This window comes from Micromonospora sp. NPDC049662 (assembly GCF_040675055.1).
In the GTDB taxonomy this organism is placed as follows: Bacteria; Actinomycetota; Actinomycetes; order Mycobacteriales; family Micromonosporaceae; genus Micromonospora.
Window position 1 is genome coordinate 57,672 of the sequence record NZ_JBFAOC010000001.1, and the last position, 57,671, is coordinate 115,342.

The window sequence follows — 57,671 nt, forward strand, 5'->3', positions numbered from 1 at the left end:
GAACGCTATGGCGGGGGGCGGCCCCGGACATCGGGGCTGCGCCCGCAATCGATCAAGCCGCGTTAGGGCGTTCGCCGGCTCCCCCGTTAGGGGGACTGGGGGAAACCGTCCCGGTCAGATTAGGGTGCCGACCACGCAGTGATCTCTGGTACGAACGTAGGGGCCCGCGGGTTTCGCCGGGGGTGGGTCGCCGGACAGCGCCGACGCCATCGCCATCAGCCGGCCACTCGCGGAAAGAGAAGAGACGGATGCCGTACGTCCTGGGGATAGACATCGGAAGCACCAACACCGCCGCCGCCGTCGCTCGGCGCGACGGCCGGACCTGGACGCGTCCGGAGGCTGTCCCGCTGAACGCCGGCTCGCCGCTCGTACCGTCGGTGCTGCACCTGGCCGAGGACGGCGCGCTGCACATCGGCGGGCCCGCGACCGACGACGGCAGTCGCACCAGCAGGGATTTCGTCCGCCGGATCGGTGACGACGTGCCCCTGCTGCTCGGTGGCGAGGCGTGCGCGCCGCAGACCCTCACGGCGGAGTTGGCGGCCTGGGTGGTGGAGCAGGCGCACGCCGCGGAAGGCGGCCCGGCCGAGGCGGTGGTGCTCAGTCACCCGGCCGGCTGGCGGCCGTACCGCCGGGAGCTGCTGCGCCGGGCGCTCGTCGACCTCGGGCTGCGCACGGTGACGCTACTCCCCCGTACGGTCACGGTCGCGGAGAGTCACGCGGCGCGTGGCTTCGCGGGCACCACGGCGGCCGTTTACGCGTTGGGCGGCGCCAGCTTCGAGGCGGCCCTGGTCCGGCGCACCCCGCGCGGCACCTACGAGAGCTTCGGCACGCCCCAGGGTCTCGACCCGATCGGCGGGGCCGACTTCGACGAGCTGCTGGCCAGCCACGTCCGTACCGTGCTGTCCCGGGAGCTGGCCGCCATCGGGCGGCGGGACCACCACGCCGCCCTGCGCGGCCTGCCGGCCGAGTGCGACCGGGTCAAGCGGGCGCTGACCGTCGAGCCGGCCGCCGACGTGGTGTTGAGCCTGCCGACCGGTCCGGCACGCATACCGGTGACCCGCGCGCAGTTCGAGGCGATGATCCGCCCCACCGTGCAGGCCACCGTGGACCTCCTGCTGCGCACCGTGCAGGGCGCCGGCCTGACGCCGACACAGCTCGACGGCGTCCTGTTGGCCGGCGGCTCGACCCGCATCCCGCTGGTCACCGAGCTGATCAGCACGGCGCTCGGTGTGCCGGTCGAGGTCGAGCCGGACGCGCAGCTCACCGCCGCCACCGGAGCGGCGAGCGCCGCCTGCCAGGTGGTGTCACCCCGGCCGCGCCCTCGACCCCCGGCCCCGGTCCGCGATCCGGCGCCGGTCCCGGGTGAGGGCCGGGCGAGCCTCCCGGCCCTGCGGCGACCCCGGGACCACGCCACCGATCCGGGCGAACCGCCACCCCGACCGCCGGTCCGGATCCTGCCCCTCGACCTGCCGAAGGCGTCCCGCCTGGCACTGACGCTCAGCCGGGGACGCGAAGGATGACCACAATGATCATGAATAACCTCGTCGACTCCCGACTGGTGCTGGGCCGGGCGTCCAGGGCCCTGTTGGACCGGGTCGCAGACGATCCGGTCGCGCCGCTCACCGTCGGCCTGGCCGGCCCCGCCGGGCACGGCAAGACCGCCCTGCTCGCCGAGCTGACGAACATCCAGCAACGGGCCGGCGTCACCGTGCGCACGGGTGTTCCCGGGCCCGGCGAGCCCGTCGACCCGGACGACCTGATCCTGGTCGACGACGCGCACCTGCTCGACGACGAACGGATCGGCGTGCTGCTGCGCCTGGTCGCCACCCGCCGGCACCGGCTGGTCGTCGCCCACCGCCCCTGGCCCCGGTCGGCAGCCCTCACCGAGCTGGTCGACACGCTGCGCCGCGACGGGCAGGCCGTGCTGCTCGGGCCGTTCACCCGGGAGCAGACCGGGGCCTGCGTCGCCGCCGTCCCCGAGCTGACCCAGCGCGCCGAGCTTGTCGACTTCGTACACGCACAGACCGGTGGCGTCCCCCGCGACGTCGAGCGGCTCACCCGCGGCCTGCGCGTGGCACCGAGCCTGACCACCGTCCCGACCGAGCCGCCCCGACCCGTCGTCCTCGAGTTCGCGCCGGAGCTGGAGATCCAGCCCGCCCCCGTACGACGACTGTTGCTCGCGGTCGCGGCCGGCGTACCGCTGCCGGTGGCCATGCTCGGCCCGCTCCTGGATCAGGAGCCGGAGGCGGTGGACGAGCTGATCGCCACGACCCGGGCGGCCGGGCTGATCGGCGCGGACGGCCGGCTCACCCCGCTGGTCCGCCGGGCCGTCACCACGCTCAGCCCGGCCACCGAGCGCAGCGCCGTCTGGCGTCGCCTCACCGAGTTGCAGCTCGCCCGGGGTGGTCCGGTGCTACCGCTGGTCCGCTCGCTGCTCGCGGTGGGCGTCCTCGGCGACTGTCCGGCCCCGACGCTCGCCGCGGCGGCCCAGGAGGCGCTTGCCGACGAGCCGGCCTTCGCCGCCGAGCTGTTCGCCGCCGCCACCGCGGCCGGGCACCCGACCGGCGCCCGCCAGGCTCTCGCGGCCGCGCTCGCCGGTGACCTCGACGACGCGCTGCGCCTGGCGGACCGGTTGCTGACCACCGCCGACCCGGCGGTCCGCGCCGAGGCGGCCACGGTGGCGGCGACCGCGCTGGCGCACCGGGGCCACGCCGGCCGCAGCGTCGAGCTGTACCGGTGGTCGGGCACCGCCTCGTCGGTGGCGTTCGCCGCCGTGGGCGGGTTCGCCATCGGCGACCTGACCGCCGACGGGCCGCGCGTGGACGAGCCCGCCGGCGCACCGCCCACCCTGCACGCCAGCGCCGCCCGGCTGATGGCCGACGGAGTACGCGAGGGCGTCACCGGCACGCCGAGCGCGGCGCTCTCCGCGCTCGTGCAGTCCGCCGCCCTGCTGGAACCGGACGGTCGGGCGGCCCTCCTGCCGGACAGTCCGGCGGCGCTGGCCGCGCTGACCGCCGTGCACTGTGGCGAGCTGGACATCGCCGAGCGGGTCCTGCACCGCGCGGAGGCCGGCGGTGTCGGCGGCCCGCTGATGGCCCGCCGGCATCGGCTGTTGCAGGCCTGGATCCTGATGGTTCGAGGTCAGACGCTCGCGGCCGCCGAGCGCCTCGCCACGGTCACCGCCGACGAACGCCCGTTGGAATCCCGCGACCTGCTCTTCGCCGCCGCGCTGCGGATGGGCATCGCCCGGCGCACCAGCGACCTCGGCGCGCTCAAGCGGGGGTGGGGCCAGGCGCTGGAGGCGGTGGTCCGCCACGGGGTCGACCTGTTCACGCTGCTGCCGCTGGGCGAACTGGCCATCGCGGGCGCGCGGCTCGGTGACGTGGCCCGGTTGGCGCCCTACCTGCGGGAGGGCGCCACCCTGCTCGACCGACTCGACACACCGACGCTGTGGAGCGTCCCGCTGCACTGGAGCGGCCTGCACGCCGCCATCCTGACCGGCGAGCCGACGGCCGCCGACGACCACGTCGCCGCCCTGCTCGCCGCCGCCGAGCACAGCCGCTACGCCGGTGTGGTCGCCGCGGCCGCCGAGAGCTGGGTCGAGGTGCTACGGGGTGTGGTCGACCCGGTACGGGTCGAGGCCGCCGCCCGGGGCCTGCACGACACCGGACTGTGTTGGGACGGCGCCCGCCTCGCCGGTCAGGCCGCGATCCGCACTGCGGACCGACGGGCGATGACCACCCTGCTCGAGTGCGCCCGGGTGCTCCAGGGTCGGCCGGCCGGCGCGACCGGTGGGCAGCGCCCGATCGACGGCGCGACCGCCACGCCGGCCGCCACCGCGGCCGGCCCCACCCAGCAGGGGCTGAGCGACCGCGAGTACGAGGTGGCCGAGCTGGTGCTCGCCGGGCTGACCTACCGGGAGATCGGTGACCGGCTCTTCATCTCGGCCAAGACCGTGGAGCACCACGTGGCGCGCATGCGCAACCGGCTGCACTGCGCCAATCGGGCGGAGCTGCTGGCGTTGCTGCGGACCATGGTCGCCGACCGGGCCAGCGACGCCGCCGGGCAGCCGTGGCCGCAGCGGTCGGCCCGATGAGCCGGCGCACCCGGCGGAGCGCCACGTGACGCGCGCACGACGACCTGGGGTCCGGCTCGTCGCGACGGCGGCGGTGCTGCTCGCGTTGTGGTCGTACGCAGCCTGTCTGACCGGCCAGGACGCCCTCGACCTGCTGCGGGTGCGGGCCCTGGCCGACACCCTGGGCCAGCCCATCGACCGGCTGGTCCTGAGCCTGCAGACCGAGCGCCGGGCGACCGCCGAGACGCTGGCCGACGCCGCGCCCGCAGGGGGCACGCTGGCCGGGGCGCGGGCGGCGACCGACGTGGCAGCGGCGCAGGTCCGGGCGTTCGGAGACGGACACGACCTGCGCCTGCTCAGCGCGGGGGCGGTCCGCGACCGGGCCGAGACCCTGGTCCGGAGGCTGAACGGGCTGGGGGCGATCCGGTCCCGGGTGGACGACGGGCAGCTCGACCAGGCGGGCGCGGTCGACGGGTACGACCAGCTCGTCGACGCCGCCTTCGACGTGTACGGACCGGAGTGGGGCGCGCACGAGAGCAGGCTGGCGGTCGACACCCGCGCGGTGATCGCGCTGGCCCGTGCCCGTGAGCTGCTGGCCCGGGAGGACACCCTGGTCACGGCGGCCGTCCTGAGCGGTCGACTGGGCGTCGAGGAGCGCCGCCGGCTGGTCGAGCTGGTGGCCGTCCAGCGGTACGCCCGGGCCGAGGCGACGGCCGGCCTGCCGGGCGACGGCCAGGGCGCGTACCAGCGACTCGTGGCGGGACCCGAGTTCGCGGGCCTGCTCGCCGTGGAGGACACGCTGCTGCGCACGGACCGGGTCGACGCGCTGCGTGGGGTCAGCGCGCAGAAGTGGCGCGCGGCGGCGGACGCCGCCCTCGGCGCGCTGCACGAGCTGGTGACGACGACCGCCCGCGCGAGCGTCGAACGGGCCACACCCGGCGCCGCGGTGATCGTGGGGCGGACCGGCGTGGTGGTGGGTCTCGGGCTGATCGCCGTAATCGCGGTGCTGTTGGGCTGGGCCAGGGCCGTACGCCGCGGGCCCGAGCACGAGACGCCGCCGGGCGCCGACGAGCCTCGGTCGGAACCGCCGACCGCACCCGTCGACCGGCTGCCGCCCGTTGCCGAGAACGGCGGCGATCAGCAGGGTGGCGGGCCGGCGCGGGAACGTCACGCGGCCGACCTGTTGCTGGGGATCACCCGGCGCAACCAGGTTCTGCTGCGCGACCAGCTCGACCTGCTCGACGCGATGCAGCGGCGGGAGCAGGACGCCGCGGAGGCCGACGAGCTGTTCCAGCTCGACCATCTCACCACCCGTATCCGCCGCAACGTGGAAAAGGTGATCACCCTCGCCGGGGCGCGGCCCGCGCGCCGCTGGCGACGCCCGGTCCCCCTGCTCGACGTGACGCGCGGCGCGGTCGCCGAGGTGCCGGAGTACCACCGGGTCCTGGTGGCGCCGCACTGGCCGTGGTCGCTCGCCGGCCCCGCCGTCACGGACGTCGTGCACCTGCTGGCCGAGCTGATCGAGAACGCTCTGACCTTCTCGACGACCGACACCACGGTCCGGGTCACCGGCGAGCACCGGCCACACGGCTGCGCGATCGTGGTGGTCGACGACGGTCCCGGCCTCGACGCCACCGCGCTCGACGAGGCGAACCGTCTGCTCGCCAGCCCGCCGAACGACCCGCCGAGCGACGCCGGAGGGTTGTACGCGGTCGCCCTGCTGGCCGCCCGGTGCGGTGCCCGGGTCGTCCTGCGGCCCAGCCGACGCGGCGGGACGGCTGCCATCGTGCACCTGCCGGCCGAGCTGGTCACCGTGACCGGCGGCCCGGACGCGACGTCGCCGGGGCCCGCGTACCGGCCGCTGCCCGGAGCGGTCGAGGTGCCGGACGCGAGGCCGACGGGCAGCGCCGACGGGCTGCCGATGCGGATCCGCCAATCCGGGGCGCCCGTGCCCGGCCCCGGCAACGCCGGCCCCGAGACCGTCGAGCTGCCGATCACGAGAACAACGAGGAGACATCGATGACGCACGCAGTGGTCACCGAGGACAGCCTGACCGGCGCGCTGGACCGCCTGGTGGACCGGGTACGCGGTGCGGAGTTCGCCGTGGTGCTCTCCCCGGACGGGCTCCCGCTCGGCGGTTCCCGGCAGGTGCAGGCGAAGCTGGCCGAAGAGATCTCCGGGATCGTCGCCGGCCTGTTGGCGCTGGGACTGGCCGCCACCCGGACGTGCGACGCGGGCGGGCTGCGCCAGATCGTGGTGCAGATGTCGCGGGCGTTCCTCTTCGTCGCCACCATCTCGAACGGGACCATCCTGACCGTGCGGATCTCCGGCGACGAGGTCGAGGTGGGCGACATGGCGTACGAGGTCGCGCTCTTCGTCGGGCAGGCCGAACGGCACCTGCCGATCCGCCTGGAGACCGCCGCCGCGGCGAGGAGCGGAGATTCTGGTGCCCAGCGCCGGCTCAGCTGACGAGGCGTGGTACGACGACGACGCCGGCCCGGTCGCCCGTCCGTACACGATGACCGGTGGGCGTACGACGTCCGAGCGCGGCCGATTCGACCTGATCTCGCTGGTCGTCGCGCGGCGGTCGGCGACGTCGCCCACGTCGCTCTTCCCCGAACAGGCGCGGATCGTCGAGCTGTGTCACCATCCAGTGTCGGTGGCTGAGGTCAGCGCCGAGCTGGATCTGCCCCTCGGCACCGTTCGGGTCCTCCTCGGTGACCTGCTGGGGGCGGGGTTGGTCGAGACGCACGAACCGCCGTCGCTGTCGGATCTGCCGTCGCAGGAGCTGCTCGAGTCGATACTCGTCGGGCTGCGCGCCCTGTGACCGCTCGGGTGCCACCGCGACCGAGCGGTCGCGGGCGGGCGTCCGGCGACGAAGTGAAGGGGAGACAGGCAGTGCCGGCAACACCGCCGCAGCCACGGCGTACTGTGGCGATCATTCTGCTGGACCGGATCGTGGCCGCTGCCGCAGCCGCACGGCGGGTGGTCACCGGCCGGGCCGACGTGTCGCGGGCCACCTGGGTCGCCGTATTCGCGGCGCTCGGGGTGGTGGTGGCGACGGTGGTCTCGATCGTCAGTGTGGTGCGTACCCCGGAGCGGCTCGCGCCGGTGACCCTGGACGCGCCCCCGTCGGTGGACCAGTTGGGCACGCCGGGCCCCGGTACGCCCCGGGGGCAGGCACAGCCGGCCGCCACCAGCCCGACCACCGTGGGGTCGCCCTCGGCCAGCGCCGCGCCGCCACCCGTCGAGCCGCCGTCCAGCGCGCCGGCCGTGACCCCCTCGTCGGCCTCCCCGACCCCGGCCGCCCTCGCCGCCGACTTCGTCGTCGAGGACAACGCGCTGCTCAGCTACGGCGCGACCGTGACGATCAGCAATCCGGGGCCGGTGCCGGCGACGCGGTGGACGCTGACCATCACGCTGCCCCGGGAGTCGCTGCGGGTCAGCGCGGTCGAGGGCGCGCGGGCCACCCAGGACGGCGCGGTGTGGACGTTCGTGCCGGACGGCAGCGTGGGGCAGGTGCCGGGCGGCGCCTCGACGCGGGTGACCTTCCGGGTCAACGGCGCGGTGGTCGGCGCGACGCCGACGGCGTGCACGATCGACGGGGTCGCCTGCGGCGGCCTGTCGAGCTGAGCCCCGGCCGCCGAGTCGGTCCCGACGGCGGCCCGGACGCGGTGGCGAGCATCGCTCATGCTGAAGGGGTGATTCGCTTCGTCCTGAACGTCCTGTGGCTCATCTTCGGCGGTGGCCTCGTGCTGGCGATCGGCTACGGCTTCGCCGCGCTGATCTGCTTCCTGCTGGTCGTCACCATTCCGTTCGGCGTCGCCGCGCTGCGCCTCGCCGTCTACTCGCTGTGGCCCTTCGGCCGCACGCTGGTGCCCAAACCGGGCGCGGGCGTCGGCTCCGGGCTGGCGAACGTGCTCTGGGTGGTGCTGGCCGGTTGGTGGCTGGCCCTGTCCCACATCCTCGCCGGCATCGCGCTCTGCGTGACGATCATCGGGATCCCCTTCGGCATCGCCAACTTCAAGCTCGTCCCGGCCGCCTTCTGGCCGCTGGGCCGGGAGGTCGTCGAAGCGCCGTGACACGTCGACGGGTCGCCCGTTTCCGAGGCGGGCGACCCGGTCGGGGCCGACGCCGTCGATAGTGGACAATCCGCTTCACCCCGACGGACCCCTCGATAGGAGCCTGGCATGGCCGGCCCGGACGCCGAACTCACCGCGACGCTTCAGCCCGACGTGCCGCACGCGGCACGGATCTGGAACTACTGGATGGGCGGCAAGGACAACTTCCAGTCCGACCGGGCGGCCGGTGACGCGGTCGCCGAGGTCTACCCGGAGATCGTCCTGATGGCGCAGCAGTCCCGCCGCTTCCTGGTCCGGGCGGTCCGGTACCTGGCCGCCGAGGCCGGCATCCGGCAGTTCCTGGACATCGGCACCGGCCTGCCGACCATGCAGAACACCCACGCGGTCGCCCAGGGCATCACGCCGGACGCGCGGGTCGTCTACGTCGACAACGACCCGATGGTCCTCGTGCACGCCCGCGCGCTGCTGGCCAGCACGACCGTCCAGGGTGTCACGACGTACGTGCCGGCCGACTACCACGACCCGGAGGCCATCCTCGCCGAGGCGGCGCGGACGCTCGACTTCGACCAGCCGATCGCCGTCATGTTCATGGGCGTGCTGGGGTACGAGCCGGACCTGGAGGTGGTGCGCTCGATCGTCGGGCGGACGATGGACGCGACGGCGTCCGGCAGCCACCTGGTGCTCTGGGACGGCACCAACACCAGCCCGCAGGTGGTCTCCGGGGCGCAGCGGCTGGCCGAGAACGGCGGTGTCCCGTACATCCTGCGCAGCCCGGCGGATCTCGCCGGCTGCTTCGCCGGGTTGACGCTGGTGGAGCCCGGTCTCGTGCCGATCCCGCTGTGGCGTCCGGACGAGGCCGACGCCCGGGGGATCGACGCCTACGGCGCGGTGGCCCGCAAGCCCTGACGCGACGCCGACCCCCGGGTACGTCGCCCGGATCAGCGCGCGCAGGTCAGCGTCAGCCCGGCCGGCGGCGCGCTGGCGGTCGCGAGCAGACCGAACGTCGTCGACCCGTCCGGCGCCAGCGTTCCGTTGTACGGTGCGTTGCGCACCACCACGTCAGCGCCGGCCGGGTCGACGACACCGCCCCACACCGCCTGGATCCGCTCGTCGCCGGCCCAGCGCCAGGAGACGCGCCACTGGTCCAACGGCTGCGTGCCGACGTTGCGGACCGTCACGGTGGCGACGAATCCGGTGCCCCAGCGCGAGTCGATGGTGGCGGTCGCCCGGCAGGACGTCAGCGCGGCGGTCCGGCCGCTCCCCCCGTAGTAGGGCTCCCACCTGCCCTCGGAGTCGCGGAACCCGAACCAGTACTCGGTGTCGGGGGTCAGCCGGTCGAAGGTGACGGTGCCGTCACGCTCGGCGGAGACCAACTCGGCCACCGGGTTCCGCCACGCGTAGGCGTCGTCGCGGCTGGCGAAGAGTCCGACGGTGATCGGCGGCCGGTAGCCGCACGGCGGGCTGAGCGCGATGAAGTAGACGACGGTCAGGCTGGTGGTGGTGGCTGCGGACACCCGACCACCGATGGGCAGTGCCGGTGGGCAGACCGGGGTGGGTGTCGGCGCCGCCGTGACCGACGCCGTGGGTGTCGGCGCCGCCTGGGCGACGCCGGTGGTCGCGGCCCAGCCGGTCGTGGCGGTGGTCAGGGCGATGGTCGTGAGAGCCAGGAAGATGCGACGCATCCGTACCTCCGAGAAGCCGTCGCCGTCGCGGCCACGGATGGGCAGCCGACCGTACGGGTCCGGACCTGCGCGGCGGCCGCCCGACGGCGATCGGCATGCGGCCGCTGACGGGGACTGCCCGCGCGCGGGTGGTGGGGCCACCTCGCGCGTCCCCGACTCCGGAGCAGAGATCGACCACGCCGGCTCCCGAGCGCGGCCGAACCACAGCATCGCATTCGACGGTTGTCGATACAAGCGGGGTGTCGCGAGCCCGTCGGACGCCCGCCGCCTGCCCGTCGCCGCGAGGACACGCGCCGGGCCCCCGGATCGACGATCATCCATAGTGGTATGTCACTTCGACGCGGGAGCACACACCATGCGCGACAGGAGCAACACGAACCGGCGGGTGACGAGGGCACTGACGGCGGCGGCCACCGTGGCGGCGCTGACGCTGGCCCCCCTCACGACGCCGTCACCCGCAGCCGCCGCTCCCAGCCGGGCCGACCTGGCCCTGCGCTGGGCGCCCATCCACTACCAGGACGTCGACGCCACCGGCACCCACGCCCTGGGCGGCCGGAGTGACTACGTCACCGCCGTGGACTTCGACGGCGACCTGAACGGGCGCAACAACTGGGACCGCACCGGGGCGTCCGGCACGTCGCTCGCCGCGCACGTGTACTACTCCGTCGTGGAGACGAGCACGCACTGGTACATCACGTACCTGTTCTTCCACCCCCGGGACTGGACCGACCACCCGTTCTTCGAGACCGAGCACGAGAACGACGGCGAGGGCGTCCTCTTCGCGATCGAGCGGGACGGCTCCGCGTACGGCGTCCTGCGCGGGGCGGTCACCGTCGCGCACAGCGACTTCTACTCGTACACCCCGGCCGGCAGCAGCTGGACCAGCGGCCGGGAGAGCGTCGACGGCACCCTGCAGTTCCAGTCCTCGCCGCACGACTCCTTCACCCACCCGGTCACCGCCCAGGAGGCGCAGGGCCACGGACTGAAGGCGTACCCGCAGTACGCCATCAACGGCGACGGCCTGGTCTACTACCCGTCCACGGTGGCCGAGACGCCGGAGAACGGCGACGACCGGGACGTCCGTTACCAGCTCGTCGACATCTTCGCCGCCGGCGGCCTGTGGGCGCAGCGGACGAACGCGAATCTCTTCGCCAGCCTGGGCACCTTCGCCGGCGACACCTCCGGCGACTGCGGCGTCGGCACCTGGAGCTGCTCGTCGAACTCCGCGAACGCCCCCTGGGGCTGGGACGACGGCAACGACGTACCCGCCCGTGGCGAGTTGGCGAGTGACCCGGCGAAGCTGTCCGCCGAGTACTTCACCGTCCCGGCCGGGTTGGCGCGCAGCTACAGCTACAACCCGTACGCCACTGCCGCCAAGGCACTGGCTGAGGCGGCCCGCACGGCACCGCCGACCGTCGACTGACCCGATCCGCGCAGGTGCGCGGCCGACCCGTTCGGCCGCGCACCCACGCCCACCGGCTGTCGCGCCACGCCGGATCGACACGTAGCCTGCGCAGATGCGACACACCCTCGCACCGGACGACAAGACCCTGCACGGCCACTTCTCCCCCGACCTCGCGCCGGTGCTCACCATCGACTCCGGCGACACCGTCACCTACCGCACCCTGGACTGCTGGTGGTCGGCCGGCCCGTACCCCGGCGGCGCGAACCGGGACCGCCCCCGGGTCCCGCAGCGCCGGCCCGAGGACGGGCACGCGCTCGTCGGACCGGTCGCGGTCCGCGGCGCTCGCGCCGGCCAGACCCTCGCGGTACGCATCGACGCGATCGTCCCGGGCACCTGGGGTACGACGGTGGCGGGCGGGTGGCCGAGCGCCTTCAACGAGCGCTACGACGTCGAGTCGACACAGGTGGTACACGCCTGGGAGCTGGACCCGGCGACGATGACCGGCCGCAACCAGCACGGCCACACGGTGGCGTTGCGTCCCTTCATGGGGGTGCTCGGCATGCCGCCGGCGGAGTCGGGACGGCACTCCACCACCCCACCGCGCGAGTGCGGCGGCAACCTGGACTGCAAGGACCTGACCGCCGGGACCACGCTGTTGCTGCCGATCACGGTCGACGGAGCGTTGTTCTCGGTCGGGGACGGGCACGCCGCCCAGGGCGACGGCGAGGTGGGCGGCACGGCGATCGAGTGCCCGATGGACGAGGTGACGCTGACCTTCGACGTCCGCGACGACTTCCCGGTCACCGGCCCGGTGGCCCGTACCGCCGACGCCTGGCTGACGCTGGGCGTGGGAGCGACCCTCGACGAGGCGACGCTCCGTGCCCTGGAGGCGATGATGACCCTGCTGCAACGGCTGCACGGTCTCAGCCGGCCGGACGCGGTGGCGCTGGCCAGCGTCCTCGTCGACGTACGGGTGACCCAGATCGTCAACCAGACCGTCGGCGCGCACGCCGTGCTGCGCGACGACGCGCTGCGCTGAGTTGACGCCGGTCCGGGTCGTGGTCAGCGCAACCGGCGGGCCGTGAACCGGGCCGGCGGCTCGGCGATCGCGTCCTGCGCGGCGATCAGTTGGATCTCCCGGGTGCCCGCCGCGAGGGTCGCTTCGAGGACGGCGAAGACGGAGGAGACGGTCCGCTCCAGCGCGGTGGCCGGTGAGCCGGTGGTCGACAGGTGCGCCAGGTACAGCGCCGCCGTGACGTCGCCGCCGCCGTTCGGGTTGATCGGCAGCAGCGGGGTGGTGACCGCCCAGGCCCCCTCGTCGGAGACCGCCACCACCTCCAGCGAACCCGCCGCCACGTCGTCGTGCAGCACGCTCGTCACCAGGGCGTGCCTCGGCCCGGTGGCACGGACGACGTCGACCGCCTCCAGCACCTGGGCGAGGGTGGTGGTCGTACGGCCGGCGAGGAAGTCCAGCTCGAAGTGGTTCGGCGTGATGATGTCGGCGCGCGGCACGACGGTGTCTCGCAGGTACTCCGGGATGCCGGGCCGGACGAACATCCCCCGGCCGACGTCGCCCATCACCGGGTCGCAGCAGTACACGGCGGCCGGGTTGGCGGCCTTGACCTGGGCGACGGCGTCGAGGATCACGGCGCCCATCGCCGGGTCGCCCTGGTAGCCGGACAGCACCGCGTCGGCGCTGCCGAGAACCCCCCGGTCGGCGATGCCCGCGATCACCTCGGCCACGTCGGCGGCCGCCAGCAACGGGCCGCGCCACGCGCCGTACCCGGTGTGGTTGGAGAAGTGGACGGTCAGCACCGGCCAGACCTCGTGCCCGAGACGCTGCAGGGGGAAGACGGCGGCCGAGTTGCCGACGTGGCCGTAGGCGACCGACGACTGGATGGACAGGATCTGCACGGACCCATTCTGGCCGCCCCGTCCGCCCCGGGACGCGCGGGCCACCGATTCTGTCGGCTGGCCCACTGCGGTTCGCCCGGACGCCACACGGCACTTGGGGGCGGCCCGGACCGCCGAAATCCGGGCCGCCCCCTCGTGCCGCGCGGTCAGCCGCCGAGGCTCGCCGCGGCCGAGGCGATCGACGAGGCGAAGTAGCTCCTGGGTGTAGACGCCCGGGTAGTTGGGTCGGGCGCAGCCGTTGCCCCAGCTGACGATGCCGACCTGGATCCAGGCGTTGGTGGCGTCGCGGCGGAACATCGGGCCACCCGAGTCGCCCTGGCAGGTGTCGGTGCCGCCGCTGGCGTAGCCGGCGCAGATCTCCTCGGCCGGGATGAGGTCGCCACCGTAGTTGGAGTTGCAGGTGGAGTCGCTGACGAACGGCACGCTCGCCTTGAGCAGGTACCGCTGCTGCGCGCCGCCCTCACGGGCCGCGCCCCAGCCGGCGACGGTGAAGGTGCCGCTGTCGTACGCGGTCGTGGTGGCGATCTTCAACGTGCTCAGCCCGGTGACGGGGGTGGCCAGCCGGATCAGCGCCCAGTCCTTACCGTTGCCGTTGTAGCCGGGCGCGCGGTAGACGTAGTTGGACCGGACGGTGATCCGGCTGGACGACTGGAGGTCGACCACCCCGAGGGTCGCGGTGATGCTGGTGTTGGTGCCGGTCGCGCCCACGCAGTGTGCGGCGGTGAGCACCAGCCGGGAGCTGTAGAGGGCCCCGCCGCAGCCCATCGAGAGCCGCACCATGAACGGGAACTCGCCCTGGGCGGCGCGGGTGCCGCCGACCACGTTCGGCGTGACGGGGTTGTCGGCCGCGGCGGCGGGTGCCGCGAGGGTGAGGCTGGCCGCGGCCAGCGCGGCGGCCACCAGGCCGGTGAGGGTACGCCAGCGAACCATGCATTCCTCCGCTTCGGTACGGCACGCCTTGTGGGCGCACCTGATCGATAGCGGCTATCGTATTGATGGGAATATATGTTCCGGGTCATCCCCTCTGGGTCGTACTCCAGGGTTATGGATCGCGCTAGACGTCGCGGTCCCGCCGACGGCGACGCCCACGGGCGGCGACGACCGCCATGAGGCTGACCACCGCGGCGGCCAGTTGCAGCACCGCGCCGAGCAGGTCGACCAGGCTGGAGAGGGCGGTAGCGTCGGGGACAAGGTCCATCGCGGCCTCCGGGTTTCGACCCCCACCATCCGCGCCTTGCGGAGGGCTTCCCCCGGGCCCACGGACATCGACGGGCGCCACCACCATTATGGCAGCGGCCGGCGAGCGCACCAACCCCGGATTCCGAGGCGGTGACCGGACGGCGGCCGGCTCACCGCGGAACGGACTCCTGCCCGGCCAGCACCACCAGGCCGTCGGCCGGAACGGACACGGAAGCCGTCGCGCCGTCGGGCCAGACGAGGTAGCCCACCGGTGGCCCCGCCGATCCCCATCGCGCCCCGACGATCGTGGCCAGTCGCGCGTCGTCCGCCCCCGCGACACGTCGTACCCGGGTGCCCGGGGCATGCCCGTCGTCGGCCACGATGAGCAGCGCGTCGAGGATCTGTCCCACGCCGGCGGCCGGCAGTCCCGGCACGTACGGCTCGTCCACGGAGCCGAGGCGCGGCGTCATCATCGTGCGCAGCAGCGCGGCCTGGCGGACCGCCGCGTGGCGGAGCTGCCCGTCCACGCCAGCCTCGACGACGGCCAACGCCTCCTCGATCGCCGACCAGAGCCGCGTCGGCGTCTCGTCGAGCAGCCGGCGGGCCTCCCGGTCGACATCGGAGCAGGCGGTGTCGACCGCCGTGTCCTCGCCCAGCTCCGCGATCCAGGCGACGTCCCCCACCTCCGGGAGCAGTCCGGGCGACTCGGCCGCGACCACGAGGTACAGCATGGCGAGCAACTCCTGCCGACCTTCGCCGTGGTAGAGCCGACCGACGCCGGAGCCGGCCGGCCCACGGCTGGGCGGGAAACGTTCGACGAGGTGCGCGGCGCGGCCCTCCGGCAGCGTCGCCGCGCGGCGCGTGTCGGCCACCCGTTCGCCGAACGAGCGCCGTTCGCGGCGGTCGACGAGGGCCTGACGGTACGGGTCGGCGCTGGTCGGATAGATCGTCCGGCCGTACCTGGCGAGGGTTTCGCCGGGCTTCAGACCGGCCGAGTCGAGTTGCCGGGCGGCCACCGAGTAGCCGACGCCGGTGCGGGCCGCCTCCTCCCGGATGGCGCGCCTGCGGGCGCGGCCCGCGACGGGGGAACGGTGGGACGGGTGATCGGACATGACGCCTCCGGTGCAGCCCCACGCGCTCCACGGAGCGGGCGACGTGACCGGCACGCCGAGAATCGACACGACCGCGCGGAGTCGGCGACTCTTGGCCCCAGGTATGTGGTCGGGCGTGGGCCACCACATCGGGCGCGGGCAGGCGCTCTGCCGCCGCCAGCATATCGCGACGCCCGCGCCGACGGCCGCCCTCGCGTCGGCACGGTGTCGGCCCGCGTCGGCGGGGCTGTCAGCGGCGTGTCGGGGCCGTGTCAGGTGCGCCGCGCACGCTGGTCGGCATGACAAGCGATCTGGTGATCGAGGCCGAGGGCCTCGTCAAGACCTTCGGGAAGACGAGGGCGCTGCAGGGCGTGGACCTCGCCGTACCCCGGGGGACGGTGCTCGGGGTGCTCGGCCCCAACGGCGCCGGCAAGACCACGGCCGTCCGCATCCTCTCCACCCTGCTGGCCCCGGACGCCGGAAGCGCCCGGATCGGCGGCTTCGACGTCGTCCGCGACGCCGGGCGGGTCCGGCAGCGTATCGGCCTCACCGGCCAGTACGCCTCGGTCGACGAGGATCTGACCGGGCGGCAGAACCTGGAGCTGTTCGGCACGCTGCTGGACCTCGGTCGCGCCGGTGCCCGGCGGCGGGCCACCGAACTGCTCGAATGGTTCGACCTGACCGACGCCGCCAACCGGCCCGCCAAGACGTACTCCGGGGGTATGCGCCGACGGCTCGACCTGGCCGCGAGCCTCGTCGGCTCGCCGGACGTGATCTTCCTGGACGAGCCGACGACCGGGCTGGACCCGGCCAAGCGCGAGGACATGTGGGACGTGGTCCGGTCGCTGGTGACCAACGGCTCGACGGTGCTGCTCACCACGCAGTACCTGGAGGAGGCCGACGCGCTCGCCGACGCGATCACGGTGATCGACCACGGCCGGGTCATCGCCCACGACACACCCGACGGGCTCAAGCGGATCGTCGGCGGGCAGACCCTCGAGGTCCGGCCGACCGACCCGGCGCAGCTCCGCCGAACCGCGGCGATCCTGACCGAGGTCGGCTCGGGCGGGCCGGCCGACGAGATCCGCAGGGGCGTCCTCGCCGTGCCGGTCGCCGACGACACGGCGCTGACCGAGAGCGTCGCGCGCCTGGCCTCCGCCGGCATCGCCGTCACCGAACTCTCCCTGCACCTGCCCAGCCTCGACGAGGTGTTCTTCACCCTCACCGGGCGTACGGCGTCCGAGGACGACACCACTTCGCGTACGGAGGTAGCGGCATGAGCACCCTGGTCGGCGCACCAACCACACCGAACTCCACACCGTCGACGGCAGCGGTGAACCCACGACCGTTCCGGCTGGTGCGGCACTCGCTGGCGCTCGCCAAACGCAGCCTGATCAAGACCTGGCGTACGCCCGAGGCGCTGATCGATGTCACGCTGCAACCGGTGCTGTTCCTGGTCATCTTCGTCTACATCTTCGGCGGCGCGGTCGCCGGCTCCACCCATGACTACCTGCAGTTCCTGCTGCCGGGCATCCTGGCGCAGACCATCGCCACCGGGGCGATCGCGATCGGCGTGAACCTCAACACCGACATCGCCAAGGGCATCTTCGACCGGTTCCGGTCGCTGCCGGTCCCCCGCTCCGCACCGCTTGTCGGCGCGGTCCTCGGCGACGTCGTCCGGTACGTGATCGTCACGGTCTCGACCCTCGCGATCGGCTACCTGATGGGTTTCCGGATCGACACCGACCCGTTCCGGGCGATCGCCGGCTGCGTGCTCGCGGTGCTGTTCGCGCTCTGCCTGAGCTGGCTGCCGGTCTGGGTGTCGATGAAGGTGCGCACCCCGGGCGCCGTGCAGGGACTGATGTTCGCCCTGATCATGCCGCTGAGCTTCGGGTCGAACGTGTTCGTCGGCACCGACACGCTGCCCGGCTGGATGCAGGCCTTCGTGAAGGTCAACCCGATGACCCACCTGGTGGCCTCGGTACGCGGACTGTTCCTCGGCACCCCGCTCGACGCGCACGTGTGGTGGACCCTCGCCTGGTGCGCCGGCTTCGTGGCGGTGTTCATGCCGATGGCGTTGCGCGCCTACCGCAAGAAGGTCTGACCCGGGCTAGGCGAGCAGGTCCTCCATCAGCTCACGGACCCGGGTGACGGCCGCGGCCACCGGCCGGGCACGCCAGACGGCCAGCAACGACTCACGCTGCTCCTCGTTACCGAGGGCGGCGTCGAGTCGTTCGCTGCGTTCGCTCGGGAAGAACAGCTCCATGTGCGTCCCGAGCCGCTTGGCGAGCGCGGACAACTCGCGGGTGGTGGCGATGTCGTCCCGGTACGCGGCGAGGTCCGCGCCGCCTGACGCCCACGCCCCGATCACCGGCAGGTCCTTCGAGTTGAGCGCGTCGTCGCGGGCGAGCGCCAACAACGTGGCCGCCTGGCGGGCGGCGTCGGTGCCCGATGCCCCCCGCGCCTCGGCCACCCGCAGGTACAGGACCGCCACCGAGGCCCGCAGCATCACCCGCGGCTGCGGTGGCGGGCCGGTCCAGCCGGCGAGAGTGCGGTTCACCTCGTCGGCGTGGGCCAGTGCCTCGTCATAGCGCTCGCGCTGCCAGGCGAGGTGCGCCAGGCCGAGAAGCGCCTGCGCGACGTCCATCTGCTCGGCCTGGCCCGGCGTCGCCGTCTCACCGAGTCGCCGTTCCGCGTCCGCGTCGCCGGTCAGGGCGAGCTGCACGTCCAGCCGCACCCGGATCGACCGCGCGTCCTGCTGTGCGCCGATCATCTCCATGTGCCGGACGCTGCGCGCCAGCCACTCGGCCGACCGCCCCTCCCTGCCAGGGAGCAGGAACTGCCCGACGGCACCCGCGGCCATCGCCATGCCCCAGTGGTCGCCCGCCACCTCGAAGCGGTGGTACGCCTGCTCGGCGTCCTCGATCGACGCCTCCGGCAGGCCGTTGTTCTCCCGTACCGCCGCGCGCGCGATCAGGCCGAGCGCCTGCACGTACGGGTCCGGGTGCGCGATCAACTCGGTCGCGGCCTTCAGGCTCCGTTCCGGGTCGGACTCGTCGAAGCCGGGCAACGCCACCGCGAACGCGGTCAGCCGCGGCGACACCTCGGCGGGCCGCTCCGCGAGCAGCGTGCGCAGGGCGCGCCGCGCGAGCACGGCGGGCCGCAGGTCGGCGCTGATGCCGCCGTTCGCGCTGATCAACAGGCACGTCCAGGCGAGTCGGTCCCCGTGCGGCAGGGGCCGGCCGCTGGCCCGGCCCCGCAGGATCGCCGAGCGTCGACGCCGATGCGGCTCGTCGACGTGCAGCATCCCGCGTGCCCAGACGAGGACTTCCAGGTGCAGGCCGCGCACCGTCCAGAGGTGCAGCAGCGCGGTGGCGACGTCGACGGCGGCCGGCTCGTCGTCCTGACCCAGCGCCCACCGCAGGCCCGCGACCAGGTTGTCCTGCTCGACGGCGCAACGGTCGAGCGCCTCCACCTGGTCGGGGCCGACGAAACGGTCGCCGAGCGCGACGGCCTCGTCCCGGCACCACCCCGCCAGGCCGGCCATCGCCGCGTCCCGGTCGCCGGACGCACCGAGTCGGGCCTCGCCGTACTCGCGGACGGTCTCCAACATCCGGTAGCGGGGCGGCCCGTCCCCCTCGACCAGGGTCAGCAGGGACTGTTCGACGAGCCTCGCCAGACCTCGCCGTACGTCGGGGGTCCGCGCGACCGCGGCGGCGAGGTCGGCGGTGAACGGCGCGGGGATGACCGCGACCCGTTCCAGCAGCGCCCGGTCGTCGGGGGCGAGCAGTTCGCGGCTCCAGTCGACCATCGCCCACAGGCTCGCGTGGCGTTCCGGCAGCCCGCGCAGCGCGTCGTCGAGCAGGGCGAACCGGTCGGTCAGCCCGGCGAGCACGTCGTCGATCGGCATGTGCCGCAGCCGCGCGGCGGCCAGTTCGAGGGCCAACGGCAGGTTGTCGAGCCGGTTGCACAGCGCGAGAGCCCGCGCGGTGTCCCAGGTCGGCACCGCGCCACCGGCCCGTGCCCGGGATTCGACCAGCCCGAGCGCGTCGGAGTCCGGCAGGGCGGTCAGGCGGTGGACCCGCTCGCCGGCCAGGCCCAGCGGGGCGCGACTGGTCGCGAGCACCGCCACCTCCGGGGAGACCACCGCGAGCAGATCGGCGACGACGGTGGCGACCGCGTCGAGGACGTGCTCGCAGTTGTCGAGCACGACCAGGCCGTCGAGGTCCGGTGCCACGGCCCGCATCCGCTCCTCGGGGCTGAGCACCCGGCGTTCGAGGCCCAGACTGCCGCCGGTGGACGAGGTGTCCGCGCCGCCGAGCGCCGCGAGCACGGTGGGCAGCACCTCGTCGGGCGAGCGCAGACCGGCCAGCTCGACCACCCGCACCCCCTGCCCGGCCGCCGCCGCGCGCCGGGTCACCTCGGCGGCGAGGCGGGTCTTGCCCGCGCCGCCGGTCGCCACGATCGTCACCAGGGCCGACTCGTCGAGCGCCGCGTCCAGGGCCTCGACGTCCCGCTCGCGGCCCAGCAGGGCGGTCATCGGCCGGCGCCACGCGGCGGGCAGGACGACGCGTGCCGGCGGACGGGGTGACGCCACGACGGCCGGCTGGTTGAGTTCGCCGCGCAGGAGGGCCAGGTGGACCTGTGTGATCACCGGGGACGGGTCGGTCCCGTAGCGGTCCGCCAGCTCGTCGCGGAGACGCTCGACCACCTCCAGCGCCTCCGCCTCCCGCCCCTGCGCGGCGAGCACCCGCACGAGCAGGGCGGCCGACGGCTCGTCCGGGGGCGTCCGCGCGGCCAGCCGGCGCAGGTCGGCCTCGTCGTACGGGCCCGCGCCGGCGAGCGCGGCCTCGGCGCGCAGCGCGGCGACGGCGGCGAACAGGCGCGCGTCGTCCGCGCTGGCGATCTCCGGCACCTCGGGGAACAGGGCGCGGGCCCGGTCGGCCGCGTCGCGGGCCGCGCGCGCGTCACCGGCCCGCAGCGCGACCCGACCGCCCTCGACCAGCGCCCGTGCCTCGACCGCGTCGACCGTCACCTCCTCGGCCGGCAGGCGGTAACCCCCCGGCACGGCCACCACGGGCAGCCCGAGACGACGTACGCGGGACACGAGCGCCTGCACGGCGCCGGTCGCGTCGTCCGGCGGGGCGCCATCCCAGACCGCGTCCACGAGCAGGCTGGTGGAGACCGCCCGCCCGCGCGCCTCGACGAGCGCGCGGAGCACCGCGGCCAACCGCTCGCCCCGGACCGGCCGGCCGTCGACGGCGAGGGGACCGAGGATGGTGATCTGCACGGGACCAGCATCCCTCACGCGCACCACAGAGCTGTGCAGGGTGCCCGACGGCGCGGGGTGCGGCCGGGACGCCGCGGTGCGTACAGTTTCGGGTCGGACTTGGGGTGGGCCGGCGAAATCCGGCACAGGAAACGGGACGAGACAACGACGCATGACGGTGGACAACATTCCCGACAACGCTCAGGGCGGCATCGACCGGAACCGGCTGGAGACCTGCCTGAGCGTCTTCGAGGCGTTGGAGGCCCTTCCTCCCGACCACCCCGACGTGGTGCGGGTGCAGCGGGCCACCGCGCGGCTCTACAAGGTGATCAAGCAGCGGCGACGTGAGGAGCGGCGCGACGCCATCCTGGCGGCCGACCGGGCGGTGACGGAGGCCACGGCCACCGGCGCCCCGGGTCGGATCGACGACGAGACCCAGGGCATCCCCCTCGCCTCCCCCACCAGCGGCACGACGGCGGGGCTCCTGCACAACCCGCGCGGCTGCTACATCTGCAAGCAGCGCTACCGCGAGGTGGACGCCTTCTACCACCAGCTCTGCCCGTCCTGCGCCGCGCTGAACCGGGAGCGCCGGGACGCCCGTACCGACCTGACCGGCCGGCGCGCCCTGCTCACCGGCGGGCGCGCGAAGATCGGCATGTACATCGCGCTGCGGCTGCTGCGCGACGGCGCGCACACGACGGTGACGACCCGGTTCCCGCACGACGCGGTCCGCCGGTTCGCCGCGATGCCCGACAGCGCGGACTGGCTGCACCGCCTGCGGATCGTCGGCATCGACCTGCGCGACCCGGCGCAGGTGATCGCCCTCGCCGACTCGGTCAGCAGCCAGGGCCCTCTCGACATCCTGATCAACAACGCGGCGCAGACGGTCCGCCGCTCGCCCGGGGCGTACGCCCAGCTCGTCGCCGCGGAGGCCGCGGCCCTGCCGGACGGTCCCCTGCCGGAGCTGATCACGTTCACCAAGCCGGCCGGCGCGGGTGACGCGCTCACCGCCGGCTCGGAGTCGCCGGCCCTCACCCCGCACGCGCTCACCGCACTGGCGTTGACCAGTCGTTCCGCCTCGCCGGAGCGGATCGCGGCGTCCACCGCCATCGACGCCGGCGGTCTCGTGCCGGACCTCGATCCGGTCAACAGCTGGGTGCAGCGGGTGCAGGAGGTCGACCCGGTCGAGCTGCTGGAAGTGCAGTTGTGCAACGTGACCGCGCCGTTCGTGCTGGTCAGCCGGCTACGTCCGGCGATGGCCGCCGCGCCGGCCCGCCGGAAGTACGTGGTGAACGTCTCGGCGATGGAGGGTCAGTTCGGTCGCGGCTACAAGGGGCCGGGGCACCCGCACACCAACATGGCCAAGGCCGCGCTGAACATGCTGACCCGCACCAGCGCCCAGGAGATGCTGACCGACGGCATCCTGATGACCAGCGTCGACACGGGTTGGATCACCGACGAGCGGCCGCACCCGACGAAGATGCGCCTGGCCGACGAGGGGTTCCACGCCCCACTGGACCTGGTCGACGGCGCGGCCCGGGTGTACGACCCGATCGTCCGCGGCGAGCAGGGCGAGGACCTGTACGGCTGTTTCCTGAAGGACTACGCGCCGTGCGCCTGGTGAACGACGAGGAGAAACCCATGCCATCCGACCACGATTCCTGGCCGACCCTGGACGAGCTGCTCCGCGAGGAGGCGGAGCTGGAACGTACCGGCCTGTCCGAGACGGACGCGTACGAGCTGGGCATGCGCGCCGTGGCCGCCGCGAGCGAGCGGGCGCTGCCGGTCGCGGTGGGCGTGTGGCGGGCCGGGCGTCAGCTGTTCCACTGTGGCCTGCCCGGCTCCAGCCAGGACAACGACGCCTGGCTGCGCCGCAAGGGCCGGGTGGTGATGCGGTTCGAGCACTCGTCGCTCTACGTGGCCCGGCTCTGCCAGGACAAGAACGTGACGCTGACCGAACGTTACGGGCTGCCGGCCTCCAAGTACGCCGCCGCCGGGGGCGCGGTGCCGCTGCGGGTGCGCGGCACCGGCGTGGTGGGCTGGATGGGCGTCTCGGGGCTTCCGCAGTTGGACGACCACCGCTTCGTCGTCGACATCCTGCGGTCGGCCGCGCAGTAGTTGGCGAACCCGCCGCCCGTCCGGCGTCGGACGGGCGGCGGGGTCTCTCCGTCAGCCCGCCCGACGGTTGGCGCGCACGGCGCCCAGGATCACGCCGAGTTTGGCCAGCGACAGCGGGTGCTCGCGCATGGAGACGACCTCGTTGAACCGGCGTGCGATCGCCACGTCCGTCACGGTCGCCGTGAGGATCTGCCGGCTCGCCCAGCTGGAGATCCGGTAGCCGCGCGGGTAGGGGCCGTCGACGTGCGGCAGCGCCAGGTCGGCGGAGGTCGACGTCGACCACGCGGCGTCGACCACGACCTTCTGCAGGCCGAGGAAGTGGCGGGCCGGCACGCTCAGGTCCGGGCCGGGGCGTAGGTACGCCGACAGGCAGGCCGCGTGCAGGGCCGCGGCCGTCATCCCCTGCCCGTACACCGGGTTGAACGACGCGACGGCGTCGCCCACGCTGACGAGCCGGGCCGGGAAGCGCCGCAGCGCGTGGAAGTCCCGACGCCGACTGTCGGCGTGGTGGTAGGTCTGCACGTCACCGAGCATCTCCTGGTCGGCGACCTCGCCGAACTCGGGCGGGAACTGCTCGCGCAGCCGTCGGACGAAGTCCTGCGCGGTGCGTCCCGGCCGGTCGTCGCCGTAGCCGGCCATCATGGCCATCCACCGGCCGTCCTCGATGGCGAAGAAAGCGGCGCCGGCGACGTCCGTCATGGTCCGTGGGGTGTGCAGGGCCATGACGACGCGCATCTGAGGGGTCTGCTCCGGGCGTCGGAACAGCGCGGTGGCGTAGTTGAGGTGCACCGGCATCCGGCGGGTGGCGGGCCGCTCCCAACCGGCCTGTTCCAACCAGTCGGAGAGCCGGCTGGACCGGCCCATGGCGTCCACCACCAGATCGCCGCCCTCGACGCCGGCCACCCCGTCGACCTCGCAGCGCACACCGGTGACCGCGTCGCCCTCGATCACGAGCCCGGTGGCGCGGGCGGTGACGGTCTTGACGTTGGGGAGTCGGAGCACCTGCTGGCGGATCAGCCCCTCCAGCAGCGGCCGACTGCCGGCGAGGCTGTCGTCGTCGTCGGGTACGACCACCTTGCGTCGACCGTCGAGGTAGCTGCGTCGGGTGGCGGGTGGCGCCTCGACCGCGCCGTGGGCCAGCGCCTGCTGGCGGAACCCGGGGAACAACTGCTCCAGTTGCAGAAGACCGCCGGGCAGCAGCGCGTGCAGTTGGGTGCCCTGGGGCACGCCGGGCCGTGCGCCGCTGACCTGCGGGTCGTCCCGGTCGATGAGGATCACGCTCTCGGCGTGGTCGGACAGGACCCGGGCGGCCAGCAGGCCGGCGACGCTGCCGCCGACCACCACCGCCTTACCCAGGACCGAAGTTGGCTGTTCGGGAGGTCGCACGGCGTTCAACGCGGCGAAGACCCGAACCGGGGAGAGGGACATGGTGCTCTCCAAAGGAGTACGAGGCAGGGCACCCTCCCCCGAGTCTGCCGCACGGACAGACCGGCGGCGCCGGCCGTTCGACAGGATGCCTGACGATCGTTGCACAGGCAGTGTCGGTAGTCCGTACGGCCCACACGGGTGTCGGAAACCGGCCACACCGCTGGACGAGGTGAGCGTACGGCTGATTGGGCTTGGCGCGCGCGAGTCGGATCTGTCAGCATCACCGGCATGCCCGTCGCCCGTCGTACCCTGCTCGGGGTTGGCCTGGCCGCTGCGACCTCCGCTCTCACCGGCTGTGGCGACAGCGGCGGTGAGTCGGCGGGTGGGGCCGACCCGGGCGGCACGGTGACGGCCACCGACGCGGCGGGGAACAGGGTGGGATTCGGCGCGGCCGGGAAGCCCACGGCCCCTTCGTCGGGCACGCCGAGCGCCTCCCCCACGGCCGGCGCGGGCGTGCCGGGCAACCAGGCCCGGTACGCCGCGGACGTGACCGCGTTGCTGCGGCGACACCTGCCCGCCTCGGCGCAGACCGTCACGCACCACGGCTTTCCCGGTGCGGTCGCTCTCGTGCTGGTCAACGGGAAGACGACCGTGCACACGGCGGTCGGGGAGGCCCTGCGCTACGCGGCCGGCCCGAAACTGCTCGCGGCGAAGAGCCGGGTCGCGATGCGCCCGGACTCCATCTTCGACCTCGCCTCGGTCACCAAGGTCTACACCGCCATCCTGCTGCTGCAGCAGGTCGACAGGGGCCGTGTCGACCTGGGCGCCCCGGTACGCGACTACCTGCCGGGGTTCACCGGCACGGGCAAGGACCGCGTCACCGTCGAGATGCTGCTCACCCACACCAGCGGCCTCCCGGTCGGCGCCAAGGTCACCGGTCTGCCGGACAACGCGGCCCGGTGGAACGCGGTCCTCGCCACACCGCTGGTATCGGGCGCCGTGCCCGGGGACACGTTCCGCTACTCCAGCGTCGGCCTCATGGTCGCCGGCAAGATCGTCGAGAAGATCACCGGCAAACGCCTCGACCAGGCGCTCAAGGCGAACCTCACCGGCCCGCTCGGCCTGCGCGACACCGGCTTCGCCCCCACGACCTGGCTGTCGGCCAGCGAGAGGGCGGCCCGGATGGTCGCCACCGACGCCCGCTCGTCCCGCGGCCTGCTCCGCGGCACCGTGCACGACGACGTCGCCAACCACCTCGGGGGCGTCGCCGGTCACGCGGGGGTGTTCGCCAGCGCCAGCGATCTCGCGGCGGTCGGCCAGCTGCTCCTCGACGGTGGCACCTACCAGGGCCGCCGGGTCCTCGCCGCCGACACCGTGCGCCGGATGCTGACCAACCACAACGCGGGCAAGCCGGCAGTCGACCCGGAGCGTCCGCACCGCACGGCCGCCCACGGTCTCGGCGTCGTGCTCAACCAGCAGTGGTTCATGGGCCGGCTCGCGTCGGGTCGCACCTTCGGCCACACCGGGTTCGCCGGTCCCTCACTGCTGGTCGACCCGGGCCGCAAGCTGGTCCTCGCCCTGCTCACGAACCGGGCCCACCCGAACTGGTCCTGGGCGAATCCCGATCCGGTCCGCGCGGCCGTCGGCGACCTCCTCGCCTCGTCGGTCACCTGACCGACGCCATCGGCGGTCAACCCGCCACGGCGGCCGGCTCCCGGTCCCGACGACGCCCCGCGTAGCTGACGATTCCCAGGCCCAGCCCGATGACCGCCAGGACCAGGCCCACCCGGGCCGGCGCGAGGTAGCCGAGCCCGGCGGCGATGCCGACGCTGCCCAGCGCCGCGCCCAGGCTGTTCGCGATGTTCATGGCGGACTGGTTGAGCGCCGCGCCCATCAACTGGGCGCCGGGGGCGACCGTGATGAGGCGTGCCTGCAGGACCGGACCGAGGTAGAGACTCGTCGCGCCGACCAGGAACGCGCCGACGAAGAGGCCCACGGGGTGCGACGCGACGACACTGAACACGCCGATGCTGACGATCATCGCCACGAAGCCGATCATCTGGCTGCGACGCAGGTCCCGGTCGGCGAGCCAGCCGCCCAGGGCGTTGCCGACGGTCATGCCGAGGCCCACCGCGACCAGCACCCAGGGCACGGTCGCGGCGGAGAGTCCGGCGACGTCGGTGGTGACCGGCGCGATGTACGAGTCGACCGCGAAGAACCCGGCGAAGCCGATCGCGCCGGTGGCCGCGACCAGCCAGACCTGCGAGGTGCGCAGGGCCCGCAGCTCGGCGGCCGGCGAGCCGTCCGCCGCCGCGGCGACCTCCGGCACGACCGCCAGCACGGCCAGCAGCGTGAGCAGGAAGACACCGGCGATGACCAGGTACGCCGTACGCCAGCCGGCCGCCTGACCGAGCCGGGTGATCAGCGGTACGCCCACCACGTTGCTCACGGTCAGGCCACCGAGCACGGTGGCGAAGCCCCGCGCCTCGTTGCCGGGACCCATCAGGGTCGCGGCGAGCAGGCCGGCCGCGCCGAAGTACGCGCCGTGCGGCAGCGCGGCGACGAACCGCGCGACCAGCACCAGCTCGAAGTTCGGGGCGGTCGCCGAGGCGATCGTGCCCGCGACGAAGAGGACGAGCAGCCCGAGCACGAGCCGGCGGCGGGGCAGGCGCGCGCTGAGCGCGGCGATCAGTGGAGCGCCCACGACGACGCCCAGCGCGTACGCGGTGATCATCCAACCGGCCCGCGCGACGGCGTCCGACGAGGATCGGGCGTAATCCTGGGCGAGCAGGTCGCGTGCCATCTCGGGGAGCAGGCCCATCGCCACGAACTCCGTCAGGCCGACCGCCACGCCGCCCAGTGCCAGGGCGGCAAGCGCCGCGAGGCGTTGACCTCTGCTCAGTGCGTTCACCGAGCGAATTTAGCAACAGCGTTGCGTAATAGAGTGGCGAGATGACGCGGACCACAGCGGACGTGACGTTCCTGCGCGGCTACAACCAGGCGCAGGTGTTGGCCGTGGGGCGTACGGCACGGACGTTCGAACGGTCGACCGTCGTCGCCGCCACCGGCCTGACCCCGCAGGCCGTCTCCAAGGTCATCGCGCGCCTGAGCGCCGACGGCCTGATCCGCCCCGCCGGTGTCCGCCGCCCGGGCGTCGGCAAACCCGCGCTCGTCTACGAGCTGGTCCCGGACAGCCGGTACGCGATCGGCGCGCACGTCGCCCGGCGCACGCTGCGACTGGTCCTGGTCGACCTGGCCGGCGCCGTGCGCCACTCGACGGTCCGACCGCTGCCCGCGGACTTCACCCCGGAACAGCTCCTCGACGCGCTGTGCGTCGGCATCGGAACGATCACCGCGGACCCCGCGCTACGGGACCGGCTGACCGGCGTGGGCCTCGGCATGATCGGCCCCCTGGACCACGCCAACGGGCTGGTCCGGGACGCGCACGGCCTACGGCACTGGCACGACGTACCGCTGCGCGAACTGGCCGAGGCGCGCCTCCGCCTGCCGGTGCACCTGGACAAGGACGTGACCGCGGGTGTCACCGCCGAGGCGTGGCGGTACGGCGCGACGTTCGGCGACGCGGCGCTCATCATGGTCGAATCCGGCATCGGGGGCGGTTTCTGGCTGGGCGGCGCGGCCCATCGGGGGGCGCACACCAACGCCGGCGAGTTCGGCCACACGGTCGTCGACCTGGACGGGCCCGTCTGCGTCTGTGGACGCCACGGCTGCCTGGAGGTCGTCCACCTCCGTGCCGTCGAGACGGGGGACGTCCCGCGTGCCGCCCGGGTCCTGGCGATCGGCGTCGTCAACCTGCTCCAGACCCTCGACCTCGCCCACGTGGTCCTCGCCGGCGCGGATCTGCTGCGCCACGCCGAGGTCTACCGCGCCGCCGTGGAGCAGGCCGTCCGTACCGACGTGCGGCGTGCGGACTGGCTCGCCCCGAGCGTGACCCTCTCCAGCCTCGGCGCGGACGTGATCGCCGCCGGGGCCGCGATCCAGGTCCTCGACCAGCAGTACGGCGTCCCGGCGCTGGCCCCGGTCAGCTAGACGAGTAGTGCCTAACCTCGCTGGGGCGCCGGGCGCGGCCGGTGGCCGGGGTGACCCTCAGTCACCCGCGTGGGGGCGGATGCGGCGAGCCGCCGAGCCAACCTGTACACCTTTCGTGACCACCGAGGTATCGGAGGGTGATGCCGCGTCGGGATGCTGACGGCATGCGCAGAAGACGAGCCCCATGGGTCCTGTTGTCATTGCCGCTGCTCAGCCTTCTTACCGCCTGCAGTCCACCCGACGAGCCTGTTGTCGCGCTAGCCGTCCACGACGGTCGGCCGGTAGGTGTCCTGGTGACCTGCGGCGGGATGTCAGCCCGGGTCCGTGTCTACGAGGACCCCCCGGACGACGGGACCGAGCGTCCGCTGGTCTTGTGGGCCGCCAGCGGTCGACCCACAAGCGGGACCGTGGAGGTTGTCCTGCTCGGTCAGCCGCCGGATGGCTGGGAGGTCGAGGAGGCTACCGACTTCTTCGCCGAAGGACTTGGCACAGTGGTGGACGTCGAGCCGCTCACCGAACTCAGGCCCGAGGTCACCTACAGCGTCGGGGGGTCCGGTGGGCGTGATGCCATCTCGGTAGATTTCACCCTCGCGGATCTCCCGCGAATCGGGCCGGACCAGGTGCTGGCGCCGCGCGGCCGGGATTCGACGAAGATCGTTTCGCGGAAGACCTTCCTGCGCAAGGCCCGCGCCAGTTGCTGACGACATGGGCGTCGCCGTGCAGTCGTTACCGACCCCTGCGTGTCGTTCGTGACCTCGTACCCGCTGAGCGACCCCGGGACCGAGCGGTCGCCTACCGCGGGACGGCGTCCGTGTAGACGCAGCCGTTGCCCGGGTCCTCGCTGGCGCTGATCACCGCGTCGAGGCGATCCCGGACCTGGACGAGTTGGTCGATCTGGTGGGTGATGCGGTCCCGTTCGGCGTTCAGCAGGGCACGGGACTGCGGGGTGTTGACCTGAGCGTCGACGCAGGGCAGCAGATCCAGGATCGTCCGGCTGGACAGACCCGCGCCGTACAGCGTCTGGATGAGCTGGACGCGGTCGATCGCTCCCTCGCCGTAGTGGCGCTGACCGCCGCCGCTGCGCTCGGGGATCAGCAGCGACTGTTCCTCGTAGTAGCGCAGGGCGCGCACCGACACTCCCGTGTTGGTGGCGAGTTCTCCGATCCGCACGGCCCCTCCCCCCTCACGTGGTGACGCCGACAACACTTACCTCTGACGTCAGCGTCAGATTCTAGCGTCGTCCACGCGACGGCTGCCAGTGCGACGGCTCCCGTCGACGTACGCCGGCGGACCGGGAGGGTTGGCGCACCCCTCCCGGTCCGGACCACGGCGACGTCCGTCGCAGTCGGTCAGCGGGTGTACGGGCCGTTGACGACGTCCATGATCGGATGCTGGGTCGTCCTGTCCTGCGCCCGGCCGCCGGTCGAGCCGACCGGGTCGGCCCGCCCCTCGCTGACATCGAAGTCGTAGGCGCTCTCCGCGTGCAGGACCTGGTCGATGCCGGCGACCTCGTCCGATCGCGGCACCCGGAAGCCGACCGTCACATCAATGATCTTGACGAGCAGCCAGGTCAGCGCCACCGAATACGCGGCGACGGCGAAGGCGCCGACCGCCTGCTTCCCCAGTTGCCCGGCACCCGCGCCGGCGACGAGGCCGTCGGTGGTGTCGAACACTCCGATGAGCAGCGTGCCGACGAAACCACCGACCGCGTGAACCGCCACGACGTCCAGTGAGTCGTCGTAGCCGAAGCGGTCCTTGAGGCCGACGGCCCCGGCGCAGACGACACCGGCGATGACACCGATGGCGATCGCACCCCAGGTGTTCACGACCGCGCACGCGGGGGTGATCGCCACCAGGCCGGCGACCGCGCCCGACGCGGCGCCCAGGGAGGTGAAGCCACCCTTGCGTACGCGCTCCCAGACGAGCCATCCGATCATGCCGGCACCGGCCGCCACCTGGGTGTTCATGAAGGCGACACTGGCGGTGCCATTGGCGGCGAGGGCCGATCCGGCGTTGAACCCGAACCACCCGAACCACAGCAGGCCGGAGCCGAGCATCACGAGCGGCAAGCTGTGCGCCCGCATCGACTCACGCCTGAAGCCGACCCGGTTGCCGAGGACGAGGAGCGCGCCGAGGGCGGCCATGCCGGCGTTGATGTGGACCGCCGTGCCTCCGGCGAAGTCCTTCACGCCGAGCTTGAAGATCCAACCGTCGGCCTGCCACACCCAGTGGGCCACCGGGAAATACACCACGGTCACCCAGAGCGCGACGAACAGCATCCACGCGCCGAACTTGGCACGGTCGGCGATCGCCCCGCTGATCAGGGCCGGCGTGATGACGGCGAACATCATCTGAAAGACCGCGAACGCGAGCACTGGAATGCTGCCCGTCAACGTGGTGTCCGAGATGCCGCTCAGGCCCACGTTGCTCAGGTCGCCGACGAGTCCGCGTCCACCGACGTCGTCGCCGAAGGCGAGCGAGTATCCGTAGGTCACCCAGAGCACGCTGACGATGCCCAGGCTGATGAAACTCATCAGCAGCATGTTGAGAACGCTCTTCACGCGAACCATGCCGCCGTAGAAGAACGCCAGGCCGGGGGTCATCAGCATGACCAACGCGGCGCTGATCAGAACGAATGCGGTATCCCCCGCGTCGAAGCCGTCTGGCATCGAGATGCACTCCATGTCGTGGTAGCTGCCGCAGCAGTGCGGCGTGGTGAATGTCGGTCCGACCGCCTCAGACGAGGTCGGCGGCCTTCAGGGCGCTGCAGCAGGTGTCGACGATGAGGCGGGTGACGGTGTACGGGTCGACATTGGCGTTGGGCCGGCGGTCCTCGATGTAGCCCTTCTTGTCGATCTCCACCTGCCACGGGATGCGGACGGAAGCACCGCGATCCGAGACGCCGTAGCTGTACTCGTTCCAGGGCGCCGTCTCGTGCGCGCCGGTCAGACGGGCCTCGACGCCGGCGCCGTAGCTGCGGATGTGCTCGGCGGGCTTGTCGCCCCGGCCGAGGGCCTCGCAGGCCTCGATGATCGCCGAATAGTTCTCGCGCATGGCGCGCGTCGAGAAGTTGGTGTGCGCGCCGGCGCCGTTCCAGTCACCCCGCGCGGGCTTCGGCTCCAGGGTCGCGGAGATGCCGAAGTCCTCGGCCGTGCGGTGCAGGAGCCAGCGGGCGATCCACAGCTGGTCGGCGACCTCCAGTGGGGACAGCGGACCGACCTGGAACTCCCACTGGCCGGGCATGACCTCAGCGTTGATGCCGGAGAGGGACAGTCCCGCGGCGAGGCAGTTGTCCAGGTGCTTCTCGACCACGGCGCGGCCGTAGATCTCGTCCGCGCCGACGCCGCAGTAGTAGCCACCCTGCGGAGCCGGGTAGCCGCCGTCCGGGAAGCCCAGCGGGCGGGAGCCCTTGAAGAACGTGTACTCCTGCTCGATGCCGAACAGCGACTCCTGGCCGGCGAACTGCTCGGCCACCGGGCGCAGCAGCGCCCGCGTGTTGGACTCGTGCGGGGTGCCGTCGGTGTTGAACACCTCGCAGAGCACCAGCAGGTGCGCCCCGCCGCGGATGGGGTCGGCGTAGGTGGCGACCGGTTCGAGGACCCGGTCGGAGCTGCTGCCCTCGGCCTGGTTGGTGCTGGAGCCGTCGAAGCCCCACGTGCCCGGCGTGACGCCGTCCTCGATGATCTTCGTCTTCGACCGGAGCTTCGCGGTCGGCGCGGTGCCGTCGATCCAGATGTATTCAGCCTTGTACGCCATGGGTCTCTTCTCCTGTGATCGGGCCGGATGGCCCACGAAATCGTGATCGGTGGAACAGACGGTTCAGACCGCCGCGAGCGGCGCGTCGGTTCGCACGAGGGTGGCTGACGCCGGGCCCTCGCCCACCGTCGACGTGAGCAGTGCGACAACGTTGTCATGCGCTCCGCGTTCGGCATCGGAGAGCGCCGTGCCTCCCCAACGGTCCCGCAGAGTTGGATCGGCCCCCCGGTCCAGGAGGTACTGGACCACGTCGAGGTTTCCGTCGGAGGCGGCCAGGTGCAGCGCCGTCCGCCGGTCGTAGTCGGCGGAGTTCGGATCCTTCCCCGCGGCCAGCGCGAGCCGGACGTACTCCAGATCGCCGTGACTGGCGGCCCACAGCAACCGCGTGGTCGACGCCACCTCGTCCTCGTTCCTGCCACGTCGCGGATCGCGTTTGCCGGAGTCCTCCCCGGCGGCCAACGAGTCGTAGACGTGGAAGTTGAACCGGTTGATGAGTTCCTTGCAGAACGCGACTCCCCGGACGGAGTTGCCGAGCGCGTCGAGGCGGGGCGACCAGACGCAGACGCCCATCACGCCGGGAACCACGATCATGAGTCCGCCGGAGACACCGCTCTTCGCCGGCAGACCGATCGTGAAGGCGAACTCCCCCGAATAGTCGTACATCCCGCACGACGACATCAGCGACAGGCACTTGCGTGCGGTGTCAGCCGAGAAGATCCGCTCCCGGGTGAGCGGGTTGACGCCGCCGTTGGCGAGTGAGGCGGCAACGACCGACAGCGACCGCGCGTCGACCTCGATGGAACAGCACTGGAAGTAGAACTCCAATGTCTCGGTGAGGTCGGTGCCGTCCGGAAAGGCCTGATGCTCGCGCATGAAGTACCCGAGCGCGAAGTTCCGATCCGCCGTACGCCGTTCCGAGAGATAGACGGCATTGTTGAAGCCGACCGTCCCGCCGCCGGCCAAGCTGCGCCACGTTTCGGCGACGTGGTCGAAACGGTCGGCCATCTCCCATCTCGGGCGCAGCAGCGAGCAGCACATGATCGCCCCAGAATTGATCATCGGGTTGTGCGGAAGGCCCTCGTTGTTCAATGTCAGCTCGTTGAACCCGCGACCGCTGGGTTCCCGCCCCACGTGCCGATGGACCTGTTCGGCGCCGTGCTGCTCCAGCGCCAGACAATAGTTGATCGGCTTGCAGACCGACTGGACGCAGAACGGAGTCTCCGCGTCCCCCACGGCGAAACGCTGGCCGTCGGTCGTGCACAACGCGATCCCGAAATTCTCCGGATCGACGCGGCCGAGCTGCGGGATGTAATCGGCTACCCGCCCCCCGTCCACACCCCTGAGGCCCTCGTAGATCGAGAAGATCTCCGTCTGCAACGCGGCGAAGTCCGGAATGACGAGGTCTCCGCGAAGGGACCTCTCGATGACACCGCCACCGGTCCTGCACCAGGCGATGAAACGGGATATGTCGATGCGGGCCGGACCGTCGCCGCTGGTGGCAGACCGCACCTCGACCAGGCGCGGGTCCGTCTCCGAGATGCCTGCGGCGCGCAGCCGGCCGACGAGTTCCGCCACCGCGACCGTTCCGTCGGCGTCGACCGTGAAGGACCCGAACAACTTCCCGTACTCCGCCGCTGCAAAATCGTCGAAGCCGGACGGCTCGATACGACGGGACCACGCCTGATCGGGGCGACGTGGCACGGCTCTGGTTTTCCTGGTCGCGGGCATAGCGGGTTTCAACTACTCCGTAATCAATGGTGACAACGTGGCGGCGGCGCCATCTACCGGCAGTCGCGCTCCGGTGACGGTCGACCCACCGACCTTTCGAAGACTAGGAGGGACCGGTGTACGACCGCTTGATTCCCTCTTACCTGCGACTGCCGCCCCAGCCGCTCCATCGGGGGTGCCGGGACACGTGAGTGAATAGGGGCAGCACTACCGCTACGGTGATTTCTCACACACCTTTGAACAGGTTGTGTGAATCCGTTGGGCGCACGCCTCCGATGTCATGGTCGCGCGCACGCGGTCACCCAGCCGTCCGTACGCGCCCGGCTAGCCGCCGGTCCGCCCGTCGTCGACGAACGCGACCACGGCTGCCCAGGCCGGCCCGGCACCTGTCGCGACGCCTCGTGCGGCCGAGGGGCGCCGGGGCGGACGACCCCGTGGGAGTCTGGCGACACCGCCGACACCCGCGCGGCGGCGGGGATGGACTGCCGACGGACCCGCCGATTACGTCTTTTCGAGAATCGATATCCAATCGACAGGACAGACCGTCGCGCAGAGCTGACAGGGCAATCCCGGAGCGATATTTAAGGCATATTTAATCGGCACGGCCGGATAGGCGCAGGGGGTCGACTCGTACTCTTTCTTCTCGGAAGAAAGGTGCACCCTCGTTGACACATCTGCGATCCACCCCTCGACACCGTCGCGCCCTGACCGCCCTGCTGGTGGTGGGCCTGGCATTCACCGGCGGATGCAAGGAGTCCCCTGGCACGCCCGGCGCTTCCGGCCCGTCCAGCGACACCGGCATCGGCTCGTCCGGTCCCGTGACGACACCGACGACCGCCCCGGCGACCACCCCGAGCGCCCCGGGCACCTCGACCAGCCCGTCCGCCCCGGCCAAGCCGGGCACCTCGTCCACGACCGCCGCCGCGCCCACCACGTCGGGTGGCTGGATCACCGTCGACGCCGCCGCGCAGGCCGCCGCGACGAGGGCGTTCTTCGCGCGCAAGCCGAAGCCGGTGACCGGCAACCCGGTGAAGGTCGCGGAGTTCAACGTCGGCTGCACGGTCAGCCACCACAACAGTGACGACCCGATCGTCCTGCCCAAGCTGGCCGGCGCCTCGCACAACCACACCTTCTGGGGCAACAGGTCGACCGACGCCACCTCGACGGCGGAGTCGCTGCGGGCGTCGAAGGCGACCACCTGCAACTCGCCGGACGACCAGTCGGCCTACTGGGTGCCGACCATGTACCAGAACGGCAAGGTCGTCGACCCGACCGAGGTGACCGTCTACTACGGTTCCCGCCTGAAGGACCCGAGCAAGACCCAGCCCTTCCCGTTCGGCCTGCGGATGATCACCGGCAATGCCAAGAACCAGGTGGACACCCCGGACAAGCAGGGCAACCACTTCTGGTGCGCCGGCATCGGTGGCGAGATCGGCCGCAGCGCCGACAAGACCTTCCCCGTCTGTGCCAAGACCGCGCACGTCGTCCGGCAGATCACCTTCCCGGACTGCTGGGACGGCAAGCACCTGGACAGCCCCGACCACAAGGCGCACATGGCCAACGGCGACCACACCGGAGCCTGCCCGAAGAGTCACCCGGTGCCCGTCCCGTCGGTGTCCTTCGTGGTCTCGTACCCGTTGAGCGCGAACACGAACGGCATCACCCTCGCGTCCGGCACCTCGTTCTCGATGCACGCGGACTTCTTCAACGCCTGGAAGGACGAGGCGCTGGCCGCAAGGGTCCGCAACTGCCTCGACCAGAAGGTGAAGTGCAACTCCGCCGGCAACTTCTGAACTGACCGGCCGGCGAGTCGACGCCGATCGACGAGGTCTCCGGTGGACGATTCGGGCGACCAGCCCGGACCCGATGCCGGAGACCTCGCGTCAGCCGACTCGACTGCCTACTTGCGCAACAGACCCAGGAATTTCTGCTGCCGTCGGGAACGCCCGGTCGGCGGCGAACTCGCCGATGTAGACGACGGCGGCACCACCGCTCAAGCGCGGACATCCCTGGTCCATCCGAGGAATCGGCGGTGCAGCACACCGGCCGGCGTCCACCGCATGTCCTCGGTCGCCTGCACGAGGTAGGACCCGAGGTAGAGGGCCAACGACACCGGAGCGTCCGCATACTCCGCGCGCAACTCGCGCTTACAGATCGTGCAGGGCCAGGGCAGGCCGCAGCCACCGCAGCTCCAGATCGGCATGACCGGGCCGTGGGCGGTCATCGCACACCGGCCAGGAGGCAAGCGATCATCGTCGATGTCTGCCGACTGGTCGCCCATCCGCCCTGCCAGCAGGGGTACGGCGCGAGCCGCGTCCACGACGTCCGGCAGCCGTTCCACCTGTCGTACGAGCCCCGGATGTGAACCGCGATGTTCGCCTCTCGCCGCCCACTGCTCACTGCTCACCCTCCTGGGGCCAGTGGACACGACTGATCGGAATCCGGTGCCGGGCACGGCAGGGCAGGTCTGCTCCGCAGCGGCAGACGTGTCGCCAGAGCCGCCACGACCACACCGGCCGATGCCTGCGGGCGAGCGTCAGCGCGGTGGCCGAAAGGTACTCCTCATAAGAAACGCGCCGCACCGACCTCTCCCTCGTTCGAGCACGAGGAGGGCTCCCTGCCCTCGAAGCTGAGGGACGCGGCGACCAGGCGATACCCGCACCGCCCGCCGCATCCCGTGAGCAAGAAGCTACGGTGGGTCGCGGAACGGAATGGGTAGAGTTCCTACCCCTGGATCACGAGAGAAGCCCGACCTTGACTGCGAGGTCACGGGCGTCGTCACGAGTGGAACGTGGGCCGTCGAGCAGGTCCACGGTGATCTGGCGGGCGTACCCGTTGAAGCGGATGGTCTCCGGTGCCGACTCGTACGCCTGCCGGAGGGTCGAGACGGCCGCTTCCGTGTCGTTCTTGCCATGGTGCGCCCGCGCGACCTCGATGAGATGGCGCGCCCGGCGCGGCCTCGACGGGATCGCCGCGGAGTCATGACGGCGCGCCTGTCTCACCGCCTCACCGGACTTCTGCAACTCCACCGCCACGGTCACCGCATGAGCGCCCATGATGACCTTCGAGAACGATGTCTGCGGCTGATAGAAACCCGTTGGCAGGCGCTGCGCCACTCGATCCGCACGATCCCAGTACCGCCAGGCCCTACCTTCCTCACCAGCACGGGCGGCGGTGTAGGCAGCCTCGAAGTTCAACGCACCCCAGAGCGCCAACAGGTTCGTGTTCCCATCGGCCGCACGGGACTCCAGCGCCGACAGGAGGTTCACTGTCACCGCCATCGCCGTGTCCCAGTCACCGGCATCCCGATGTACCTGGCAGAGGAACCACCCCGCGCACGCCACCGCCTCCGGGTCGCCAGACTCCTGCGCCGCCACCATCGCCCGGTCGGCGACCCGCCACAACAACTCGGCTGCGGGCTGATACGCGAGGAACATCTGCGCCAGGCCGAACGTCTCCGCCAACAGGGCCTGAGCCTGCCGACGCTCGTCACCCTCGTACGCCAACGCAGCACGCTGCACGTCGCGCAGCAACCCCGGCAACAATCCGCCCAACACCGTACGGTGATCCGACGCCTGATGACGCGCACGCCAGGCCATCGCGAGCCGATCCCTCAGTCTCGTCAACGACTCCGGCGAGATCTCGTCGAAAGCTGCGAAGCGGTTCACCGCGTCCCGCACCGACGCCAGCGCCGGGTGCTCCGGCCCATTGACAGCAGCAGACCGCGCCCCCAACTCGCCGGCAAGGACGGACACCTCGACCTTCAGAGCACGCGCGATCCGGTCCAGCATGTGAATACGGGGCGGCAGGATCCGATCGGTCTCCACCGCCTTGACCCACTCGGCACTGCGACCGACCAACCCACCGAGCACCGCGCGGGTTTTGCCCGACCGCTCGCGGTAAGCCTTCAACCGCTGCCCGAAGGTCAGTTCCGGCACGAGATCCATCCCGAACCTCCTCGTAGCGCGACAACACCAGCCGTATCCAGGGCCGACGTTGCCTCAACGCTACCGAGCGGCCAAGTCCCTCATAACCCCCTCGCTGGCAAGTTCTGGGCGCTCCGACACCCCACCCGCAGCTGTCTCCGGGGTCGGGGTCGGGCTGGTGCTGGTCCGTCGCAGCCCCACCCGGCTCGCGACGGTCCGGGCCGATATGACGGCGGTGACCGGTCACCCCGAGGGGTGACCGGCCACCGTCACGTCGATCGGCTAGAGCTTCGCCGCGCCCGCCTCGGTGGCCTCCTGCACCGCCGAGGTACGACGGACCTCAGCCCGCTCGTCGCCCGCGTCCTCCCGGTCGGCGGCGGTCATCCGGGCCGCCCGGTTGGCGCTCGGCGCGGCCTGGTCGCCCGTCACGCCGCCCCGGATGCGGTTGTTCGCCGCCACCTGCGCGGCCGGGTCGTTGCCCGTCACCGTCAACTGGCCGTTGATGATGTTGTCGTCGACGGTGACGCCACCGGTGGTGTTGGTGACGCTGACGTCCGCGCCCCAGTAGCCGCCCGACGCGCAACTGTCCAGGGTGCCGTTCGGGCCGATCTGCACGCCGCCGAGGTTGCCGGCGAAGGTGGCCCTGCCCCGGACGGCGCTGCCGCACACGACACTGCCGGTGGCGCTGTTGAGCACCGAGAGCGTGCCGTCGACGAACGAGTCGTGCACGTCGGTGTAGTACGTGCCGGTGCTGCTGACGTTGCGGGTCACCTCGGTACCCCCGTCGAGGCGTACCTCACCGGCGCCGACGGTGACGTTCCCGCTGATCGTCGACGCCTCGGCGAACAGGAAGCTGTCGATGGTCGCCGAACCCTTCGGCCGGACGGTCAACGCGCCGGTCCGGGCGTCGGACAGGAAGACGCCGTAGCCCCCGGCAGCCAGCACGACCTGGCCGTCGACGGTCGTCTCGGTGGCGTCGAGGTAGCCGTCGGCGGCGATCCGTACCTCACCGCTGACCCGGCCGCCGGTGACCACCAGGTTGGCGCCGGCGGCGACGGTGACGTTGCCGGTGATCGTGGTGCCGGTCAGCGCGCAGGACTCACCGGCCGGGACGAGCAGGTCGTTGGGCACGGTCACCGCGCCGCCGGTGCCGATGCAGTGGGTGACCAGGTCGGCGTGGGCGGTGGGCGCCACGGCCAGCACCGAGGCGGCGATGACGGCGCTCACGGTGGCCAGCTTGGCGACGGTACGTCCGGGCATCGTGGTTCTCCCTCTGAATGAGATGCGGGGGCTCATGCGCCGACGTCCGATCGGGCCGCGGCCCGGACGATGGCGCCCTGCTGGCGCTTGCTGAGCGTTCCGGCGGTCACCAGCGCGGTGGTGACCGCCTCGACGTGCCGGACGAAGTCGGCGTGGCCGGGGTAGTCGGCGTGTTCGTCGATCAGATCGTTGATGGTGCAGCCGTCACCGGTGTCGATGTTCGCCACGCCGGTGTCGACACCGTCGATGACCACCGTTTCCCGCGTGTCGGAGGCGGGGCAGGCGTCGGTGCCGTCGGCCACGACGGTGAACGTCACCGACTGCTCGGCGGCGGTGTTACCGGCAGTGTCCGTCGCCCGGTAGCGCAGGGTGTGCGCCCCGACGGTACGGACGACGACCGGCGCGGTGTACGCGGTCCACGCGCCGCTGTCGAGGGCGTACTCGGTTCGCGCCACGCCCGAGTCGGCGTCGGTGGCCGTGACGGTCACGGTCGCGCCGCCGACGTACGCGCCGTCGCCGTTCCGGTCGCCGGCCACCGTGGCCGTCACGGTGGGTGCGGTGGTGTCCTCGGCCGGCGGCGCGACGACGGTGAAGTGGGCCATCTGCTCGGCCGAGGTGTTACCGGCCACGTCGGTGGCCCGGTAGTGCAGCATGTGCATCCCGGTGGCGGTCACCACGACCGGGCTCGTGTACGCCGTGAAGGCGGCCCCGTCGAGGGCGTACTCGATGGTGGCGACCCCCGACCCGGCGTCGGTGGCGGTCAGCGTGGCGGTGGCCGTACCGACGTAGTTGCCGTCGCCGTCGCGGTCGCCGGTCAGCGCGGCCGTGACCGTCGGCGCGGTGGTGTCCTCCTCGGTCGGCTCGACGACCCGGAACGACACCGAGCCGACCGCGCTGGTGTTGCCATCCCGGTCGGTGGCGCGGAACTGGACCGAGTGGTCGCCGACCGCGTTTACCTGCACCGGCGCGGTGTACGGCTGAAAGCTGGTGTCGTCGACCTGGTATTCGACGGTGTCCACACCGGAACCGGCGTCGGTGGCCGTGACGGTCACCGTCGCCGCGCCCACGTAGTTGCCGTCGCCGTCGCGGTCACCGGACACGGCGGCGGTGACGGTCGGTGGCGTGGTATCGCCGCCTCCCCCGCCGTCGGTGACCACCAACTCGCCGACCATCTGGCTGTGGCCGGGAATCGAGCAGAAGTAGCGGTAGCGGCCCGGCGTCAGCGTGACGGTCGCCTCGTGCCGGCCGTTGTTGGCGTCGAACGGACTCGCCAGGATGTTGAGCGTGACGTCGTGGTTGTAGCCCTCGGTGGACGTGTCGAAGGTCAACGTGTGCGGCATTCCGGTGGTGTTGCCGGTGGCCGCGCTGTTCTCCCAGACGATTGTCGTCGCGCCGGCCACCGCGGTGGTGGGGACGGACTTGTAGCGGGTGGTGTTGTCGTCGGCGGTCCAGGTGAGCACCTGGTCCGCGGCGGCGCGCGGGGCGGCGGAGGCCGGTGGCGCGGCCAACGGCGCGACCGTGAGCAGGACCGCCGCCAGCGCGGCCGTGAGTCGTCGGATCATCGTCTCTCCTAGAGCTCGCGCACGCGGATGTTGCGGAACTCGGTCAGGTCGTTGTCACCGTGGTTCTGCAGGCCGATGAAGCCGCGCAGGAACTGCCGCAGGTCGGTCGGCGGGTCGCCGGCCCGGGAGGACTGCTTGCCCGGCGTGTTGTCGAACTCGTTGATCACCACGCCGTTGCGGATCATCGTGTAGTGCTGCCCGACCACCCGGATCTCGTAGTCGTTCCACACGTTCTTCGGGGTGATGCCGGCCTGGGCGAGCGGCACCGGGTCGAAGTTGTAGACCGAGCCGGTCTTCTGCGGCTCGCCGCTCTCGCCGTCGTAGATCTGGATCTCGTGTCCGCAGTAGATCGCCATCCAGGCGGTCGAGGTCCGGGCCGACCCGATGGTGCCGCAGCTGCCTTCTGGCCGCTGCTCCAGCGGCACCCGCAGGTCCGGGAAGCGGATGAAGACACCGGTGTTGGCCCGGTTGGTGCCCGGCGCGATGTCCTTGAACTGCACCTTCAGCGAGAAGTCGCCCAGCTCCCTGGTGTGCCAGAGCATGCCGAGGCCGCCGCTGGAGCGCAGCGCCCCGTCGGGCTGGATGCTGAACGAGCCCGTCGGGGCCTGCTCCCAACCGCGTAGCGACTCGGCGGTGCCGTCGTAGAGCGGCTCGTACCCGGTGCGACCGTCCCGGCCGATGTCGGAGGCGGCGGCCAGCCGGGTGAGCGTGCCCGCCTCACGGGTGTTGAGCAGGCCGTCGTCCTGCAACGCGCGGGTCACCGCGCTGACGTGCCGGACGAAGGCGTTGTGGTCGGGCCAGGTGCTCTCGTCGTCGACGAGGTCGTTGATCGTGCAGCCCTGCCCGACCGTCCGGCTGGGCACGCCGGTGTCGGTGTCGCCGAGCCAGACCGTGGCCCGGGCGTCGGGCACCGCGCAGCCGACCGTGACGGTGGTCCGCACGGTCGCCGTCTCGCCGTCGGCGTACGTGACGGTGAGCTTCGCGGTGTAGGTGCCCACCTTGGCGTACGTGTGTCGGGGGTCCGCCTCGGTCGAGGTGCCGCCGTCGCCGAACTCCCACCGGTGGCTCACGCCGCCGGACTTCGAGCCGGTGAAGGCGATCGTCAGCGGCTTGTTCTGCACGGCCACCGAGGTCGCTGCGGGCGCCGGGGTGGGCGCGCCACCGGTGTAGGTGACCCGGATCAGCTTCTGGTTGGGGCTCAGGCTGAAGAAGCCGCCTCCGTAGTCGAGCAGGTAGAGCGCGCCGTCCGGGCCGAACTTGGCGTCCATCCAGCTCTGCAACCGGTTGTCGCCGTTGCCGCTGGGGATGATGGCCCGCAGCGACTCGGCGTACACCGGCGGGGCGGCCTGCGGCACGCCGGCCTCGTCGACGGTGACCGCGACCCGGTTGACCGGGTTCGACTGGTCGCCGATCAACCACTTGCCGTCCCAGTGTTCCGGCCAGGCGACGCCGCTGTCGGTGTCGACGAGGCTGCGGTGGTAGGTGGGGCCGGACATGATGGCCTGCCCGCCGCCGCGCAGGTACGGCTGCGTGTAGGTGGCGTCGGCCGCGACGTAGGTCGGAAGGCCGCTGCCGTCGGTCCGCTTCGGGAAGACCGGGCCGCCGCCGTCCGGCGAGTACCAGATCATGTTGTCCCGGGCCGCCGGGATGTCCTCCAGTCCGGTGTTGCGCGGCGAGGTGTTCTTCAGGTTGTCGCAGTCGTACCAGCCGGTCAGCACGCTGGCGTCGGTGTTGCTGCGGTCCCGGTACGGCTGCCGGTTACCCATGCAGTACGGCCAGCCCTGGTTACCGGCCGAGGTGATGATGGTGGCCGTCTCGTACTTCGCCGGACCGAGGGTGGGGCTGGGCGACGAGGCGTCCGGGCCGACCCAGCCGGCGGTCAGCCACTGGTGCACCGGGTCGATCTGGAGGCGGGCGATGTTGCGCACGCCCATGACGTAGATCTCCGGGCGGGTCTTCTCCGTGCCCGGGGGGAAGAGGTTGCCCTGCGGGATGGTGTACGTGCCGTCCGCCTCCGGGTGGATCCGGATGATCTTTCCGGCGAGGTCGTTAGTGTTACCCGACGTGCGGCGGGCGTCCTGGAACGAGGTCCCCTGGTACTCCTCGGTCCAGTTGTTGCCGGAGTAGCCCTGCGACCCCTCGGAGGAGTTGTTGTCGCCGGAGCCGACGTAGAGGTTGCCCTTGGCGTCGAACGCCATGCCGCCACCCGCGTGGCAGCAGCTGTGGATCTGCACCGGGAACTGCAACAGGTCCTTGCGGGTGCCCTGGTCGATCGTCTGGGTCGTCCGGTCGTAGGTGAAGCGGGAGATGGTGCGCTGCCCGACCCGTTTGACCCGGTCGATCGACTCGTGTGGCATCCAGTAGACGTAGAGCCAGCCGTTCTCGGCGAACGTCGGGTCGGGCACGATGCCGAGCAGGCCCTCCTCGTTCTTGACCAACTCCGAGCCGCTGCCCCGGTTGCCCATCACCTCCAGGGTGGTGAGCAGCTTGACCTGCTTGCTGCGCGGGTCGTAGGAGTGGATGGTGCCGCAGCCCAGGCCAACCTTCGGGTCGTTCCAGTCCGCGATCGGGCCGCTCGGGCAGGCCGCCTTGCCGACGTAGAAGACGGTGCCGTCGGGGGCGATGGTGAGCCCGTGCGGCTCGCCGATCTGGTCGAGCTGCCCGGTCTGGTTCGCGGCGGTCAGCCGTTCGACCTTGTAGTTCGCGGCGATCGTCGCCTGGCAGTCACCGCGTACGCGGCCGGTGGTCCAGTTCAGCGCCCCGGTCAGGTGCGCCCGGAACGCCTCCTCGCCGTAGCTGCCCTCGGTGTGGCCCATGCCGGTGTAGAACGACCGCCCGCCGTCGTAGTCCCGGCACCAGGACACCGGGTGGAACGGACCGTTCGCGCCCGGACCCGGGTCGTAGTGCCGCTCCTCGACCTGGGCGAGGGTGTGCACCGCCCCGATCGGGTTCGTCTCCCAGTTGTCCCAGCGGTCCGACCGGGTGAGGGTCAGCGGCAGCGACGCGGTGGCCGGGTGTTTGCGGTCCAGGATGTCGACCACCGCCCGGTTCACCGGGGTCGGCGGCGGCGCGGTGGCCGTGCCGGTGAACAGCCGCAGGTCGGCGAGCTGGATCAGCGGCTCACCGCTGTTGGCGGTGATGTTCAGCCGGTAGCGGCTGAACTCCTGCGGCGAAGCGATGTCGAACCGCCGGGTCTGGAACCGTTCGGCGAACGCCTGGTTGGTGCGCTGGTCCAGATCGGTCCAGCTCTGGCCGTCCGTTGAGCCCTGCAGGGTCCAGTCCTTCGGATCCCGCCCGACGAAGTCGTTGGCCGACGTCAGCGCGTACCCGGTGATCCTCTTCGGTGCGGCCAGCTCGTAGGTCACCCAGGCCGTGGGCGTGCGGACCAGCCACTTCGTGTTGGCGTCGCCGTCGGTCAGCTTCTCCTTGGTCTCGGTGGGCGGGTTCTCGCCGCTGGCGGTCACCCGGGCCACCGGCTCGGCCACCGGGATCGCGCCGGCCGGGCGGGCGCCGATCAGGCCGGTGAACCAGGTCGAGTCGACCTGCGCGCGGGCGGCGTCGGCGATGCCGACGAAGCCGCCGCCGGCCTTCATATAGGCCTGGAGCGCCAACTCCTGGTCGCGGTTGAGCGCGGCGCCCGTCGCGGAGAGGAACACCACGCTCCGGTACGCGGACAGCTTGGTCGGAGTGAACACACCCGGGTCCGTGGTGGCCATGACATCGATGTCATGACTGGCCGCAAGTTGTCGGATGGTGTCCACCGCGCGCGCCACCGGGTCCTGCTGTTCGGCCACCGGCCCGTGGAACACGAGCACGGCCGTGTCGCTCTGCTGCGTCGGCGCTGGCGCCGCGCTCGCCGCTCGCGGCGCGGCTACCGCCGCCGATGCCGTGGTCGTGGCCGGGATCAGCGTGGCGAAGGCCGCTATCGCGGCGAGGGTACGTCGTAGGTCTCTTGTCATCCCCGTCCCCACCTTTCGGTCAGCTTCCGTGCGTGTGGGTGTGGCCCTGGAACCGGTGGATCGCCTCCTCGGCGCCGGGGGGCATGCTGCCGTCGGCGTTGCGCACCAGGAAGATCCCGGCCATGCCGCCGTCGGAGTGGTTCTGCACGTGGCAGTGGTACATCCACGCGCCGGGCCCGACGCCCTCCCCGGCCAGCACCTGGAACCCGAACGAGCTGCCCGGGTTGAGGTCCTTGTTGTCGACGACCAGGCTCGGGTCGGCCGGCCCTTCGAGCATCCCGGTGCGGTTGTCCGCCCAGCGGTGGGCATGCAGGTGGAAGGTGTGGAACAGGTTGCCGTGCCCGATGGCGAGCCACTCCACCCGCTGGCCCAGGTTCGCCTCGAACATGGGCGTGTTCGGGGCCATCCGGTTGTTGATCGTCATGTCGTGGAACACGACCGTGAACTGCTTCTCCGGCAGGATGTCGCCCCGACGCCGGACGATCAGCGCGCCGTACAGTCCCTTCGCGACGCCGGCCGTGCCGTGGTCGGTGCCCATGGCGTGGTCGTGGTAGTGCCAGTAGCCGGCGCTGCCGGGCATGTACCGGCGACCCGACGCGGCGACCATCTCGTGCGAGCGCCACACGTACGTCCGTGTCTCGCCGGGGTCGTTGAAGGAGTCGTTGAACGGACTACCGTCCGAGTCGGTGCTGTAGTCCACGCCGTGCGGGTGGATGGACAGCCGCTGGTCGGTGGTGTTGACCAGGGTGATCTCCAGGGTGTCACCCTCGTAGATCTCCAGCACCGGTCCGGGCACGGTGGCCTGGCCGGGTGCGAGGCCGTAGCCGTACAGCCCGCCGGGCAACTGCTCGGCGTAGATGGTGACCTTCCTGGTCACTCCGGCGGCGGCCTGCGCGGGGCTGCCTCCGAAGGCGCTCCCGAGCGTGGGGGCGGACGCGCCCAACGCTCCGGCGGCGAGCGCCCCGGTGGCGATCAGTGATCGGCGGGACAGGTGGCGATGGGAGCCAACGGCCTGATCGTCCATGGGTCTCCGTTCCCGACCGGGCGAAGACGCGACGAGCGCAGGGTGCATCGACCGCCGAGCACAAGGCGGCAGCACGACTGGGGTGAGGATCGTCGCGGACTTCGCTCGGAAGACTCAGAACTTTCGATGGATGAACCCAACTTATGTAATCCATCGACGAAAGTACAGGTCTGATTGCAGGAAGATTACCGCGACATCACAATGGCCATCGATCGGCCGGCGCTGGTGGTGTCAGAGACCGTGCCGGTCGTCGGCCGGCAGGCTGGGGGTTTCCGGTGGCGCCGGCGGCTGCTCGGGCTGACCGACCCGCGCGTGCGTCGGGTCCAGGACGCGGGAGAGGAACGCCCGGGTCCGTTCGTGCTTCGGCGCGCCCAGCACCTCCTGCGGCGGCCCCTGCTCGACGACGACGCCACCGTCCATGAACACGACCCGGTCGGCGACGTCCCGGGCGAACGCCATCTCGTGGGTGACCACCATCATCGTCATGCCCTCCTCGGCGAGCCCACGCATGACGGTGAGCACGTCACCGACCAACTCCGGGTCGAGCGCCGAGGTCGGCTCGTCGAAGAGCATCAGCTTCGGGTCCATCGAGAGCGACCGGGCGATCGCGACCCGCTGCTGCTGCCCGCCGGAGAGCTGCGCGGGGAACGCGTCGGCCTTGTCGGTGAGGCCGACCCGCTCCAGGTTGGCCCGCGCGATCCGCTCGGCCTCGGCGCGCGAGCGGCGCAGCACCTTGCGCTGCGCGACGGTGAGGTTGCGGAGCACGGTCAGGTGCGGGAACAGGTTGAACGACTGGAACACCATGCCGATGCCCCGGCGGACCGCGTCGATCTCGACGTCCGGGTCGGTCATCTCCACGCCGTTCACCCAGATCGTGCCGGCGGTGGGTTCCTCCAACAGGTCGACACAGCGCAGCAGGGTCGACTTGCCGGACCCGGACGGCCCGATCACGCAGACGACCTCGCCCTGGCCGACCTCGAAGTCGATGCCCTTGAGCACCTCGATCGGCCCGAACGACTTGTGCAGGTCACGGATCTGTACGGCGGGACGGGACGGGCTGGTCGTCATGCGGGTCACCGGGCCTTGGCGTAGCGGAGTTCGAGGCGGCGTACCACCTGGGACAGCGGCAGGGTGATGACCAGGTAGGCGAGGCCGGCCACCAGCAGCGGGGTGGCGTTCACCCGGTCGTTGAGCATGTCCCGGCCGAACTTGGTGACCTCGATGGTCTGTGCCGTCACGCCCAGCACGTACGCCAGCGACGAGTCCTTGGTGAGCAGGATGAGCTCGTTCGTCAGCGGCGGGATGACGATCCGGAACGCCTGCGGGATGACGATCGTGCGCATGGCGGTGAAATGCGACATGCCGAGGGTACGGGCCGCCTCCATCTGCCCCTTCGGCACCGCCTGGATGCCGGCGCGGATGGTCTCGGCCATGTACGCCGCGGCGGTCAACCCGAGACCGATCGCGATCGAGCCGAACACGCCGCCGGGGATCTGCCGCTCCGGGAAGGCGATGGGGATGCCGTACCCGACGAGGAAGAGCACCAGCAGCGCCGGCAGCCCCCGGAACAGCTCGATGTACGCGGTCGCCAGCCAGCGGTACGGCGCCACCCGGGACAGCCGCATGAGCGCGAGCACGGTCCCGAACACGAGGCCGAAGGCGAACGCGCCCAACGTGTAGAGGATCGTGTTGCGCAGCGCCACGGTAATGATCGTCGGGAACATCGACTCGATGATGTCGACGCGGAAGAACGCGTCGGCCAGTCGGCCCCAGTCCGCGGCGAGGAGCACCGCGGCGATGATCGCGACGAAGACCAGGTACTGGATACCGAGGGACAGTCGTTCCCGCTGGCGGCGGCGCAGCTTCACGTTGGCTCGTTGCCTTCCCGGATTGTGCCGACGGGGTAGGGCACGCGGTCCGCGCGCCCTACCCCTTTGGAGCGTCGATCAGGCGTTCGGCCGCTTGCCGATCCACTTGGAGTAGATCGTGTCGTACGAGCCGTCCTGCTTGGCCTTGGCCAGCGTCTCGTTGATCTTCTTGAGCAGTTCCGGGTTCGCGTCCTTCTTCACCGAGAACCCGTACTGCTCGCCCGTGTCGAACTCGGCGGTCACCGCGAACCCACCCGGGTTCTTGCGCAGGTACTCGGTCCACACCGGCAGGTCGTTGACGGCGGCCTCGACCTGACCGTTCGCGACGGCCTGCTGCAGGGCGGCGAGATCCTCGAACTCGACGAGCTGCAGGCCCTTCTCCTTCTCGAACTTGCGGGCGTAGTCACGGCCGGTGGTGGCCGCCTGCACGCCGAGCTTCTTGCCCCGCAGGTCGTCGAGCGACTTGTACGGCTTCCCGGTCTTGACCAGCATCGCCTGCGTCGCGTCGAAGTACGGGTCGGAGAAGTTCATCACCTTCTGCCGCTCGGCGGTGATGGTCATGCCGGCGGCGGCCGCGTCGCACTTGCCGGTGTTCAGGTCCTGGCCGGACTTGATGCCCTCGAAGGGCGTGTCGATGATCGTCTGCTCGACGCCCAACTCCTTGGCCACGAGGTCCATCACGTCGACGTCGAACCCGGTGACCTTGCCGCTGGCGTCCTTGGACTGGAACGGCGGGTACGGCAGGTGGGTGCAGACGGTCAGCTTGCCGGCCTCGACCAGCTTGACCCCGCTGGCCTGGACCTCGCTGTCGTCCTTCTTGGCACACCCCGCGGTCACCGCCAGAGCGGCGATCGCCACGACGAGGCCGGCCTGACGGACTGCGCTACGGACCCTCACGAATGTGTCCCTCCGGTTCGGCTTCCCGTTGCGCCGGGCAGCCAGGTTGGTACGAAGACGGTGTGACAGGGGACGGTACCTGATTCGACGAACGGTAACTCAGGTCACGCGTTGTAGCCGCAGCGCTGCGGCGACCATCACAGGCCGTGAACGGGACAGTGGGCCCCGAAGGGGACGGCGAACGGGACCAGGCCCACCCGTGCGCCCTGGCGGGCCGCGCGTTCGCGCCGCCGATCCGCCGCGACGACCGGCATTTGAGTATCCGCACCACCCCGAAGGAGTAGGCCAGCGCCCCGAGCGCCGCTGCGCCGCCGCAGAAGCTGATAGACGATCAGTGGTACCGCCGTCACCGCAGGGCAGATCAACCCGGATGGGAGGGCAGGACCTGAGGATGGACACCTACCCCACGACACCTCAGATGGCCTTCGCGCAGTTCGTCCGCCAAGCCGTCGACGACGCCCGTGAGGAACACGGCTGGACCGTCGGCGACATCGCCCACCACACCGGGGTGAGCCGCTCGACGCTGTTCCGCTGGCTCGCCGGAGACTGGCAGCGCTACCCCGAGCTGGCGAAGGTGCGTAGCCTCTGCGCCACCCTCGACCTCTCCATCGCCGCCGCGATCCGGCCGCTCGCGATGCCGGACGCGGCCGAGACGCCCCGGGCGCTGGCGCAGGTCGAGACGGACATGGGCACCATCCGCCGACGTTTGCTGGACGACACCGTCTCGGCCGCGGACAAACGCCAGATCCGCGACCTGCTCCGCCGCCTCGCCGGCCGGGACCTTCCGGTCGAGGCGGCGTCGTCGACCGGCGCCGGGATCACCCGCCGGCCCCGTCGCGGGTGGGAACATCGCGCCGGTGAGCCGAGCGCGCGGACCCCCTAGGGCCCGCCGACGTCAGGTGGCGGCGCGTCCCTGCCGGCGAGAGCCGCCGTCGGGGCGACGGGACCCGATCCGGGGTGCCCGCACCACCGGCGAGCTGCCGACGCCGGGGCGATAGTCACGTGCCGCGGCGGCCACCATGTCGTCGGAGTCGTTCTCGAGCGCCTGCCGCACGTGCGACGGGATGAGCTCGGACGTGGCCATGGCCAGGCGTACCTGCACGGCACGGTCGTCGGCCAGACCTGCCAGATCCGCCTCGCTCAGCTCCAAGGCGCGGACCAGGGCCGCCCGTACGTCCACCGCCGGATCCCTGGCCAGGGCGCTGCGCTGCGCGGCGGTGGTCCGCGGGTTGCGGGCGAGCCCCTTGCGCACGCGGACGGTACGGTCGGCCAACAGGGCGACGACGACCTCGGGGTCGTGGGTGTGGGTGGCGAGCCGCTCGCGTACCTCGGGTGAGGCGTCCTCGACCAGCTCGGCGGCGAGGTGGGGCTCCAACTCGCGGGTCTCGGCGAGCAGGCCCCGAAGCTCCTTGTCGGGCGCGGCGACCATCACCCGGCGGACCGACTCGTCGCAGGCCGGGTTGCTGGCGACGGCCCACCGGACCCACCGGTCGGCGTCCTTGACGAGACGCAGGAGGTTGCCGACCGACGTGGCGGGATTGCGTGCCACCGCCTCCCGGACCTGACGATCGTGGTCGCGGGTCAACGTCCGCAGGGCCTGCGCGGGCGCGTCCGGCCGCGCCGCGACCGCCTTGCGCACCGTGACCGACGCATCCGACGCCAGGTCGATGAGGGTCATCTGTGGTGTTGCGGGGTCCTGTGCGAGGGCGAGTCGAGCGTCCGCCCCGCCGTCGGTCGGACGGTCGGCCGTGGTTCCCGACCCGCTGTGCCGGTCGGCCCCGCCGACGTGCTGCTGCTTGCCCATGGGCGCAATCATGGCACGGGTCGACCGGGGCGCCGCGCGGCAAGCCTGGACGCCGTCCCTGCTCCGGCGGCCCGCCGACCTCAGTGCTGACGCGGGGCCACCAGCCCGGACTCGTACGCGACGACGACGAGCTGGGCGCGGTCGCGGGCGTGCAGCTTGGCCATGGCCCGGTTGATGTGGGTCTTGGCGGTCAGCGGGCTGATCACCATTCGTGCCGCGACCTCGTCGTTCGACAGACCCTGGGCGACCAGGACGACGGCCTCGCGTTCCCGGCTGGTCAGCTCCCGCAGCCCGGTCGGGACCCGCAGGTGCTGTGGTTCGGCGACGTACCGGTCGATGAGGCGGCGGGTGATCGACGGCGCGAGCAGCGCGTCCCCTCGGGCGGCGACGCGTACGGCGTGCAGGAAGTCCTCCGGCTCGATGTCCTTGACGAGGAAACCGGCCGCGCCGGCGCGCAGCGCGTGGAAGACGTGTTCGTCGAGTCCGTAGTTGGTCAGGATGACGACGTGCACGCCGGCTAGCGCCGGGTCCGCGGCGATCAGCCGGGTCGCCTCGATTCCGTCCAGCACCGGCATCTGGATGTCGATGAGCGCGATGTCGGGCAGGTGACGTCGGGCGAGGGCCAACCCCTGGAGACCGTCGGCCGCCTCGGCCACCACCTCGATGTCGTCCTCGATGTCCAGGAGCGCGCGGAAGCCGCTGCGCAGCAGCGCCTGGTCGTCGACCAGCAGGACGCGGATCACGCGGACGGCCCGACGGGAAGTTCGGCGCGGACGGTGAAGCCGCCCCCGTCGCGGGGCGCCGCGTGCAGGCGACCGCCCAGGGCGGTGACCCGTTCGCGCATCCCGAGCAGCCCGACGCCGGGCGCCGGGGCGGCGGCCGGCGTGGCGGCGCCGTCGTCGTCGACCCGGATCGCGAGGGCGTCCGGACGGTAGTCGACGTGGACCGACGCGGTGGCCGCGGCGGCGTGCCGTGCGACGTTGGTGAGGGACTCCTGGACGATGCGGTAGGCGGTCCGGTCCACGGCCACCGGCACGGCCTGTCGCGGCCCCCGCACCGTCAACGTCGCGTCCAGCCCGGCCAGCCGAGCCCGCTGCACCAGCTCCGGCAGGTGGTCGATGCCCCGCGGCGGGTTCCTGCTGTCGTCCCGCAGCGCCTCCAGGGTCGCGCGCAGCTCGCGGCTGGCCTCCCGGCCGGCCTCCCGGATCGCCAGCAACGCCTCCGGCACCGCCTCGCCACGCCGACGGGCCAGGTGGACGGCCACCTCCGCCTGCACCTTGATGATCGAGATCTGGTGGGTCAGCGAGTCGTGCAGCTCCCGCGCGATGTGCAGCCGCTCCTCGTCGGCCCGGCGTCGCGCGGTCTCCTCCCGGGTGCGCTCGGCCTCGTCGGCCCGCCGCTCGGCCTGCCGCAACGCCTCCCCCGCCGCGCCGGCGGCGATCAGCCACGCCACCTCCAGGGCGCCCCGGGCCCGCGCGAGCGCGTCGCCCAACGGCAGACCCTGCGGTGGGGCGAGCGCGGTGAGCGGCAACGCGACGAGCATCAGCACGGCGGCGACGACCGTGACGACGCGGTGGCCCGCCCGCACACCGGTGTACACCGCGAACAGGAAGGCGACCGCCGGCACGTCGAAACCGACCGCCTGGTAGCCCACCGCGCACAGCGCGGTGACGGCCAGGACGGTGACCGGAGCGCGGCGACGCGCCGCCAACGCCAGACCACCGGCGGCCAGCAGCGCGTAGCCCAGCAGGTCGAGGTCCATCGTGGAAGGGCCCATGGACCGCCCGGCGACCAGCAGCACCACCGCCACGCCGACGGCGATGACCCAGTCCCGGACAACGGCACGCCCTGTGCTCATGCGCGCACCCTAGCCCGGGGCACGCACCGGGCGACTCCTGCGCGCGAACGACCGTCGACTACCGCGTCCGTGGTAGTCGCGCGGCGGGTGCGTCGTACGCGGCAGCCGCCTGCGCCCGCCGCGGCAGGACGAAGAGCCTCCGGTTGCCGGACGACCGGCGGCCGGCGCGGCGACAAGATCGAACGGCACACCACGACGTACGAGAAGGAGAAGCCCATGTCGGTGTTCACCGCTGCCACGTCCGCCCTGCTCGAGGGGATCGCCGCGCCGGACCAGCCGTTGGCGGCCAGCGTCACCACCATGAGCACCGGTCGACTCGGGGCGAGCGTCGGCGGCCTGCTGGGCCTGGCGGGGGTGATCGTCGGCGCGCTGGCCCTGGCCCGCCCGACCAGTCGCGTCGGCACCGGCAGCGGGATGATCGGCGCGACCGTGGCCCTGGCGTCCGGACTGCTCGCCGTGGGCCTCGGCGCGCTGGTGGTGGCGACCTCCGACAGCGGGATCGGCACCGGCAACGGTCGGGGCGGGGCGTACGTGGCCCTGGTGGTGGGGTCGGCCGCCCTGGGCCTCGGTGGTCTCGCGTTGCGGCGCGTACGAGGTTGAGGGACCGCCCGTCCTGCTCCGCGCGGGAGCGGGACGGGCGGGCCACCCGCCGTCAGACGCCCCGCGCGCCCCTGCGGAAGCCCACGATCACGACCGCGCCCACCACCAGGTGCATCAGGACGAGGGCGACCCGGGTGCCGGCCGAGGCGTCGACCAGGGAGGCCGGCACGAGCGACAGCACGAGGACGACGAGAGCGATCCCCGTCCAGATCGTGATGGCGCTCGCCCGGAAGCGCTCGAGCACCGCGAGCAGGCCCCAGCCGAGCAGCGCCGCGATCGCGGAGTTCAGGACGACGGCGAGCACCGTGACGTCCCGCGGGCCGGCGCCCTGGTCGACGGTGAGCTGCGCGCCGGCGAGGGTCGCGATCGACCACACGGCCACGGCGGCGAGCACGGCGACCGCGACGGCGATGGCCCGGTCTCGCACGCGCGAGGCGCTGGCACCGGCACGGGGAACAGAGGCTTCCGCAGACATCAGGGGTGACTCCTCAGTGGAGGGGACGTGCTGTCGAGATCGAACCGTATCAGAAGGTTCCGTTCTTTACTATCTCGTTCTTAACTTGTTCGCGAGGCGACGATGCTCCGCTACGAGATAGTTCGAATCACGAACCAGTTGCTAGGCTGCCGCCATGACCACCGGAACCTCCGGGCCCGATGCCGCGACACCAGACCTGATGTTCCTGATGTCCTGGGCCACCCACGCGCTGGCTCAGGAACACGCCGCCGCCCTCTCCGGCCTGAGCATCTCGACGCGTGCCTACTGCGTGCTCGATCGCGGTCTCACCGGCGAGTTCACCCAGAGCCAGCTCGGCGAGATGTGCGGCATCGACAAGACGACGATGGTCGTCACCCTCGACGAGCTGGAACGTGCCGGCCTGGTCGGGCGTCGCACCTCGACGACCGACCGACGCGCCCGCATCGTCACCGTCACGCCCGACGGCGAGCGGCTGGTCGCCGAGGCGCGGCAGATCGTCGCGGGACTACAGCACGACATCCTCGCCACGGTCCCGTCGCGCGACCGCGCGATCTTCCTGGACGTGCTCGGCCGGCTGGTGCAGGGCCGACTGTCGACATTCGTGCAGACCGACCGCCCCGCCCGCAGGCGATCCTCCCGGGCAGCCTGACCTCGAGCGGGGAGCATGCTCAGGTGAGTTCGGACCAGCTCCTCGTCACGCTCGACCGCGCCAGTGCGGTGCCGTTGCAGCAGCAACTCTGCGACCAGATCAGCTCATCCGTACGCGCCGGCCGGCTGCGCCCCGGCGACGCGGTGCCGCCCAGCCGCGAACTGGCGCACCAGCTCGGGGTCTCCCGGACGGTGGTGACCCGCGCCTACGAGCTGCTGCGGGCCAACGGGGTGCTCACGTCGCGGCGTGGTTCCGGCACCCGGGTCAGCGCCGCACCGGCCGACGCGCCACCGCGGGTCCCCCGCGCCGCCCGCGCGCACCTGCGACCCGAGCCCCCGCTGCCCACCGACGCCGGCAGTCCCCTCTGGAAGCCCTGGGAACCGGCGCCGATGCACCGGCCGGACGGCACGTACGACTTCCGGCACGGCACCCCGGCGCTGGCCAGCTTCCCGGTGACCCGGTGGCGGCAGTCGCTCGCCGACGCGGTCAGCCGGGCGGACGCGGTGGCGTTGGGCTACGGCCCGGCCGAGGGTTCCCCGTCGTTGCGTACCCAGATCACCGCGCTGCTGCGACGCAGCCGGGCGCTGGACGCCCGCCGCGAGGACACGGTCGTGACCAGCGGCGCGACTCAGGCCATGGACATCCTGGTCCGGCTGCTCGTCGGCGCGGACGACGTGGTGGTCATCGAGGATCCGAGCCACACCGTGCTGCGGCAGATCTTCGGCTACTCGCGGGCCGCCGTGGTGCCGGTCCCGGTCGACGAGGAGGGCCTGCGGGTCGATGAGATCGACTGCCGGGTCCGCGCGCACGGCCTCGACCCGGCCCGGGTACGCCTCGTCTACGTCACCCCGTCGCACCAGTTCCCGACCGGGTTCATCATGTCCGACCGGCGACGGCGGGCGTTGCTGCGCTGGGCCCGCGACCACGCGGCGACGGTGCTGGAAGACGACTACCACAACGAGTTCACCTTCGCCGAGGAGCGGCTCGCGTCGTTGGCCGCCGATCCGCAGGACGCGGACGTGGTCTACGTCGGCAGCTTCAGCAAGACCCTCTTCCCGTCGCTGCGCATCGGATACGCGGTGTTGCCGCCGCACCTCGTCCGGTCGTTCCTAGGCATCAAGTGGATCACCGACCGGCTGACCCCGACGGTGACCCAGGAGGCGTTGGCCGAGTTCATCTCGTCCGGCGCGTACGCCCGGCACATCGGCCGGATGGACCGCCTCTACCGCCAGCGTCGCGCCCGGCTGCTGGAGGCGCTGTACGAACACTTCGGCGCGGGAGTACGGATCTCCGGCACGGCGGCCGGGCTGCACGTGCTCGTGACCCTGGGCGGCGCGCACGACGTCGATGAGGCCGAGATCGTGCGCGCCGCCGCCGCCCGGGGCGTACGGGTCTATCCCGCCTCGGGCTACTTCGTCACCCGGCCGCCGACCGAGCCGACCTTCCTGATCGGGTACGCGGCGTTGCCCACCGCTCGGATCACCGAGGGAGTGGCGCTGCTGGCCGCCGCGGTGCGGGACGCGACGGCTCGGTGAAGCGGGGCCGGTGAAAGCGCGCGCTCTGGGCGTACGGGACGGTGCAGTCGAACACCGCCTTGGCCGTGCGCCCGTCGGCCGAGAGCGACGGCGAGTAGCCGGTGTGCTGGCTCGGGTCGAGCGGAAAGCCCTCCCGGTCGGGCAGCACGACCAGGTCCTGATCGGCCTGGAACCGGGTGACCATCGCCCACCACAGGTCCTGGTCGGACTCGATGTCCACGTCCTCGCCCACGCACAGCACCAGCTTGGCCATCCGGAACTGCTCCAGCACCGCCTCGGCGGCGGCGCGCACCGCGACGTCGTCCTGTGGCCCGCGCTTGACCGACCACTGGAGCACCACCATGAGCTGACCGCCACCGGCGGTGTGGCAGTGCGCCGCGAGCGCCGGTGTCCCCCGCCGCCGCAGCACGTCCAGCACGGCGGCCTCCATCCCGAAGCCGAGCAGGATCGACTGCTCGTGCCCGGGCCCGGAGACCGCCTGCAGGATCGGGCTCTCCCGAGCGGTGATCGCCGTGGCCCGGATCAGCGGCAGCCAGGGGTGCGCGCGACCCTGGTAGCCGAGGAACTCCGGCGTGGCCACCGTGCCGTGCGCGCTCTCCGGCGCGTGGTCGGCCAGCAGCTCACCCTCGATGACGTACTCGGCGTGGGCGATGAACTCGGCGTCCACCGTGGCGCAGGGCAGCAGCTCCACCGGCTGGCCGGCGAGCGCGCCGGCCACCGCCAGCTCATCGAGGTCGGGCGGGACCAGCGAGGTCGGGCAGCAGGAGGAGAGCAGCACCGCCGGACTGAGGCCGAGGTGGATCGCCACCGGCAGTGGGCGGCCCCGGCGCAGGGCGGCCTGGTACGCGAGTTCCAGGTCGCGCCCCGGCACCATCCAGATGGTCAGCGTGTCGGGCCCCTGCACGCACATGCGGTGCACGGACAGGTTGCGGACCCCGGTGTCCGGGTCGGTGGCGAGCACCGCGCCGAGGGTCAGGTAGGGCCCGGCGTCCTCGTCGGTGAGGACCGGCACCGGCAGCGCGGTCAGGTCCAACGGCAGCGACTCGCGCGGCCAGCGGGACGCGTCGGCGGCGAACTCCGCCGGGCGGGGGGCGGCCACCGCGTCAAGCAGCCGGTGCGGCAGCTCGGCGGGCGTGCAGCCGAGCAGGCCGGCGGCTCGTCGACGGGTGCCGTAGAGGCCCATCAGCACCGCCCGGGTGGGTCCGTCGTCGGGGCGTACCCGGTCGAAGAGGACGGCCGGGCCGGCGCCGGTGGGAGGGGCGGCGGGCGCGCCCGCCCAGCGGGCGTAGTGGGCAGACACGCCGTAGCGGGCGGGCAGCTCGGTGGCGACCCGCACCAGCTCGCCGGGGAGCGGGTCGAGGCTGGCCAGGGCGTGCCGCAGGTCGACGGGCAGACGGTGGCTCATCTGGTGTCCGTCGCCGCGGCGGCGGCGCGGCGGGCCGCCAACATGTCGAGCTGCATCAGGGTCAGCTCCTCGATGAGGGCGCGGTACGTGCCGACGGCCACCTCGGGCGGCATGCCGTGCCCGACCGCCAGGGCGTGTACGCGGTCGAGGACCTGCCGCACCCGCTCGGGTGAGCGGACCGTCCCCTCGTCCGTCTTGTGCACGGTCAGCTCCCGCACCACCCGGGTGCGCTCGGCCAGCAGGGCGATGATCTGCCGGTCGAGCCCGTCGATGGCGACCCGAAGCTCGGCGATCCGGGCCGGCCCGTCGGCGTCGCCGGCCGGCGTCGACCCGGCCGGCGAGGCGACGCTCTGCTGGTCGCTCACGGCTGCGGAACCTCATCGACCACGAAGACGACGGTGGGCTCGGCGTCGCTGCCCTGCGACCGGTGCTCCTCGTCGTCGGGAATGACGAACCCCATGCCGGGGCGACACGGCACCGACCGGTCCCGGAAGTGGATGGTGAACTCGCCCTGGAGCACGTAGCCGGTGTGCCCGCGCAGGCACCAGTGGTGCTCGTCGAAGCCGGGTGGCAGCTCCAGCAGGCGCAGCCGCTGACCGCCCACGTACGTCATCTTGACCCGGCCCTCGGCGCCCGGCTTGTCCCACCTCTCCCACTCGGTGGCCGGGAAGTCGATGCCGACCGGAGTGGCGACCTGCTCAGTGGACATTCTCGATATCTCCTCTGCTCTGGGCGGTTTCGGCGCGGCGGGGCCGCGGGACGCGTTCGTTGCGGTCCCGGCGCGGCAGGACCGGGCCACCGTCGACCCGCTGGTGCCGCTTGAGCAGCTGCACCATGTCGAGCATCCGGTGCACCATCCGCTCCAGCGCGTCGACGCCTTCGGCGTCGGTCAGCCCGGGGCTGCCGGTGGTGTTGCGCAACAGGACGGGGAATCCGCTGCCCACCAGGATCATCCTGTTGAGCAGCAGGTTGTTGACGATCTGGTTGTGCACGGAGGAGTCGCTGTACCGACGTCCGGTGACGATGATGCCGCCGACCTTGTCGGCCAGCGGCCGGTTGAACCGCAGGTAGCCGACGCCCGCGCGCTCGATGAAGACCTGCATGAGGTGGGCGAGGCCGAAGCCGTGCACCG

The 57,671-nt window shown here is 72.1% G+C and carries 48 protein-coding genes and 3 pseudogenes (1 of these 51 only partly in view); 22 read left to right on the plus strand and 29 right to left on the minus strand.

The window, feature by feature from the left end:
* Window positions 1–248: 248 nt before the first annotated feature.
* The 8 genes from AB0J36_RS00210 to AB0J36_RS00245 all read left to right on the plus strand — a co-directional run bounded on the left by AB0J36_RS00210 (window position 249) and on the right by AB0J36_RS00245 (window position 9,063).
* Window positions 249–1,520, plus strand: a complete 1,272-nt coding sequence (locus AB0J36_RS00210; RefSeq protein ID WP_357392728.1) for an Hsp70 family protein — start codon at window positions 249–251, stop codon at window positions 1,518–1,520.
* Between the two features lie 5 nt (window positions 1,521–1,525).
* The gene (locus AB0J36_RS00215; RefSeq protein WP_357392727.1) at window positions 1,526–4,096 is read left to right on the plus strand and encodes a LuxR C-terminal-related transcriptional regulator; all 2,571 of its coding nucleotides are present in this window, start codon (window positions 1,526–1,528) and stop codon (window positions 4,094–4,096) included.
* Between the two features lie 25 nt (window positions 4,097–4,121).
* Window positions 4,122–6,098, plus strand: a complete 1,977-nt coding sequence (locus AB0J36_RS00220; RefSeq protein ID WP_357392726.1) for a nitrate- and nitrite sensing domain-containing protein — start codon at window positions 4,122–4,124, stop codon at window positions 6,096–6,098.
* Complete coding sequence (locus AB0J36_RS00225; protein WP_357121231.1) at window positions 6,095–6,544, plus strand: roadblock/LC7 domain-containing protein; 450 nt, start codon at window positions 6,095–6,097, stop codon at window positions 6,542–6,544. The genes AB0J36_RS00220 and AB0J36_RS00225 overlap by 4 nt, the downstream gene beginning before the upstream one ends.
* Window positions 6,522–6,902, plus strand: coding sequence for a DUF742 domain-containing protein (locus AB0J36_RS00230; RefSeq protein ID WP_357121228.1), 381 nt, complete (start codon window positions 6,522–6,524; stop codon window positions 6,900–6,902). Before AB0J36_RS00225 ends, AB0J36_RS00230 begins: the two co-directional genes overlap by 23 nt.
* A gap of 104 nt (window positions 6,903–7,006) precedes the next feature.
* Window positions 7,007–7,708: a cellulose binding domain-containing protein gene (locus AB0J36_RS00235; protein WP_357392725.1), complete on the plus strand. Its 702-nt coding sequence runs from the start codon at window positions 7,007–7,009 to the stop codon at window positions 7,706–7,708.
* A 68-nt stretch (window positions 7,709–7,776) separates the two neighbouring features.
* Window positions 7,777–8,157, plus strand: coding sequence for a YccF domain-containing protein (locus AB0J36_RS00240; RefSeq protein ID WP_355050086.1), 381 nt, complete (start codon window positions 7,777–7,779; stop codon window positions 8,155–8,157).
* A gap of 108 nt (window positions 8,158–8,265) precedes the next feature.
* Window positions 8,266–9,063 (plus strand): SAM-dependent methyltransferase, encoded by a 798-nt coding sequence (locus AB0J36_RS00245; RefSeq protein ID WP_357121219.1) that lies wholly within the window; start codon window positions 8,266–8,268, stop codon window positions 9,061–9,063.
* 32 nt (window positions 9,064–9,095) lie between these two features.
* Here AB0J36_RS00245 and AB0J36_RS00250 read toward each other — a convergent pair whose 3' ends face one another.
* Window positions 9,096–9,839, minus strand: a complete 744-nt coding sequence (locus AB0J36_RS00250; RefSeq protein ID WP_357392724.1) for a cellulose binding domain-containing protein — start codon at window positions 9,837–9,839, stop codon at window positions 9,096–9,098.
* Between the two features lie 355 nt (window positions 9,840–10,194).
* Between AB0J36_RS00250 and AB0J36_RS00255 the strand changes: the two genes are divergently transcribed.
* Window positions 10,195–11,262 (plus strand): hypothetical protein, encoded by a 1,068-nt coding sequence (locus AB0J36_RS00255; RefSeq protein WP_357392723.1) that lies wholly within the window; start codon window positions 10,195–10,197, stop codon window positions 11,260–11,262.
* A gap of 94 nt (window positions 11,263–11,356) precedes the next feature.
* A complete protein-coding gene (locus tag AB0J36_RS00260; RefSeq protein WP_357392722.1) occupies window positions 11,357–12,283 on the plus strand; it encodes an acetamidase/formamidase family protein in 927 nt (308 codons plus the stop codon).
* A 23-nt stretch (window positions 12,284–12,306) separates the two neighbouring features.
* Here AB0J36_RS00260 and pdxY read toward each other — a convergent pair whose 3' ends face one another.
* The 4 genes and pseudogenes from pdxY to AB0J36_RS00280 all read right to left on the minus strand — a co-directional run bounded on the left by pdxY (window position 12,307) and on the right by AB0J36_RS00280 (window position 15,449).
* The gene (gene pdxY, locus AB0J36_RS00265) at window positions 12,307–13,158 is read right to left on the minus strand and encodes a pyridoxal kinase PdxY (RefSeq protein WP_357121206.1); all 852 of its coding nucleotides are present in this window, start codon (window positions 13,156–13,158) and stop codon (window positions 12,307–12,309) included.
* Window positions 13,159–13,416: 258 nt separating this feature from the next.
* Window positions 13,417–14,088 (minus strand): annotated as a pseudogene (locus tag AB0J36_RS00270) (serine protease); the annotation flags it as partial.
* 124 nt (window positions 14,089–14,212) lie between these two features.
* Window positions 14,213–14,356 carry a hypothetical protein gene (locus AB0J36_RS00275; RefSeq protein WP_357121200.1) on the minus strand — a complete coding sequence of 48 codons (144 nt, stop codon included), beginning with the start codon at window positions 14,354–14,356 and terminating at the stop codon, window positions 14,213–14,215.
* 151 nt (window positions 14,357–14,507) lie between these two features.
* Window positions 14,508–15,449 carry a hypothetical protein gene (locus AB0J36_RS00280; RefSeq protein WP_357172113.1) on the minus strand — a complete coding sequence of 314 codons (942 nt, stop codon included), beginning with the start codon at window positions 15,447–15,449 and terminating at the stop codon, window positions 14,508–14,510.
* A gap of 278 nt (window positions 15,450–15,727) precedes the next feature.
* Between AB0J36_RS00280 and AB0J36_RS00285 the strand changes: the two genes are divergently transcribed.
* Window positions 15,728–16,708, plus strand: a complete 981-nt coding sequence (locus AB0J36_RS00285) for an ATP-binding cassette domain-containing protein (protein ID WP_357121194.1) — start codon at window positions 15,728–15,730, stop codon at window positions 16,706–16,708.
* Window positions 16,705–17,532: an ABC transporter permease gene (locus AB0J36_RS00290; RefSeq protein ID WP_357121190.1), complete on the plus strand. Its 828-nt coding sequence runs from the start codon at window positions 16,705–16,707 to the stop codon at window positions 17,530–17,532. The genes AB0J36_RS00285 and AB0J36_RS00290 overlap by 4 nt, the downstream gene beginning before the upstream one ends.
* A 6-nt stretch (window positions 17,533–17,538) precedes the next feature.
* Here AB0J36_RS00290 and AB0J36_RS00295 read toward each other — a convergent pair whose 3' ends face one another.
* Window positions 17,539–20,718, minus strand: coding sequence for a BTAD domain-containing putative transcriptional regulator (locus AB0J36_RS00295; protein WP_363659802.1), 3,180 nt, complete (start codon window positions 20,716–20,718; stop codon window positions 17,539–17,541).
* A 151-nt stretch (window positions 20,719–20,869) separates the two neighbouring features.
* Here AB0J36_RS00295 and AB0J36_RS00300 point away from each other — a divergent pair, with 151 nt between their 5' ends.
* Complete coding sequence (locus AB0J36_RS00300) at window positions 20,870–22,321, plus strand: SDR family NAD(P)-dependent oxidoreductase (RefSeq protein ID WP_357121184.1); 1,452 nt, start codon at window positions 20,870–20,872, stop codon at window positions 22,319–22,321.
* Between the two features lie 17 nt (window positions 22,322–22,338).
* Complete coding sequence (locus AB0J36_RS00305) at window positions 22,339–22,815, plus strand: heme-degrading domain-containing protein (RefSeq protein WP_357121181.1); 477 nt, start codon at window positions 22,339–22,341, stop codon at window positions 22,813–22,815.
* Between the two features lie 51 nt (window positions 22,816–22,866).
* Here the strand turns inward: AB0J36_RS00305 and AB0J36_RS00310 are convergent, their stop codons facing one another.
* Complete coding sequence (locus AB0J36_RS00310) at window positions 22,867–24,243, minus strand: FAD-dependent oxidoreductase (protein WP_357121178.1); 1,377 nt, start codon at window positions 24,241–24,243, stop codon at window positions 22,867–22,869.
* Window positions 24,244–24,471: 228 nt separating this feature from the next.
* Between AB0J36_RS00310 and AB0J36_RS00315 the strand changes: the two genes are divergently transcribed.
* Window positions 24,472–25,857, plus strand: coding sequence for a serine hydrolase domain-containing protein (locus tag AB0J36_RS00315; protein ID WP_357121175.1), 1,386 nt, complete (start codon window positions 24,472–24,474; stop codon window positions 25,855–25,857).
* Window positions 25,858–25,873: 16 nt separating this feature from the next.
* Here AB0J36_RS00315 and AB0J36_RS00320 read toward each other — a convergent pair whose 3' ends face one another.
* Entirely contained in the window at window positions 25,874–27,094 is a 1,221-nt protein-coding gene (locus tag AB0J36_RS00320; RefSeq protein WP_357392720.1) for an MFS transporter, read from the minus strand.
* Window positions 27,095–27,135: 41 nt separating this feature from the next.
* Between AB0J36_RS00320 and AB0J36_RS00325 the strand changes: the two genes are divergently transcribed.
* Window positions 27,136–28,233, plus strand: coding sequence for an ROK family protein (locus tag AB0J36_RS00325; protein ID WP_363659806.1), 1,098 nt, complete (start codon window positions 27,136–27,138; stop codon window positions 28,231–28,233).
* Window positions 28,234–28,640: 407 nt separating this feature from the next.
* Window positions 28,641–28,934 carry a hypothetical protein gene (locus tag AB0J36_RS00330; protein ID WP_357172105.1) on the plus strand — a complete coding sequence of 98 codons (294 nt, stop codon included), beginning with the start codon at window positions 28,641–28,643 and terminating at the stop codon, window positions 28,932–28,934.
* A gap of 91 nt (window positions 28,935–29,025) precedes the next feature.
* On the opposite strand, the gene AB0J36_RS00335 is transcribed toward AB0J36_RS00330, so the two are convergent.
* The 4 genes from AB0J36_RS00335 to glsA all read right to left on the minus strand — a co-directional run bounded on the left by AB0J36_RS00335 (window position 29,026) and on the right by glsA (window position 33,690).
* Window positions 29,026–29,403: a MerR family transcriptional regulator gene (locus tag AB0J36_RS00335; RefSeq protein WP_357121163.1), complete on the minus strand. Its 378-nt coding sequence runs from the start codon at window positions 29,401–29,403 to the stop codon at window positions 29,026–29,028.
* A gap of 179 nt (window positions 29,404–29,582) precedes the next feature.
* A complete protein-coding gene (locus tag AB0J36_RS00340; protein ID WP_357121160.1) occupies window positions 29,583–30,902 on the minus strand; it encodes an ammonium transporter in 1,320 nt (439 codons plus the stop codon).
* 67 nt (window positions 30,903–30,969) lie between these two features.
* Window positions 30,970–31,989: a glutamine synthetase gene (gene glnII, locus AB0J36_RS00345; RefSeq protein ID WP_357172103.1), complete on the minus strand. Its 1,020-nt coding sequence runs from the start codon at window positions 31,987–31,989 to the stop codon at window positions 30,970–30,972.
* A 63-nt stretch (window positions 31,990–32,052) separates the two neighbouring features.
* A complete protein-coding gene (gene glsA, locus AB0J36_RS00350; protein WP_357392718.1) occupies window positions 32,053–33,690 on the minus strand; it encodes a glutaminase A in 1,638 nt (545 codons plus the stop codon).
* 692 nt (window positions 33,691–34,382) lie between these two features.
* On the opposite strand from glsA, the gene AB0J36_RS00355 reads away from it, so the two are divergent.
* Window positions 34,383–35,510 carry a DUF1996 domain-containing protein gene (locus AB0J36_RS00355; RefSeq protein ID WP_357392717.1) on the plus strand — a complete coding sequence of 376 codons (1,128 nt, stop codon included), beginning with the start codon at window positions 34,383–34,385 and terminating at the stop codon, window positions 35,508–35,510.
* A gap of 215 nt (window positions 35,511–35,725) precedes the next feature.
* On the opposite strand, the pseudogene AB0J36_RS00360 reads toward AB0J36_RS00355, so the two are convergent.
* The 9 genes and pseudogenes from AB0J36_RS00360 to AB0J36_RS00400 all read right to left on the minus strand — a co-directional run.
* Window positions 35,726–35,941 (minus strand): annotated as a pseudogene (locus AB0J36_RS00360) (hypothetical protein); the annotation flags it as partial.
* A gap of 511 nt (window positions 35,942–36,452) precedes the next feature.
* Window positions 36,453–37,664, minus strand: coding sequence for a helix-turn-helix transcriptional regulator (locus AB0J36_RS00365; protein WP_357121148.1), 1,212 nt, complete (start codon window positions 37,662–37,664; stop codon window positions 36,453–36,455).
* Window positions 37,665–37,925: 261 nt separating this feature from the next.
* Window positions 37,926–38,903, minus strand: a complete 978-nt coding sequence (locus AB0J36_RS00370; RefSeq protein WP_357392716.1) for a hypothetical protein — start codon at window positions 38,901–38,903, stop codon at window positions 37,926–37,928.
* Between the two features lie 32 nt (window positions 38,904–38,935).
* The gene (locus AB0J36_RS00375) at window positions 38,936–40,465 is read right to left on the minus strand and encodes a plastocyanin/azurin family copper-binding protein (protein WP_357392715.1); all 1,530 of its coding nucleotides are present in this window, start codon (window positions 40,463–40,465) and stop codon (window positions 38,936–38,938) included.
* A gap of 8 nt (window positions 40,466–40,473) precedes the next feature.
* On the minus strand, window positions 40,474–44,424 hold the full coding sequence (locus AB0J36_RS00380) for a ThuA domain-containing protein (protein ID WP_363659810.1): 3,951 nt from the start codon (window positions 44,422–44,424) through the stop codon (window positions 40,474–40,476).
* 19 nt (window positions 44,425–44,443) lie between these two features.
* Entirely contained in the window at window positions 44,444–45,448 is a 1,005-nt protein-coding gene (locus AB0J36_RS00385) for a multicopper oxidase domain-containing protein (RefSeq protein ID WP_357172094.1), read from the minus strand.
* 231 nt (window positions 45,449–45,679) lie between these two features.
* Window positions 45,680–46,516, minus strand: a complete 837-nt coding sequence (locus tag AB0J36_RS00390) for an amino acid ABC transporter ATP-binding protein (protein ID WP_357172093.1) — start codon at window positions 46,514–46,516, stop codon at window positions 45,680–45,682.
* Between the two features lie 5 nt (window positions 46,517–46,521).
* Entirely contained in the window at window positions 46,522–47,316 is a 795-nt protein-coding gene (locus AB0J36_RS00395; protein WP_357121130.1) for an amino acid ABC transporter permease, read from the minus strand.
* A 78-nt stretch (window positions 47,317–47,394) separates the two neighbouring features.
* Window positions 47,395–48,213, minus strand: a complete 819-nt coding sequence (locus AB0J36_RS00400; protein WP_357172092.1) for a basic amino acid ABC transporter substrate-binding protein — start codon at window positions 48,211–48,213, stop codon at window positions 47,395–47,397.
* 391 nt (window positions 48,214–48,604) lie between these two features.
* On the opposite strand from AB0J36_RS00400, the pseudogene AB0J36_RS00405 reads away from it, so the two are divergent.
* Window positions 48,605–48,991 (plus strand): annotated as a pseudogene (locus tag AB0J36_RS00405) (helix-turn-helix transcriptional regulator); the annotation flags it as partial.
* A gap of 117 nt (window positions 48,992–49,108) precedes the next feature.
* On the opposite strand, the gene AB0J36_RS00410 reads toward AB0J36_RS00405, so the two are convergent.
* The 3 genes from AB0J36_RS00410 to AB0J36_RS00420 form a co-directional block, all read right to left on the minus strand.
* Complete coding sequence (locus AB0J36_RS00410) at window positions 49,109–50,017, minus strand: hypothetical protein (protein WP_363659813.1); 909 nt, start codon at window positions 50,015–50,017, stop codon at window positions 49,109–49,111.
* Window positions 50,018–50,097: 80 nt separating this feature from the next.
* The gene (locus AB0J36_RS00415; protein ID WP_357121121.1) at window positions 50,098–50,760 is read right to left on the minus strand and encodes a response regulator transcription factor; all 663 of its coding nucleotides are present in this window, start codon (window positions 50,758–50,760) and stop codon (window positions 50,098–50,100) included.
* On the minus strand, window positions 50,757–51,875 hold the full coding sequence (locus tag AB0J36_RS00420; RefSeq protein WP_363659815.1) for a histidine kinase: 1,119 nt from the start codon (window positions 51,873–51,875) through the stop codon (window positions 50,757–50,759). Before AB0J36_RS00420 ends, AB0J36_RS00415 begins: the two co-directional genes overlap by 4 nt.
* A 216-nt stretch (window positions 51,876–52,091) precedes the next feature.
* On the opposite strand from AB0J36_RS00420, the gene AB0J36_RS00425 reads away from it, so the two are divergent.
* On the plus strand, window positions 52,092–52,475 hold the full coding sequence (locus tag AB0J36_RS00425; RefSeq protein WP_357121115.1) for a DUF6223 family protein: 384 nt from the start codon (window positions 52,092–52,094) through the stop codon (window positions 52,473–52,475).
* A gap of 52 nt (window positions 52,476–52,527) precedes the next feature.
* On the opposite strand, the gene AB0J36_RS00430 is transcribed toward AB0J36_RS00425, so the two are convergent.
* On the minus strand, window positions 52,528–52,902 hold the full coding sequence (locus AB0J36_RS00430) for a DUF6069 family protein (protein WP_357121112.1): 375 nt from the start codon (window positions 52,900–52,902) through the stop codon (window positions 52,528–52,530).
* A 202-nt stretch (window positions 52,903–53,104) separates the two neighbouring features.
* Here AB0J36_RS00430 and AB0J36_RS00435 point away from each other — a divergent pair, with 202 nt between their 5' ends.
* Together AB0J36_RS00435 and AB0J36_RS00440 are read left to right on the plus strand one after the other, a co-directional pair.
* Entirely contained in the window at window positions 53,105–53,599 is a 495-nt protein-coding gene (locus AB0J36_RS00435) for a MarR family transcriptional regulator (RefSeq protein ID WP_357121109.1), read from the plus strand.
* A 23-nt stretch (window positions 53,600–53,622) separates the two neighbouring features.
* Complete coding sequence (locus AB0J36_RS00440; protein WP_357121106.1) at window positions 53,623–55,134, plus strand: PLP-dependent aminotransferase family protein; 1,512 nt, start codon at window positions 53,623–53,625, stop codon at window positions 55,132–55,134.
* On the opposite strand, the gene AB0J36_RS00445 is transcribed toward AB0J36_RS00440, so the two are convergent.
* The 4 genes in view from AB0J36_RS00445 to AB0J36_RS00460 are tightly spaced (each overlapping or abutting the next) and all read right to left on the minus strand, a layout consistent with a single transcriptional unit that may run on beyond the window.
* Window positions 55,079–56,539 (minus strand): UbiD family decarboxylase, encoded by a 1,461-nt coding sequence (locus AB0J36_RS00445; protein ID WP_363659818.1) that lies wholly within the window; start codon window positions 56,537–56,539, stop codon window positions 55,079–55,081. The genes AB0J36_RS00440 and AB0J36_RS00445 overlap by 56 nt on opposite strands.
* Window positions 56,536–56,904, minus strand: coding sequence for a chorismate mutase (locus AB0J36_RS00450; protein ID WP_357172088.1), 369 nt, complete (start codon window positions 56,902–56,904; stop codon window positions 56,536–56,538). Before AB0J36_RS00450 ends, AB0J36_RS00445 begins: the two co-directional genes overlap by 4 nt.
* A complete protein-coding gene (locus AB0J36_RS00455; protein ID WP_357121097.1) occupies window positions 56,901–57,248 on the minus strand; it encodes a cupin domain-containing protein in 348 nt (115 codons plus the stop codon). Before AB0J36_RS00455 ends, AB0J36_RS00450 begins: the two co-directional genes overlap by 4 nt.
* Window positions 57,238–57,671, minus strand: the 3' portion of a protein-coding gene (locus tag AB0J36_RS00460) for a flavodoxin family protein (RefSeq protein ID WP_363659821.1). 265 nt of this gene lie beyond the right edge of the window; 434 of the gene's 699 nt are visible here — the last part of the coding sequence; its start codon lies off the right edge, out of view — the gene reads right to left on this strand; its stop codon occupies window positions 57,238–57,240. The genes AB0J36_RS00455 and AB0J36_RS00460 overlap by 11 nt, the downstream gene beginning before the upstream one ends.

Coding starts and splice junctions, on each gene's coding strand:
- AB0J36_RS00210 (WP_357392728.1), top strand. CDS start 249: ATGCCGTACGTCCTGGGGATAGACATCGGAAGCACCAACACCGCCGCC.
- AB0J36_RS00215 (WP_357392727.1), top strand. CDS start 1,526: ATGATCATGAATAACCTCGTCGACTCCCGACTGGTGCTGGGCCGGGCG.
- AB0J36_RS00225 (WP_357121231.1), top strand. CDS start 6,095: ATGACGCACGCAGTGGTCACCGAGGACAGCCTGACCGGCGCGCTGGAC.
- AB0J36_RS00245 (WP_357121219.1), top strand. CDS start 8,266: ATGGCCGGCCCGGACGCCGAACTCACCGCGACGCTTCAGCCCGACGTG.
- AB0J36_RS00250 (WP_357392724.1), bottom strand. CDS start 9,839: ATGCGTCGCATCTTCCTGGCTCTCACGACCATCGCCCTGACCACCGCC.
- AB0J36_RS00255 (WP_357392723.1), top strand. CDS start 10,195: ATGCGCGACAGGAGCAACACGAACCGGCGGGTGACGAGGGCACTGACG.
- AB0J36_RS00260 (WP_357392722.1), top strand. CDS start 11,357: ATGCGACACACCCTCGCACCGGACGACAAGACCCTGCACGGCCACTTC.
- AB0J36_RS00275 (WP_357121200.1), bottom strand. CDS start 14,356: ATGGACCTTGTCCCCGACGCTACCGCCCTCTCCAGCCTGGTCGACCTG.
- AB0J36_RS00280 (WP_357172113.1), bottom strand. CDS start 15,449: ATGTCCGATCACCCGTCCCACCGTTCCCCCGTCGCGGGCCGCGCCCGC.
- AB0J36_RS00285 (WP_357121194.1), top strand. CDS start 15,728: ATGACAAGCGATCTGGTGATCGAGGCCGAGGGCCTCGTCAAGACCTTC.
- AB0J36_RS00290 (WP_357121190.1), top strand. CDS start 16,705: ATGAGCACCCTGGTCGGCGCACCAACCACACCGAACTCCACACCGTCG.
- AB0J36_RS00300 (WP_357121184.1), top strand. CDS start 20,870: ATGACGGTGGACAACATTCCCGACAACGCTCAGGGCGGCATCGACCGG.
- AB0J36_RS00305 (WP_357121181.1), top strand. CDS start 22,339: ATGCCATCCGACCACGATTCCTGGCCGACCCTGGACGAGCTGCTCCGC.
- AB0J36_RS00310 (WP_357121178.1), bottom strand. CDS start 24,243: ATGTCCCTCTCCCCGGTTCGGGTCTTCGCCGCGTTGAACGCCGTGCGA.
- AB0J36_RS00315 (WP_357121175.1), top strand. CDS start 24,472: ATGCCCGTCGCCCGTCGTACCCTGCTCGGGGTTGGCCTGGCCGCTGCG.
- AB0J36_RS00325 (WP_363659806.1), top strand. CDS start 27,136: ATGACGCGGACCACAGCGGACGTGACGTTCCTGCGCGGCTACAACCAG.
- AB0J36_RS00340 (WP_357121160.1), bottom strand. CDS start 30,902: ATGCCAGACGGCTTCGACGCGGGGGATACCGCATTCGTTCTGATCAGC.
- glnII (WP_357172103.1), bottom strand. CDS start 31,989: ATGGCGTACAAGGCTGAATACATCTGGATCGACGGCACCGCGCCGACC.
- AB0J36_RS00365 (WP_357121148.1), bottom strand. CDS start 37,664: ATGGATCTCGTGCCGGAACTGACCTTCGGGCAGCGGTTGAAGGCTTAC.
- AB0J36_RS00370 (WP_357392716.1), bottom strand. CDS start 38,903: ATGCCCGGACGTACCGTCGCCAAGCTGGCCACCGTGAGCGCCGTCATC.
- AB0J36_RS00375 (WP_357392715.1), bottom strand. CDS start 40,465: ATGATCCGACGACTCACGGCCGCGCTGGCGGCGGTCCTGCTCACGGTC.
- AB0J36_RS00380 (WP_363659810.1), bottom strand. CDS start 44,424: ATGACAAGAGACCTACGACGTACCCTCGCCGCGATAGCGGCCTTCGCC.
- AB0J36_RS00385 (WP_357172094.1), bottom strand. CDS start 45,448: ATGGACGATCAGGCCGTTGGCTCCCATCGCCACCTGTCCCGCCGATCA.
- AB0J36_RS00390 (WP_357172093.1), bottom strand. CDS start 46,516: ATGACGACCAGCCCGTCCCGTCCCGCCGTACAGATCCGTGACCTGCAC.
- AB0J36_RS00410 (WP_363659813.1), bottom strand. CDS start 50,017: ATGGGCAAGCAGCAGCACGTCGGCGGGGCCGACCGGCACAGCGGGTCG.
- AB0J36_RS00420 (WP_363659815.1), bottom strand. CDS start 51,875: ATGAGCACAGGGCGTGCCGTTGTCCGGGACTGGGTCATCGCCGTCGGC.
- AB0J36_RS00425 (WP_357121115.1), top strand. CDS start 52,092: ATGTCGGTGTTCACCGCTGCCACGTCCGCCCTGCTCGAGGGGATCGCC.
- AB0J36_RS00435 (WP_357121109.1), top strand. CDS start 53,105: ATGACCACCGGAACCTCCGGGCCCGATGCCGCGACACCAGACCTGATG.
- AB0J36_RS00445 (WP_363659818.1), bottom strand. CDS start 56,539: ATGAGCCACCGTCTGCCCGTCGACCTGCGGCACGCCCTGGCCAGCCTC.
- AB0J36_RS00455 (WP_357121097.1), bottom strand. CDS start 57,248: ATGTCCACTGAGCAGGTCGCCACTCCGGTCGGCATCGACTTCCCGGCC.